Source organism: Candidatus Leptovillus gracilis (assembly GCA_016716065.1).
GTDB classification, from domain to species: Bacteria; Chloroflexota; Anaerolineae; order Promineifilales; family Promineifilaceae; genus Leptovillus; species Leptovillus gracilis.
In genome coordinates this window covers 115,343-173,013 of sequence record JADJXA010000012.1, presented here as the reverse complement: position 1 = coordinate 173,013, position 57,671 = coordinate 115,343, and the positions used below count along the sequence as shown (strand labels likewise).

47 protein-coding genes (2 of these 47 running past the window's edge) are annotated in these 57,671 nt (G+C 55.0%); 36 read left to right on the top strand and 11 right to left on the bottom strand.

The genetic code is table 11. The features are described from left to right. The 35 genes from IPM39_22700 to IPM39_22530 all read left to right on the top strand — a co-directional run. Window positions 1-2,495 carry the 3' portion of a VCBS repeat-containing protein gene (locus IPM39_22700; protein ID MBK8988849.1) on the top strand. Its footprint begins 877 nt before the window's first position, so 2,495 of the gene's 3,372 nt are visible here — the last part of the coding sequence; its start codon lies beyond the left edge, outside the window; it ends in the stop codon at window positions 2,493-2,495. Between the two features lie 14 nt (window positions 2,496-2,509). Then, window positions 2,510-4,624, top strand: a complete 2,115-nt coding sequence (locus tag IPM39_22695) for a nucleotide-binding protein (protein MBK8988848.1) — start codon at window positions 2,510-2,512, stop codon at window positions 4,622-4,624. A 1-nt stretch (window position 4,625) separates the two neighbouring features. Next, a complete protein-coding gene (locus IPM39_22690; protein ID MBK8988847.1) occupies window positions 4,626-5,432 on the top strand; it encodes an FkbM family methyltransferase in 807 nt (268 codons plus the stop codon). Window positions 5,433-5,599: 167 nt separating this feature from the next. Beyond that, window positions 5,600-6,859, top strand: coding sequence for a hypothetical protein (locus IPM39_22685; GenBank protein MBK8988846.1), 1,260 nt, complete (start codon window positions 5,600-5,602; stop codon window positions 6,857-6,859). A 201-nt stretch (window positions 6,860-7,060) separates the two neighbouring features. Continuing rightward, window positions 7,061-8,152, top strand: a complete 1,092-nt coding sequence (locus IPM39_22680) for a lipopolysaccharide biosynthesis protein (protein ID MBK8988845.1) — start codon at window positions 7,061-7,063, stop codon at window positions 8,150-8,152. A gap of 104 nt (window positions 8,153-8,256) precedes the next feature. Further along, on the top strand, window positions 8,257-8,967 hold the full coding sequence (locus tag IPM39_22675) for a CpsD/CapB family tyrosine-protein kinase (GenBank protein ID MBK8988844.1): 711 nt from the start codon (window positions 8,257-8,259) through the stop codon (window positions 8,965-8,967). A 527-nt stretch (window positions 8,968-9,494) separates the two neighbouring features. Beyond that, complete coding sequence (locus tag IPM39_22670; protein MBK8988843.1) at window positions 9,495-10,766, top strand: O-antigen ligase family protein; 1,272 nt, start codon at window positions 9,495-9,497, stop codon at window positions 10,764-10,766. Between the two features lie 237 nt (window positions 10,767-11,003). Next, window positions 11,004-11,441, top strand: coding sequence for an acyltransferase (locus IPM39_22665; GenBank protein MBK8988842.1), 438 nt, complete (start codon window positions 11,004-11,006; stop codon window positions 11,439-11,441). A gap of 217 nt (window positions 11,442-11,658) precedes the next feature. After that, on the top strand, window positions 11,659-12,804 hold the full coding sequence (locus IPM39_22660; GenBank protein ID MBK8988841.1) for a glycosyltransferase family 4 protein: 1,146 nt from the start codon (window positions 11,659-11,661) through the stop codon (window positions 12,802-12,804). A 7-nt stretch (window positions 12,805-12,811) separates the two neighbouring features. Further along, the gene (locus IPM39_22655; GenBank protein ID MBK8988840.1) at window positions 12,812-13,381 is read left to right on the top strand and encodes an acyltransferase; all 570 of its coding nucleotides are present in this window, start codon (window positions 12,812-12,814) and stop codon (window positions 13,379-13,381) included. Between the two features lie 3 nt (window positions 13,382-13,384). Continuing rightward, a complete protein-coding gene (locus IPM39_22650) occupies window positions 13,385-14,377 on the top strand; it encodes a glycosyltransferase (GenBank protein ID MBK8988839.1) in 993 nt (330 codons plus the stop codon). A 65-nt stretch (window positions 14,378-14,442) separates the two neighbouring features. Then, the gene (locus IPM39_22645) at window positions 14,443-15,528 is read left to right on the top strand and encodes a glycosyltransferase family 4 protein (protein ID MBK8988838.1); all 1,086 of its coding nucleotides are present in this window, start codon (window positions 14,443-14,445) and stop codon (window positions 15,526-15,528) included. Then, complete coding sequence (locus IPM39_22640; GenBank protein ID MBK8988837.1) at window positions 15,525-16,730, top strand: LysM peptidoglycan-binding domain-containing protein; 1,206 nt, start codon at window positions 15,525-15,527, stop codon at window positions 16,728-16,730. The genes IPM39_22645 and IPM39_22640 overlap by 4 nt, the downstream gene beginning before the upstream one ends. Before the next feature lie 602 nt (window positions 16,731-17,332). After that, the gene (locus tag IPM39_22635) at window positions 17,333-18,238 is read left to right on the top strand and encodes a glycosyltransferase (GenBank protein MBK8988836.1); all 906 of its coding nucleotides are present in this window, start codon (window positions 17,333-17,335) and stop codon (window positions 18,236-18,238) included. 123 nt (window positions 18,239-18,361) lie between these two features. Then, entirely contained in the window at window positions 18,362-19,180 is an 819-nt protein-coding gene (locus tag IPM39_22630) for a methyltransferase, TIGR04325 family (GenBank protein ID MBK8988835.1), read from the top strand. Between the two features lie 680 nt (window positions 19,181-19,860). Continuing rightward, window positions 19,861-21,222: a flippase gene (locus tag IPM39_22625; GenBank protein MBK8988834.1), complete on the top strand. Its 1,362-nt coding sequence runs from the start codon at window positions 19,861-19,863 to the stop codon at window positions 21,220-21,222. A 57-nt stretch (window positions 21,223-21,279) separates the two neighbouring features. Beyond that, on the top strand, window positions 21,280-22,431 hold the full coding sequence (locus tag IPM39_22620; protein MBK8988833.1) for a glycosyltransferase family 4 protein: 1,152 nt from the start codon (window positions 21,280-21,282) through the stop codon (window positions 22,429-22,431). 1,945 nt (window positions 22,432-24,376) lie between these two features. Beyond that, the gene (locus IPM39_22615) at window positions 24,377-25,678 is read left to right on the top strand and encodes a glycosyltransferase family 4 protein (protein ID MBK8988832.1); all 1,302 of its coding nucleotides are present in this window, start codon (window positions 24,377-24,379) and stop codon (window positions 25,676-25,678) included. Next, window positions 25,662-26,654, top strand: coding sequence for a GDP-mannose 4,6-dehydratase (locus IPM39_22610; GenBank protein ID MBK8988831.1), 993 nt, complete (start codon window positions 25,662-25,664; stop codon window positions 26,652-26,654). The genes IPM39_22615 and IPM39_22610 overlap by 17 nt, the downstream gene beginning before the upstream one ends. An 8-nt stretch (window positions 26,655-26,662) precedes the next feature. Continuing rightward, complete coding sequence (locus IPM39_22605; protein MBK8988830.1) at window positions 26,663-27,805, top strand: DegT/DnrJ/EryC1/StrS family aminotransferase; 1,143 nt, start codon at window positions 26,663-26,665, stop codon at window positions 27,803-27,805. Window positions 27,806-27,811: 6 nt separating this feature from the next. After that, window positions 27,812-28,330, top strand: coding sequence for a hypothetical protein (locus IPM39_22600; protein MBK8988829.1), 519 nt, complete (start codon window positions 27,812-27,814; stop codon window positions 28,328-28,330). A 21-nt stretch (window positions 28,331-28,351) separates the two neighbouring features. Then, window positions 28,352-29,446, top strand: coding sequence for a glycosyltransferase family 4 protein (locus IPM39_22595; protein MBK8988828.1), 1,095 nt, complete (start codon window positions 28,352-28,354; stop codon window positions 29,444-29,446). Then, window positions 29,443-30,525 (top strand): glycosyltransferase family 4 protein, encoded by a 1,083-nt coding sequence (locus tag IPM39_22590; GenBank protein MBK8988827.1) that lies wholly within the window; start codon window positions 29,443-29,445, stop codon window positions 30,523-30,525. The genes IPM39_22595 and IPM39_22590 overlap by 4 nt, the downstream gene beginning before the upstream one ends. A 19-nt stretch (window positions 30,526-30,544) precedes the next feature. Further along, the gene (locus IPM39_22585; protein ID MBK8988826.1) at window positions 30,545-30,763 is read left to right on the top strand and encodes a prevent-host-death protein; all 219 of its coding nucleotides are present in this window, start codon (window positions 30,545-30,547) and stop codon (window positions 30,761-30,763) included. Window positions 30,764-31,092: 329 nt separating this feature from the next. Beyond that, window positions 31,093-32,247: a methyltransferase domain-containing protein gene (locus IPM39_22580; GenBank protein ID MBK8988825.1), complete on the top strand. Its 1,155-nt coding sequence runs from the start codon at window positions 31,093-31,095 to the stop codon at window positions 32,245-32,247. Window positions 32,248-32,306: 59 nt separating this feature from the next. Beyond that, window positions 32,307-33,422, top strand: coding sequence for a methyltransferase domain-containing protein (locus IPM39_22575; GenBank protein MBK8988824.1), 1,116 nt, complete (start codon window positions 32,307-32,309; stop codon window positions 33,420-33,422). A 288-nt stretch (window positions 33,423-33,710) separates the two neighbouring features. Then, entirely contained in the window at window positions 33,711-34,964 is a 1,254-nt protein-coding gene (locus IPM39_22570; GenBank protein MBK8988823.1) for a glycosyltransferase family 2 protein, read from the top strand. Between the two features lie 145 nt (window positions 34,965-35,109). Further along, window positions 35,110-35,826 carry an exopolysaccharide biosynthesis polyprenyl glycosylphosphotransferase gene (locus IPM39_22565; GenBank protein MBK8988822.1) on the top strand — a complete coding sequence of 239 codons (717 nt, stop codon included), beginning with the start codon at window positions 35,110-35,112 and terminating at the stop codon, window positions 35,824-35,826. Window positions 35,827-35,846: 20 nt separating this feature from the next. Continuing rightward, window positions 35,847-37,361: a WecB/TagA/CpsF family glycosyltransferase gene (locus IPM39_22560; protein ID MBK8988821.1), complete on the top strand. Its 1,515-nt coding sequence runs from the start codon at window positions 35,847-35,849 to the stop codon at window positions 37,359-37,361. Between the two features lie 25 nt (window positions 37,362-37,386). Next, the gene (locus IPM39_22555; protein MBK8988820.1) at window positions 37,387-39,036 is read left to right on the top strand and encodes a sugar transferase; all 1,650 of its coding nucleotides are present in this window, start codon (window positions 37,387-37,389) and stop codon (window positions 39,034-39,036) included. A 41-nt stretch (window positions 39,037-39,077) separates the two neighbouring features. Beyond that, on the top strand, window positions 39,078-39,416 hold the full coding sequence (locus IPM39_22550) for an STAS domain-containing protein (GenBank protein ID MBK8988819.1): 339 nt from the start codon (window positions 39,078-39,080) through the stop codon (window positions 39,414-39,416). A 29-nt stretch (window positions 39,417-39,445) separates the two neighbouring features. Continuing rightward, complete coding sequence (locus IPM39_22545; GenBank protein ID MBK8988818.1) at window positions 39,446-40,966, top strand: PP2C family protein-serine/threonine phosphatase; 1,521 nt, start codon at window positions 39,446-39,448, stop codon at window positions 40,964-40,966. 119 nt (window positions 40,967-41,085) lie between these two features. Continuing rightward, the gene (locus IPM39_22540; protein MBK8988817.1) at window positions 41,086-41,424 is read left to right on the top strand and encodes an ATP-binding protein; all 339 of its coding nucleotides are present in this window, start codon (window positions 41,086-41,088) and stop codon (window positions 41,422-41,424) included. 243 nt (window positions 41,425-41,667) lie between these two features. Beyond that, window positions 41,668-42,060 (top strand): response regulator, encoded by a 393-nt coding sequence (locus IPM39_22535; protein MBK8988816.1) that lies wholly within the window; start codon window positions 41,668-41,670, stop codon window positions 42,058-42,060. 130 nt (window positions 42,061-42,190) lie between these two features. After that, entirely contained in the window at window positions 42,191-43,306 is a 1,116-nt protein-coding gene (locus tag IPM39_22530) for an HAD-IA family hydrolase (protein MBK8988815.1), read from the top strand. A gap of 29 nt (window positions 43,307-43,335) precedes the next feature. Here the strand turns inward: IPM39_22530 and IPM39_22525 are convergent, their stop codons facing one another. The 3 genes from IPM39_22525 to IPM39_22515 form a co-directional block, all read right to left on the bottom strand. Then, entirely contained in the window at window positions 43,336-43,725 is a 390-nt protein-coding gene (locus IPM39_22525; protein MBK8988814.1) for a response regulator transcription factor, read from the bottom strand. A gap of 115 nt (window positions 43,726-43,840) precedes the next feature. Next, complete coding sequence (locus IPM39_22520; protein ID MBK8988813.1) at window positions 43,841-45,013, bottom strand: phosphoribosylaminoimidazolecarboxamide formyltransferase; 1,173 nt, start codon at window positions 45,011-45,013, stop codon at window positions 43,841-43,843. A gap of 376 nt (window positions 45,014-45,389) precedes the next feature. Beyond that, on the bottom strand, window positions 45,390-45,977 hold the full coding sequence (locus IPM39_22515; GenBank protein MBK8988812.1) for a hypothetical protein: 588 nt from the start codon (window positions 45,975-45,977) through the stop codon (window positions 45,390-45,392). A 145-nt stretch (window positions 45,978-46,122) separates the two neighbouring features. Between IPM39_22515 and amrA the strand changes: the two genes are divergently transcribed. Then, window positions 46,123-46,722: an AmmeMemoRadiSam system protein A gene (gene amrA / locus IPM39_22510; GenBank protein MBK8988811.1), complete on the top strand. Its 600-nt coding sequence runs from the start codon at window positions 46,123-46,125 to the stop codon at window positions 46,720-46,722. Between the two features lie 53 nt (window positions 46,723-46,775). Here amrA and IPM39_22505 read toward each other — a convergent pair whose 3' ends face one another. From IPM39_22505 to IPM39_22470, 8 genes are all read right to left on the bottom strand, one after another. Next, window positions 46,776-48,608: an ABC transporter ATP-binding protein gene (locus tag IPM39_22505; protein MBK8988810.1), complete on the bottom strand. Its 1,833-nt coding sequence runs from the start codon at window positions 48,606-48,608 to the stop codon at window positions 46,776-46,778. A gap of 53 nt (window positions 48,609-48,661) precedes the next feature. Continuing rightward, entirely contained in the window at window positions 48,662-50,557 is a 1,896-nt protein-coding gene (locus tag IPM39_22500; protein ID MBK8988809.1) for an ABC transporter ATP-binding protein, read from the bottom strand. A gap of 547 nt (window positions 50,558-51,104) precedes the next feature. Further along, window positions 51,105-52,748 (bottom strand): transporter, encoded by a 1,644-nt coding sequence (locus IPM39_22495; protein MBK8988808.1) that lies wholly within the window; start codon window positions 52,746-52,748, stop codon window positions 51,105-51,107. A 237-nt stretch (window positions 52,749-52,985) separates the two neighbouring features. Then, a complete protein-coding gene (locus IPM39_22490) occupies window positions 52,986-53,954 on the bottom strand; it encodes a tRNA-dihydrouridine synthase family protein (protein ID MBK8988807.1) in 969 nt (322 codons plus the stop codon). A gap of 84 nt (window positions 53,955-54,038) precedes the next feature. After that, the gene (locus tag IPM39_22485) at window positions 54,039-54,770 is read right to left on the bottom strand and encodes an ABC transporter ATP-binding protein (protein ID MBK8988806.1); all 732 of its coding nucleotides are present in this window, start codon (window positions 54,768-54,770) and stop codon (window positions 54,039-54,041) included. Window positions 54,771-54,780: 10 nt separating this feature from the next. Further along, on the bottom strand, window positions 54,781-55,704 hold the full coding sequence (locus IPM39_22480) for an ABC transporter ATP-binding protein (GenBank protein ID MBK8988805.1): 924 nt from the start codon (window positions 55,702-55,704) through the stop codon (window positions 54,781-54,783). A gap of 26 nt (window positions 55,705-55,730) precedes the next feature. Beyond that, the gene (locus IPM39_22475) at window positions 55,731-56,852 is read right to left on the bottom strand and encodes an efflux RND transporter periplasmic adaptor subunit (protein MBK8988804.1); all 1,122 of its coding nucleotides are present in this window, start codon (window positions 56,850-56,852) and stop codon (window positions 55,731-55,733) included. A gap of 19 nt (window positions 56,853-56,871) precedes the next feature. Then, window positions 56,872-57,671 carry the 3' portion of an ABC transporter permease gene (locus tag IPM39_22470; GenBank protein MBK8988803.1) on the bottom strand. Its footprint extends 334 nt past the window's final position, so the window shows 800 of its 1,134 coding nt (coding positions 335-1,134); its start codon lies off the right edge, out of view — the gene reads right to left on this strand; its stop codon occupies window positions 56,872-56,874.

Genomic DNA, 57,671 nt, shown 5'->3' with positions numbered 1-57,671 from the left:
GCTCCGAAAACACGGCCGACGTAGAGTGGTGGTCGGCCGACAATGGCGATCCCACCGGCGCGTGGACGCGCCACACCATCCTGCCTGGCCTGGAAAAAGCCCACACTCTGCAAGCCGCCGACATGGACCTGGACGGCGATCTGGACGTGGTGTTGGGCCAGATGCACACCTCCGCCGCCAATGAAATCATGATCCTGTTCAACGTGGACGGGCAGGCTACCTCCTGGGAGAAACAGGTGGTCGGCGTCGGCGGCCTGCACAACGGCGTCGTCGCCGACATCGGCAATGATGGCGATTATGACATTTACGGGGCCAACTGGACCGGCAACCCACCGGTTAGATTGTGGGAAAATCGGCTGGATGCGGCCGGGGCGCTGGATCGCTGGACCTACAAGCAAATCACTGACCAACACGCGCAAACCTTTGGCCTGGGCTTTGGCGATCTGGATGGCGACGGCCGTATAGACATCCTCTCCGGGCGCTACTGGTATGCCAATCCCGGCGGCGATATGTTGGGCGACTGGTCGCGCAGCGAATTTCCCGCCGACATGCACGCCTTCCTCCCCCTGGATGTAGATGGCGACGACCTGGCCGACGTGCTGGCCCAAAAGAGCGAAGGCGACCTGGTCGTCTACTGGCTGGAAGCCACAGACGCCGCCGCGACAGATTGGACGGCCGTTCGCGTGGGTGACGTGCCGGCGGCCAGCCATGAACTGGGCGCGCAGGGGTATCGCACGGCCGTTTTGTCCGCCGACTCGCCGCCGGTTGTCGCCATTTCCAGCGGCAACGGCATCTACTACTTTGTGCTGCCGGCCGATCCGGCCGCCGGTGATTGGCCGCGTGCCCACGTCAGCGCCAATCCATCCGACGAAGGTTTCGCCTTTGGCGACGTAGACGGCGATGGCTACCTGGACGTTGCCGCGACCACCGGCGATTCCAAGCGGGTGGAATGGTATCGCAACCCCGGTGACGGCTCCGATGGTTGGGCGGCTTTCCAGATTGGGACGTTTGACGAAGCGCTCTACCCGGACCGCACCGAACTGGCCGATTTGAACGGCGACGGCCGTCTGGACATCATCGTTACCGAAGAAAACGGCGAAGACGCCGACGCCCAGACCTTCTGGTGGGCGCAGCCGGCCGATCCGACCAGCGGCGATTGGCCGCGCAGCCTCATCGTGAGCCAGGCCACCACCAACAGCCTGGACGCCGCCGACATGGACGGCGACGGCGACGTAGACCTGGTGTTGGCCGAACATCGTGGCCGCAAGGCAACGGCCGTGTGGATCAACGACGGTCAGGGCAATTTCACCGAGAAGCTGGTTGACGAAGGCCACGAGAGCCACCTGGGCGGGCAAACAGTAGACCTGGACGGCGACGGCGACCTGGACGTCGTCAGCATCGCCTATGACGAGTCGCAGTTCATCCACCTGTGGCGCAACGACGAGTTAAACCGCGTTACGACCCCAACCACAACCACGACCCCATCGGACAGCGCCGCGACGCCAGAGGTAATGCAGCCGGAAGCCGCGGAAACGGCCGTGCCGCCCGAAGCGCTGGCCGACTTTGCCGCCATCCAGGGGCCGCTGGCGCTGTACATGTTTGCCGAAGGCGCGGGCAATGTGGTGCGCGACGTGTCTGGCGTGGGTGAGCCGTTGGATTTGTTGATTGGCGAGGAAACGGCCGTTACCTGGCTGCTGGACGGTGGGCTGCTGCTGCAAGCGCCCACCATTCTGGTGACGGAACAGGCTGCTGCCAAGCTTAACAGCGCCATCCCCGCCAACAACGAACTGACGCTGGCAGTCTGGTTAAAACCGGCCAGCACCGGGCAAGACGGCCCAGCGCGCATCGTCAGCCTGTCGTTTGACCCGTTTTACCGCAACCTGACGTTGGGGCAAGAGTTTGGCGCGTACGACGTGCGCCTGCGCAGCAGCGACACGTCGGAGAATGGCGTGCCGTCGCTGATCACAGCCGACAACGTGGTGACGACCGACCTGGTGTATCTGGTGTATACCCGCGACGCCAGCGGGCAGGCGACGCTTTATCAGAATGGCGAAGTGGCCGCCGCCGGACAAATTGGCGGCGACCTGGCCGGTTGGGACGCCAGCTATCGCCTGGCGCTTGGCAACGAGTTTTCGTTGGACCGCCCCTGGTTGGGTGAATATCACCGGCTGGCGCTGTACGGCCGGGCGCTAAGGGCCGCCGAGGTCGCCGAACAATTCCAGGCGGGACCGGATGCGCCCGTCGTGCAGCCTGAACCAACCACACTTCCGCCGACCGAAGTTGCGGCAACGGACGTTGTGGCAACAGACGTTGTGGCAACGGCCGTGCCGGACGCCGTATCCAGCGCGGTCAGCCCGCAGCCGGAATCTACAGCACCTGCGCCATTGCCGGAACCGGAAACGGCCGTATTCTCGCCGGGCATCCTGGCCGTTGGCGTGAGCGTCATGGCTATTTTGGTTCTGGGCGGTTTTTTTGTCCTGCGCCGTAGAAACTGACCGTCAAGGTGAACATGAGTATTGCCAAGTCTGAAAAGACCACCGTATCCAGCCTTTATTTTACCGATTCCTTTGTGCAAACCTTAAGCGCCGGGGAGGTGATCGGCAGCCGGAATGCGGCTGGCGTGCGCCGGGGCGGCGTGGACGTCGAGCGCGTCATCAGCACGGATGGTGGGGCGCTGCGTATCCAGCCGCTGCGGCAGCCGGGCTGGGGGCGTTCTGGTCTGGCCTATGGCCCGTATCGGCGTGAGAATGGGCTGGCGTTTGGCGTGCATATGTTAAACGGCCACAACACGTCGCAGGTCGGCGACCTGGGGCAGAGCATTCCGGGGCGTTTGCAGCGTTGGCTGTTGGGTGGTGAAACCCAAACCATTCCGCAGCGCCTCATCGCCTGGACTCGGGGCGGCCACAAAAAGCATTTTGTGCGGCAGTGGCAGCGTTGGATCTGGCTAAATCGGCATTACCGGCGTGTCGAGAGCGGCCTGCTGGACGAAAATCTGGCGGTGGGCTGGTTCCCCGCGGAAAATCCGACCGATCCTGTCGCCCAAGGCAATTCGTTGATCGTTCATGCCACCGGTGCGGAAAACGGCGAACTTTGGGCGCGCGCGGCGGACTGGCAGCTGCCGGTTTTGCGCGGTCTGCAAAATATCCCGATTTATTACGTGGTGGTTTTGCGGCAAAAAGGGGCGGCTTATTATGCGGCGTCGCTGCCGGGAGCGCATGGGCTGGCGGCTTTTCCGCTGATGCGGCCGTTGGCGATTGACGCCTTTGACGATGCGCCGGAGGTGTACGCCGGCGTGCATCAGAGTGTGTTGGGGCAGATTGGTTTTCGCGTAGATTCGCGGGTCTATGGCACGGCCGTGCAAAAAATCGCCGCTCTGGATAGCTGGTACGGCACGGCGCACCTGGCCGACCGATTGGTGGGAAACGGCCGTCTGACCGATTCTCCGGCAGAACAGGGCGGCGCGTGGCGCGTTTATCAGGGCGATTTTGCGCGCACGGCCGGTGGCGCGCGCGCTTTGGAGAACGACAGCCTGGCGATTTTAGACGCCGGTAAACCGGTCGGCCTGGTTCATGCGCTGGTGAAGTTGGATACGCCAGACAGCGAAGCGCAGTTGGTCTGGCGTTTTCAGGATGAGGCCAATTATCGGAGCCTGGCAATGCGGCAAGACCGCTGCCGTCTGCTGTTGCGGCTAGACGGCGTCGTGGCGGAAGTGGGTGTGGATGAGGCGCATGGTTGGCTGGCGGATGCGGCCAATTCGGTGCAGATTGCAGATGATGGCGAGCGTTTTTCGGTGGCGGTGAACGGCCGTTTCCTCTTCAACGACTGGTTCACAGACGCCAGACTGCAAAACGCGGGCGGCGTCGGTTTCTGCGGGGCGTCGGGTGGTGATGTGGCGCTGCGCGATTTAGAAGCCCATCCACGAGCGGTTGCGGTTCCGGCCGAATTTGCGTTTGCCCCGTCCTGGCAGCCGGGGAAAAGGGTGATGGCCGTTGCCGACAATTTTGCCGGGGAAGCGGCCGATCTGAACGGCCACAAAACCAGCGTGGGCGGCAAAGTGTGGCAGAAAGATTTTGGCCGGGGAACCATCACCCTGCGCGGAGATGAAGCGGCCGGGGTGGTTGGCGGCCCTACCAGTCCCAATCCTGGCCGCACGTTTTACACCATCCCCTGGGATGATCCCGCGTTCGCCGAACTGGAGGTGGAGGTGACACCCCCCGGTTCTGTGCGCGGCGATTGGGAACACGGCCGTGGCGGGTTTGTCTTCTGGCAAGATGAACACAATCAGCTATTGGTGAACACCTGGCTGGATGATTCTTACCAGGGCGCTTCGATTTCGTCCTTCTTTTACATCAATGGCTTTGAGGAAATTTTTGACGCTGTGTGGAGCAACGTGGGCGGGCGCATTCATTGGGGACGGCCGTATCGCCTGCGCGTGGCGTTTGATGGCGTGCATTACATGGCTTATGTCAACGACGAACCGGTGTTGTATCGCGCTCTGACGGACGTCTATCCACAATTTAACCGCCTGACGATTCGACGGGTGGGCATTTTAGCCAACTGGGAATGGGGCAATGACACCGGCACGGTGTTCCGGCAGTTTACTGCACGGCGTAAGGAGCAATAAAATGAGTTCTACAAAGGGCAAGGAACAAGCTGGATTCATCAAACGTATCCGGTCTAATCAGACGGTGCGCCGTTTGCAGCGGTTGTGGGTGCGCAACCGCGACGTGACGATTGCCGAAGGCATTGGGACAGGGCTGCGTTTCAATTCCGCCAATTCCAACCCGGAATATGGGCTGGGCCTGAACGAAATGCCTGTGCAGGAAGCGTTTGGGCGCTATTTGCATGAGGGCGGCGTATTTTATGACGTGGGGGCCAACGTGGGCTTCTTCACGGTGATTGGGGCGCGTCTGGTCGGGCCGGCGGGGCAGGTTCATGCCTTTGAGCCGGTGCCGGAGAATGCGGCCGCGGTGCAGCACAATTGTGATTTGAATGGGATGAAGCAGGTGACGGTGTGGGAAACGGCCGTGTCCGACACCAACGGCACAGGCGAACTGCAATTGGCCCATCATTCCGGCGGGGCGTCCCTCTCCGTGGCTGCGCCACCGCCTGATTACAAAGGGACGATATCGATCAGCCTCATCACGCTGGACGATTTTGTCGGTCAACAGCGTGGCGCGCCACCTTCCTTTGTGAAGATAGATGTGGAAGGGGCCGAAATAAATGTCTTAAGGGGGATGACACACACTATTCAAACGTACAAGCCTACCTTAATAATTGAAATAGATGATGGTGAACCGGCCGAATTTCAGCGCAAAAAGGAGCTTTGCATGACCTTTTTGGCGGAATTGGGCTACAAAATTGAAATGTTACCGGATTCCTATGCTCGCGGTAACTGGACCGTAGAGAACTTTGTGGCTTTGCCAGCATGAGGATTTTTTAATTTTTACGTCATTTTTGGGTGTTTGCGGATTGACGATTGCAGACCAACACACTATAGTGCTGATTGCCTGTTGCTAATAATGCCCACTTGAGAAACAAATCGAGAGACAAAAAGGGGCCGTATAGTAAAAAAATTTAGTGCTAAGGAAAGGTCTGTATGAAACTCAAAAAACCGGTAATCTTTGGAATCGTTGCGTTTTTCATAAGTATCGTAACAATCTCCTTATCACAGCAATTCACATCGCCGCCAGCTATCCTATCCGCTCAACAACTCCCCACTGTATATCTGCCCTTTATGACCACTGCCGAAATGCCAGACAGTTTTACGGAAACCTTCGACGGTACACCGCCTAATCCGACGCCGTGGCGTTCACCCAATTGGGACATCACCGTTCACTCACGAGATGGAAACACATGGTTCAACCTTGAAGCGATGGATGCCCAACATGGCCCTAACTGCGAATCGCCGGCGACGACCCATCGCACTACCGCATATGAGGACGCCGTTTTTCAATGTAACAATCATATTATGACTGCCATCAATGCCTCTGCTTATGGGTTGATCTACCTGACGCCCAACCAGTTGGTAGATTTTTCGGATGGTGAGGCAGTTATTCGTTGGGATATGTCTACCGAGCGTCGCTCCACCCGTGATTGGATAGACATATGGATTACCCCGTACGAAAATAACCTTCAGCTTACGTTGCGAGATTGGTTGCCCGACTTGAGTGGCCCGCCCAAAAGAGCCATTCACATTGACATGGGCGATTTGAATGGCACCACGTTTGTCGCCAGCGTTTATCGCAATTTTCAAGAAGGTAGTCTGGATGGAAACTCCTGGATTCCCTATGACGATTTTCTGGATCCCAGTCCAGTGCGCCGGGACACCTTTGAACTTCGTATTTCCCGCACGCACATTAAATTTGGTATGCCCGATTACAACTTCTGGTGGGTGGACACCGATATTAGCCTATTGGACTGGTCGCAAGGCGTTATTCAGTTTGGCCACCACTCGTATACGCCCTGGAAAGATGGGAATGGGGGGCCTCAGACCTGGCACTGGGATAATGTTTTTATTGAACCGTCCTTACCTTTTACTATCCTGAAAGCTGACCGACGTTATGTAAACGAAAGCGGCAGCAACCGCGTTAACTTTTCTGCCCCAGCCCCGTCGAATTCTCATTTGCGGTTTGCCGGTATTGGGGGAAGTTTGCAGGTCAGTTTTAATAATGGCAGCACCTGGCAAAATGCCGTATACCAGGAGCATAGAGATTATTCGTTCGCGGACGAAGCCTTCAAATCTTATTGGATGCCAATCCCCCAGGGAACCAGCAGCGTTCTGTTTCGAGGGCAGGATTGGTGGGGTGGTGAATGGATGTTCCGCGACATTTCGATCTGGTCGCGTCAGGCGCCGTAACGGCGCAGCAGATTAGGCAACCGGCAAGCCTTTGATGATCTTTTGCGTGTCTATACATAAGTCTGGATAAACTTAATTTGTTTGTTCAGAAACAAGAGTTAAAGTAGGGGCTTTAACCGGGTACTATGGACCGGTTGAAGCCTCTACTATGGTTTAAAAAGTATAATATGCAAGTCTTGTGCATAGCTCAGGGAGACACAAATGATTCGCTTGGTATTATATCGGTTATTTGAAAGCTATTTCCGACATCGGTGGCTGTATTTGCTGCCGATAGTGATGATGACGGGACTTAGTGTTTACTATGTCTTTTACAGGGTGGAACCCAAATACATTTCCCAGGGTGTCTTGTATGTACAGGGTGAGTCTTTGTTGGCGTCGCTAACGGCCGTAAGCAGCAGCAGCACAAATTGGTGGATGACACCCTCGCAAGCTGTCTCCCGGCAGGTCACCGATTTGATGCAAACCAATGCGTTTGTTCGCGCTGTGATTGCCCAGACCAAATTGGAGTCCGAGATGAATCAGGGTGACGACGTGGTCAATGAAATCCTTGGACAGACGCGCAGCAATGTTTGGGTCAGCACCATCGGCGACAATCAAATTTCTATCAACGCGGCCGATGAGGACCCCGAATTAGCCTATCAACTTGTGAATGCCACGCTTGAAAGTTATCTGCAATGGCAAATTAATGCGCGCAGAGCGGAAAGCGAGTCGGCGCAGGGCTTTTTTAGTGAATTGATCACAACTTATGAAGAAGAATTATCCGCAGCCCGTCTAAACATGGAAGAATTTCTGCGCAATAATCCAGCGCCAATACGGGGTGAACGACCGGGCGGGGAACAATTAGAAATCGAGCGGCTGCAAGCCACCATTGACCTGGCGGCTGCACGGTATGCCAGCGCGCTCGATAAAGAGGAAAACTCCCGGCTGGCGATGGCGCAAATTGAAAGCGATATGCGGCAGACTTATTTTGTTATTGATGCGCCAAGACTTCCCACTGATCCAGAAACGTCCCTCCGAGAGACTATCATGAATATGGCGATCTTTGTTGTTGTTGGTTTCTTGTTAAGCGGCGGCGCTATCGTAGGTTCTGCCATTTTGGACCGCAGTTTCCGCCTACCGGTGGACGTACAAAGCCGTTTGGATCTACCTGTTTTGGCAGAGGTGCCAGACATTTCACCACGTAAAAGACGTTTTTGGCAGCCAAAGCCCAAAGCAGCGGGGTTGGAAGAAAGCAAGCGCGTTCAGGGGGATTCGACCGAACAAGAGCCATCTCCGGCGGAAGTTGCTGTTTGAGTAGACTGCTCATCAGATGGGTAGTTTAATTTCTGGCGGAAGAATTTGCCGCCTACGCTAAATGGACATGTTGAAGTTGATGTCGTTGTGAGATAGTTGGCGATATGGCAATCATACGAAGAGCAAAAAAAGAACCACCTTTTGATTCATTGGTCTTGCCCGGAGGTGATGGTAATCCGGTTCAGGTTTTTGATGGTGTTGTTGTGGAAAGGTTGCGCCAGATGGTAACGCGCATGAATCGTACATCTGGTTTGCCCAAGTGTTTGGCGCTGGTGGCAGCTTTGCGACATGAGGGCGTAACGTTTAATTCGCACGCTTTGGGTGTGGTGATGGCCCACGATCTAGGAGCCAGGGTTTGTGTGGTTGAATTGAACTGGTGGTGGCCCTCGCAGTCGCCATTTGTTGCGCCGGATAACGAGGGCTTGGCGGCCGTTATCACGAACAAAGCTGTGTTGGAAGATGTGGTAGCGCCTACCGGCTGGTCTAATTTTTCCTATTTGCCAGCCGGCGTGTTGGAAAAGAGGGATAGACCAGTGATGGCGCGTAGTCAGGTCATGCACAATATCCTTCATGAACTACAGACGCGATTTGATTTTTTGATTTTAGATGTGCCTGCTTTGCGAGCCACAAGTGATGCTGTGCCTTTAGCTTCTTTGGCGACAGCATGTGTATTGGTGATACATCAGGGTGTGACCGTAGTCGAAGATGTGCGGCTTGCTTTGGACGATATAGACCATATGGAAGTTAAAGGGGTGATATTGAACCGCAACAAAATAGCGACGCCAGGTGTAATTTCAAGATTGTTGTCTATATAAAACGCCATTTGTTGTGGAAATTGCGTGAAGATCTGACAGATTTTGGCCTAAAAGTAACCTTATGAAACTATTTGTCTTGTTTATCGTTGTTTGTTTTGTTGGCGGCGTGTTTTCTTGGAAAACTTCGTTCAGGCGTCGCCAGCAGGTTTTGTTTGGTTTGTGCCTGTTTGTTGCGTTTGCGTACTACTTCATGAATCAAATTTGAAAATCAATTAACAAATTGATTTTGCCTGAAGGGTGTCTGAACTATAATGCAAGGTTCTTTGTACGGCAGCAGTATTCATACAGTAGATGGGCGCAGGCTGCATTCGGCTGTCATATGGCTTTTTTGGTTTACGGCCGTTCTCGGTTTTTCGGCTCTGGTTGCTTTGCTGATGCTGCGGAGTGGCCCCACACCCGGTTCAATCGGCTGGATTGTTTTTCTTTTTGGTCTGGTCCTTATCTTTTATCGGCCACGGTACGGAATCTATCTAATCGTTTTTTGGGGACTGTCTGGCGACGGCGTTCTGACGCCCTGGCACCCATTTTTGAAGAACTTTTCAAGCCCAGAATCTATCCTGTATCTCAATGACGCCCTGATTGTGAATCCGCTGGAGGTTTACATTGTGGCTATGTTTGTTTCCTGGTTGGGCAGCGGATTGATGCGGCGAAAAGTACGTTTTTATACCAGCGAACTCTTCTGGCCGGCCATCGCCTTCCTCTTTTTTGTTGTGGTCGGCTTGTTCTATGGCATTTTCACCCGTGGCAATTTGAATATGTCCCTTTGGGAAACCCGCCCCATGTTTTACCTGGTTGCGATGATCATTTTAACCAGCAACTTGTTAGATAAACGAGAACACTTTAGCCACCTTATGTGGGCGGCTGTTGCCGCGCTCAGCATCGAGAGCATCTATGGCGTTTATCACTTCCTGGTAAATTTGGATGGCACATTGGCAAACGTGAGCGCTATCACCGAGCATTCGGCGGCTATTCATTTGAACACGCTTTTTGTTCTATTCGTGACGCTTTGGTTGTATGAAGGTTCAGCCATTAAGCGCTTTGGTATGATACCGGTGATTCCCTTTGCGCTGCTCACTTATCTGGCGATGCAGCGCCGCGCGGCGTTTATCACCCTGTTTGTCGGGCTGTTTTTTATTGCCATTTTGCTATTCATAGACAAGCGCCACGTTTTCTGGCTGGTTATGCCTCCAGCGGCGATTGTTGGTCTTTTGTACGTGGCTGTTTTCTGGAATGCCAGCGGCACATTGGGGCTGCCGGCCCAGGCAATTAAATCTGTTGTGGCCGAAGATCAGGCTGATGCTTCCGATGTATCTTCAAATCTTTATCGGCAGATTGAGAATGTGAATATCAGTTTTACCATCCATCAGAGGCCATTAACGGGGGTGGGCTTTGGGCAGCCTTTTTATATTCTTGTGCCGCTGCCCGACATAAGTTTTTTTGAGTGGTGGTCTTATTTACCTCATAATTCGGTGGTTTATATCTGGGTGAAGGCGGGCGTCGGTGGATTTTTGTCTATGTTGTTTTTTGTGGGCACGGCCATCCTGGTGGGCACGCAGGCCATCCGGCGTATGCCCCACAATGAGCTGCGAGCCTTTGCCGCTACTGCGACAATTTACATGGCGATGCACTTTATTTTTGCCTATGTTGATATTTCTTGGGATGCCCCAAGTACGCTTTATCTTGGGGCGATGATGGGTATGGTCAGTTGTATGGAACGTGTTGTTGGGCAGTCAACGGCCGTTAAAAAACCACGTTGGCCCTGGCAGCCGGAGCCACACCCCGCGCCGGGACTCCTTTAACGCCACTTGTGAACTAGACGAAACCCAGGCTACCAATGTTTCCGCATCAACGGTGATAACCGCAGCCAACGGCCGGGCGCATTTTTGAGCTTGGAGAAAACGAAACAAACTATGAAAAATCTCATCGCTAAAGCCGTAGAGATTATAGGTGAAGAGCTAGGTTCTTTTCATCTGCGTCTGACGATCGTGCGGTTTCTGGTGTTCTTCTTGCCAGATAACGTCGGCAATCGGCTGCGAATGCGCTTGCTTCGTCTATTTGGCTTTCGGGTTGGTAGAAGTGGCATACTCATGGGGATGCCAACGATAGCTGGTGTGGGGAATGTTTACGAAAAACTACACATTGGAGATAGTTGTTTGTTTAATGTAGGGTGTCATTTTGACCTGGCTGCTCCGATTACTATCGGTCATAATGTGGGTGTAGGTCACCAGGTCCTTTTTCTTACAGGTTCCCACGAGATTGATGATAGTAAACGTCGAGTAGGTCCATTAATGACCAGCCCCGTTGTGATTCACGATGGCGCCTGGTTAGGCGCACGTTGTATTATTCTGCCTGGAGTCACTATCGGCAAAGGGGCCGTTGTTGCTGCTGGCGCGGTTGTTACCAAAGATGTACCGGCAAATACATTGGTAGCCGGAGTCCCCGCCCAAATCATTCGTGAACTTGACGTGGATTAGGTTTACATCATTTGCGATTTTCTGCCAACGCATACGGCCGTTCATCATCACCTGCGCCTGCGCTTTTGTAGACATAAACATTGATTTGACCTCTATATAATAGTTGGCCTGCAGACACCACTGCTGATGGAGCACAATGATCAACGGGAAGATCTCCATATTATTTATGCAGTCACAACCCTATTACCTGGCCGATTCCCAGATACACGAAAGGCTTATGCACTATCTGAATCGCGGGTGCTTTGAGGTGCATATTGCCTGTAATCCAGACTCAATGCAGGAGAAGTCCTCGCCGTTTGCGGCGTTTAGCCAGCTACCGGACGTGTATCTAAGGCCAACCAACTTTGGCCCTTCAATCAATTCTCGCCCCCGAACAAAATTGAACGCAAATCTATTTCGGGAAATCATCAGGCTGCCCAAGACAGCCTATGATTTGGTTCGGTATGTGAGAAAACACAAAATAGACATCATTCATTGCAGCGAAAAACCACGCGATGTGTTTTATGGCTATTGGTTGGCAAAGACGTGTGGGGCAAAATGCCTGGTCCATTTACATGTAAAAGTGGAAGACTGGCTTAGTCCCTTCTCGCAATGGGCGATGCGCAGGGTTGATGCCTTGGTGGGCGTTTCCAATTTTGTGGCAGAATCAAGCATCAGCATGGGGTTTTCGGCAGAAAGAACCCATTCTATTTTAAATGGATTGGACCTCGCCAACTGGGAAGAAGTGGTGAGCGACGGCCGTATTCGCGCCGAATTTCATATTGAACCAGAAACCCCGCTGCTTATTGCCATTGCTCGTCTGGCTACCTACAAGGGTCAGGCAGACTTATTGCGCGCTTTGGCCAAAGTCAAAGAAGCCGGGCAAAACTTTCATTTGCTCATTGTCGGCAGCCCGGATACCTATATGAGCAATCTGGCTGAATTAAAGGACCTGATCGAATCTTCGCAACTGACCGAATTGGTGACAGTAACCGGCTTCCGCAGCGATGTCAGGCATTTTTTTGCCGACAGTGACATCTTCACACTGCCCAGTTTTGAGGAGCCGTTTGGCATGGTGTTTGTGGAGGCAATGGCTATGTGTAAACCAATCGTGGCGTTAGCCAGCGGAGGTGTGCCGGAAATTGTGGAACACGGCCGTTCCGGGCTGCTATCTGAGCCGCATGATATAGAGCAGTTGGCGGCGAATATTGTGCAGCTCATCCAAGACCAGGCATTACGAGAGCAGATGGGCATATACGGCCGTACCCGGGTTTACCAATACTTCAATGCCCAAAGAATGACCCAAGACTTTGAAAAACTATACACCAGCCTGGTGAATGAGTCGTCGGTCGAATCCACCAGCAAACCACGTCTATCGCATTAATATATCTATGGGACTCTCGAACATTCTTCAAACAGGGCGTGGCTACACTACAGGCATTTGGCAAAATGGCTGGGCTGTTATTTACGCCCAATGGTACCTGCGCCGGGCTACTCACTTGGGTCCCAAAGTACGGATATGGGGCAAACCGGTCATCCACAATTGGGGGACGCTCATCGTTGAAGAACGGGTTCGTCTGGTGTCCACTATCGCCACCCTGGAAATAGTGGCCGCCCCCAACGCCACTCTCTCCATTGGCGCCGGCGCTTTTATCAACTATGGTTGTTCCATTGCCGCCCATCAGCATATTTCCATTGGCCCCAACTGCAACATCGGTACCTACGTACTCATCATGGACAATAATTTTCATCGCTTGGAGCCGGAACGGCGGTACGAAATGCCGGAATCCAGGCCAATTGTCCTTGAGGAAAACGTCTGGTTGGGCGCGCGCGTTATTGTTTTGCCCGGCGTTACCATTGGCGCCGGCAGCGTGGTGGGGGCCGGCAGCGTAGTAACGCGAGACATCCCGCCGCGCAGTTTGGCCGTTGGACTGCCCGCTAAGGTCATACGAGAACTATAATAGATGCCCATTCTTAGCGTTGTATTACCCACTTATAACCGGCTGGAACGCCTGAAAATGGTATTGGCTGGGCTTGAGCAACAAACCTTCCCGCTGTCAGAGTTCGAGGTGCTGGTTGTTTCTGATGGCTCTACAGATGGCACTGAGGCGTATTTACAAACGTATGCTGCTTCCTTCGCTTTGCGCGGCCTGACACAAGAGAATCAAGGCCCGGCGGTGGCGCGTAACTTGGGCGTGGCAAAGGCCAGCGGTGACATTGTTCTGTTTATTGACGACGACATTGTGCCTGCGCCGCAGTTAATTCAGGAACACTTGAAGATTCATCAAAGCGACGACGGCCGTACTGTGGTATTAGGGCCAATGTTGACGCCGCCAGCTTTCCAGATGCTGCCCTGGGTGCAATGGGAACAGGCCATGTTAGAAAAACAGTACAACAGCATAGTCAGCGGGCGCTGGCAGCCATCGGCCAGGCAGTTTTATACCGGCAACACCTCTTTGGCCCGGCAGCACCTCCTTGACCATGGTGGTTTTGATCCATCTTTTCGGCGCGCCGAAGATGTGGAATTGGCTTATCGCCTGTCTGGAAGTGGCCTGCGTTTCCAATTCAATCCGCAGGCCATTGGCTACCATTATGCCGAACGCAGCTTTTCTTCCTGGCTCAAGATTCCGTACGATTACGGCCGTAACGACGTTCGCTTTTACAAGGATAAAGATCAGAAATGGCTGCTGCCAGCAATCTTTCACGAATTTCGCTGGCAGCGCAACCCACTGATTCAACTTCTTACCTATGTCTGTTTGGGTCACACAGCGCTCAGTACGGCCGTTGTTTCCGGGTTGGCGCGCATCGCTCAGACAGGCTCCAAAATGAATTGGCGCGGTATTACCCGGTTCGCTTATAGCGGCATCTTTAATCTGCAATACTATCAGGGAGTAGCCGATCAGTTGGGCGGTCGAAAAGAATTCTTCAGCGGTTTCCGCAAATACCGAAGCCAATAACCGACCTGTCAGGAATCACCTGGGCATCAGGGTCTGCCAGGTCTTATCAGCCGGAAAGAAACTACATGGTACGTGCAGCTTTTGTCATGGAACAACATATAGGCCACCGGGCTTATTATGAGAACCTGCGGCGGTTTATTGATCAATCATCATCCGTTGAGGTATCGTGGATTCCAATCACTTATCAACATGCCGGAATTTTGGCTAGTCTTCCGCTGCTGCCAGACCACCTGGTTGGCACGCTGAGCGGCCGCAGCGAAGTACGTCAGGCATTGAAAAACGCTACTTACGATGTCGCCTTGTTCAACACCCAGGTGCCGGCAGCAATTGCTGGCAGCATTGTTCGGCGTAAACCTTACGTCCTTTGTACCGACATTACACCGCTTCAATACGATGAGATGAGCGAACAGTATGGTCACCGCGCCGACGATGGTGGATTGTTGAGTCGGTATAAACACTGGGCGAATGTGAACCTGTTCAGAAATGCCGCCAAGGTTTTGCCCTGGTCTTCCTGGGCGAAAGCATCGCTGATGGCCGATTATGGCGTTGCCAGCGAGCAAATTGTGGTGATTCCACCCGGGGTAGATTTGGATGTCTGGAAGCCGGGAACGGCCGTGCCAGACGGACCGCTTCAGATTTTGTTTGTCGGGGGTGATTTGTATCGCAAAGGGGGCGATGTGTTATTACAAGCGTTTCGTCTATTACCAGAGGGATGCGCCAACTTGCACCTGGTTACACGCACAAGCCTGCCGCCAGAGCGCGGCGTGGCGGTTTACAACACCATGCAGCCTAATTCACCGGAACTGATGGCGCTGTATCAATCCGCCCATTTGTTTGTTTTGCCCACCAAAGCAGAAGCCTTTGGAATTGCCCTGGTAGAGGCTTGCGCTGTGGGTTTGCCGGTTATTGCGACGGCCGTTGGTGGGGTGACCGATATTGTTGTGGAGGGAGAAAACGGCTTCCTCACCGCGGCAGACGATGTTCATGCGCTTGCCGATCACCTCCAGCAATTGGCCGCAAACCCAGGCCTGCGCCAGCAACTGGGCTGGGCGTCTCGTCGGCGCGCCGAAGAATTATTCGATGCCCGGCAAAATGCGGCCAGAGTGGCTCAAATTGTTGTTGAGTCTGCTGCCGGGGAGTTTCACGGATGAAAGCGCAAACTGTATTTATCTTTTGCGTGGCTCTCCTGGCAAGTTTGGTCGGCTGCGCCACCGGGAGTATCGAGCCACAGTCAACCTATGTACCACAAGCTACGCCAACAACCCATTCGTTTTTTTTGAGCGATGGCAGCCGTCTGACTCAAGAACCGGTGGACAATGGACTGGTAACGGCCGCTCCTACCGTCGCCAATTATTTTAGTGCGCGTAACACATCCACTCCTCGCCCCACAAGCGCGCCACGGGCAACCGTGCCACCGCCCACTCGTGACATCTCCAGCTTAAATACCGAAAGTTTCATCATTTACGATGATGCTCTGAACGAAGACTGGGTAGTCCAGGATAATCCCGATGCAGAAGTAGACCTGGCGAGTACGACGCAAGTTCATGCCGGGCGTAAAGCGATTGCCTTTACCCCATTGGTAGATTTCACCACCCTGTTTTTTACAATTGAGCCAGAAGCCGAACGGTCTTTTCCCTATGAAGAAACAGTGGGTTTCAGCTTTTGGCTGAACGGTGGTGATGATTATATTGAGTTCAACGAGCTGGCCGTAACTGTTACCAGCAGCAACGATTTTGCCTATTGGCGGCCCGACGATACTTCTGTGCAATTTCCTGAAGGGGAGTATTTTTCGGAAACGCGCCTATATTTTCTTGGTATCAACGGCTCCATCCCGCCGAATACCTGGGTGCAAATTTATGTCTGGATTGATAACCTGATTTATGATCCGGTAGCTAATTATGTCACCGGGTTTTATATTAAGAACGATGAGGGGTTTTACAACACGATCTACATTGATGATCTAGAGATCATCATGTTGGCACAAACGTCATCTACTGCTGATGCCCCGGCCGTAGTTGACGTAACCCCTGCGCCGGAACGTGCGACTGTTGTAGGGACAAGCGCCACGCCAGAAAGCACGGCCGTTTCCCCCCCATCCACCGCTACCCCAGATGACGCCTCACAAACAGGCGACGATGCTCCTGTTTGTGTCGTATCCCCGCCCGATGGCTGGGTGCGGTATACCATTCAACCCAATGACATCTTATCCAGCCTGGCTGTGCGGGCGAACGTTTCAATGGAAGTCGTCATCAGCGTCAATTGTTTGGAACCTGGGGACGTACTCAGCATTGGTAAAACCCTATGGCTGCCCCAGCTGCCAGCTACGTCAACGCCACGTCCCCCGTCTGGTTAAATCCAGTAGTTATGAATCATCACAGCAATTCTCAATTTGCCCTGGTGTGATAGTAGGGGCGTGACGGCGCGGACAGGTAACAGCCGCTGCGAACGGCATTTTCCCGCGCCGTCTCGTCCAATGGGACCCAAAGAGGGGCGAGACAGGCGGAAGGCAAGGCATTGGTGATTGGCAAAAATGTCGCACCGCCTGTCCCGCCCTTACGGCTGGATTTCAAGTTGAGAATTGCTGGAATCATCAAAAAGGCATGGAGACTGGACTCGTCTATTCTGCGTGTCTCTTTGGCGTTATCTTGAAAAAGTTTCGTAGTCACAATCCGTTTTTTGCCGGTTGATTTTCCCCTGACCGTTGGCGCTGCTGCGCATCCTGTCCTATGCTGTAAGTGTGTTTGCAAGTATTTACGTGTTAAATTGTTACGAAGCTCATTTGTTTCCAATCAGAGTGAATATGCTGAGTCTGGAAATGAGTTTGGTTGTGCTGCGATTACCGACGTCTGGCGATACCAGTGTCAACGGCCGTTACCCATCGGCCTCAGTTGATCGCATTTGTCACGATACGGCAAAAAAAACCCACCAGTCACCTGTAACACCTGGAGACCAAGTATGAATGTAAGCGTCATCATTCCCTGTTACAATGCGGAATTGACAATCAGCGAACAACTCGATGCCCTGCTGCAGCAGGAGGAGGTACCGGAGCCGTGGGAAATTATTGTGGCTGACAATCGTTCCACAGATAATTCCCGTTTGGTTATTGAGCGTTATATGAACCTGCACCCTCGCGTGAGATTGGTTGAAGCGTTCGAGCGTCAGGGACCCTCTCATGCGCGAAATGCTGGTGCGAAGGCGGCCCTGGGCGACGTGTTGGCCTTTTGTGACGCCGATGATGTGGTGGCTCCTGGTTGGCTGGCTGCCTTGCTGACCAGCCTGGAAGACGCTGATGTAGTGATTTGTCGCATTGACAGAGAAAAGTTGAATCAGCAATCGTGGATTTCGCGTGATATATGGCAGAATAAGGATAGGGCCGCTGCCCGGGAAACCCTTGAGGACAACCGCGCACCATACCCACCCCATCTTATTTTAGTGCGTGGTTGGAGCTTTGCCATTAAACGGTCGTTCCACGAAGCTATCAATGGTTTCGACGAGACTTTGATAGCCGGCGAAGACCTGGACTATGGATTCAGGGCGCAGCTTGCCGGCGCCAGGCCAAGTTTTGCTTACGATGCTGTGTTGTATTATCGTCACCGCCCACAATTTAGAACCATGATGTCTCAGTGGCGTACATACGGCAAATACACCATCTTGTTAAGAAAAAAATATCAGCCCCCAGAAGCAGACACTGGCTTTTGGCATTCATGGGCAGTCTATTTTTATGGCTGGGCGCGGCTTCTCTGGTGGCTGTTAAAGACCAGAAGGAAAGAAGAATTCGCCCTGGTCATGCGCAACATCGCTTTCCGATTCGGCACGTTTCAGGGGTGTGTTAAGTACCACCTTAATCCATATGAGTATTAGAGTATATTGATAGTTTAGTATTGTAAAGGCTGCTCTGAAACAAATGCGGCCTTACGACTTGTTGCTGGGTACTCCAAAATAGATGATTTTGATCTATCCAACAAAAAGCCTGGAGGCTGCAAAATGTTTAAAGACTTTATCAAACTGCTCACGCCACCTATCTTTGTGGAGGGCTATCGGACTATAAATCGGAAGAAATTTGGTCTTTATCTCCATGGGGACTATTCCAGTTGGAGTGAAGCTGTCGCAGATAGCAGTGGCTATGACGCATCGCATATTTTGGAAAAAACCAGGGATGCTCTGTTAAAGGTCAAGAACAATGAAGCAGTCCATGAAATGGATTCGATTCTGTTCGATGAAATACAGTATGCCTGGCCCGTTCTCGCCGGTTTGATGTGGGTGGCGGCACAATCTGATGGTCACCTGAATGTCCTAGACTTTGGCGGCTCTTTAGGCAGTGCTTATTTCCAAAAACGTCACTTCTTGCCTCATTTAAAAAAGGTTCGCTGGAATATAGTTGAGCAGCCACAGCATGTAGAAACAGGTAGACAGTGGTTTGAGGATGATAACCTGAAATTCCACTTTGATATTGAGGAATGCCTGGCGGAAACACAACCCAATGTGGTACTCCTTAGCAGTGTCTTGCACTACCTGGAGCATCCCTATCGGCTTTTAGAGCAAGTGTTGTCTTTGCCTTGCGATTATGTCCTCATTGACCGCACACCTTTCTGGGAGGGCGCTGTAGATAGATTGTGCGTCCAGAATGTGCCGCCTGTTATTTACCCGGCCAGCTATCCATGCTGGATTTTTTCGAGACAACGATTTCAACTTCACATCCCTGAAGAGTGGAAGCTCGTAGCTGAATTCGACAGTTTAGACAACTTCCCCTCGCCAGTCAAAACTACTTGGAGAGGGATGATCCTGAGCCGGAAGTCATTCTAAAAAGAACATACTCCGTACCAGTTGTTCACGTTGCTTACCTGATTGACTGACAAATCTTATTTTTAGAGGCAGCAGAACACGGATTTCCAGGATTTGCGGATAAGGGTAGTCGAGAAAAACGAATCCATAAATCCTGCCAATCCGTTGTCAATTGGACTGAATGTGAGTTTTGTCAGTCAACCAGGGTTGCTGCTCACGGCCGTTAGCGACGAAGCCAACGACCAGATATGCAACTTAGGCGACAAAGAGGTTGGCCGCGAATTTTTCGTGCGTGAATACCTCTCCCCCATCCGCCGCCACCCCAGAGGACGCCTCACAAACAGACACCAATGCTCCTGCTATTTATACCCCCTGGTTGTTGATCTGTATACCCCTCTGGGAAAATTTGTTATGCCCGATATATTTGCATGATATGCTCGTTACCGATTCCTGTAAGAGTGATTGTAACAACTTAGGTGTTAGATTATTGCAAAGCTCATCAGTTCCGGATGAACCTGCTGCCCGCATTACAGAACAAACAAACAAAATGAATCGTCCCGATCCAAGGATCAAACCACTCTATGAATGTAACCGGTAAAACAATCGCCAAAAACGCAACTTTCTTAATGGTATCCCAGTTAGTAACCTGGGGCTTATCTCTGCTTATCATGATCGTGCTGCCTAGATATTTGGGACCAGCAGTGACGGGGAAATATTATACGGCCGTCGCCATCTGGAACATCATGGCTATGGTCATTACCTTTGGCATAGATATGCTGCTGGCCAAAGAAATCGCCAAAAACCCGGAAGGCATCTCCGATTTTTTTGGCAATGCGTTCTTTCTGAAAACGCTCCTCTTCTTGCTCAGTGTCGTGGTTGTCGCAGTTTACGCCTATCTGGTCCAATATCCCTTTGAGACGGTCATGATGTTGGTCATCATAGGCGTGGGCACGCTTTTCTGGCAGTATTCCGCAATTTGCCAGGCCATGCTCCAGGGCCTGGAGAAGATGCAGTATATCTCCCTGGCAAACATTGTCAGCAAGTTGTTCAACACCATCGTTACCCTGACATTGGTCTATCTGGGAGCCGGTATTTTCTTAATAGCCTCTGTCCACATTGGCATGGGGTTGGTTAGTTTCTTAATTCAGCTTTACTACGTAAAAACGCTGCAACATCCCCGCTTCCGCATCAACCTCAAACACGCCGGAAGTATGCTCAAACTAGGGTTCCCTTTTTTGTTATCCAGCGCGGCCATCACCCTTTACCTGGAAGTTGACATCATTCTCATTTCCATGTTAGCCAACGAACGGACGGTGGGTTGGTATGGCTCAGCCGATGTGCTGTATGGTACCCTGCTATTTGTGCCGACGGTGTTGATGACGGCCGTTTTTCCCGCACTATCGCGAGAAAATGTCAGAGACCCTGATAATCTCAAGAGACTTGTTCAAAGAAGCTTCGACATTCTACTTCTGGTTGGTGTGCCCATCGGCTTTGGCATATTCCTCATCGCCAATCCGTTGGTTGTCCTGCTCTATGGCCCAGAATTTGCCGGCAGCGGCCCGGTGCTGGCAATCAAAGGTCTTGTTCTAACCATGACCTATCAAAATATGATCATTGGCACAGCCCTCTTATCCACCAATCGCCAATACCCCTGGACCCTGGTCATCACCATCGCCTCGCTCGCCGTTATCCCACTCGATTTATGGCTGGTTCCCTGGAGCCACGCGGCCTTCGACAATGGCGCCATTGGCGCGTCCATCGTATTCATATTCACCGAATCCTTCATGATGATCGCTGGCATAAGGCTGCTGCCAGCGCACACGCTCAACAAGGCAAACGCCATCTACGCCATAAAAGTAGTGACCGCCGGAATCGTCATGATTGCAGCCACTTGGTGGTTCAGAGACGCCTTCATCGCCGTTCCGGTTCTAATCGGCATCACCAGTTATGGCGTTGCCGCCCTGATATTGCGGCTCATCGGTGAAGACGAGAAATTAATCGTCAAAGGATTGAAAGATTCCGCTGTCGCCAAACTGCAACGCCAGCGAGTAAACCCAACCTAAAAGCTACGGTTCGGTTGTTCTATATTATTCTGGCAGCCAAGTGGGTGAGGTTAAATAATGACAAAAAAAGTGGCGTTCGTTCACGACACAAATGAATTTGGGGGCATCGAGTTGTTTATGCTGCTGTTGATCAAATATTATGATCCCGCCAGATACCAAACAATGGTCATGATACCCGGTTATGAAGACCCGTTTCGTTCAAGCCCTAAAAAATTTATTGAGTTGGTAGAAGAAATGCAAGTCCCCATGCTGCGGCCGGCCGACCCTGGCACAACGCCAATCATTTCATTTTGGAAAGACGTCATGGGCATTAGAAATGCCTTTAAAAAAGCAGGCATAGATATTGTGCACATTCACACGCCGAACCCTCATCGAACCCTACGCACCACAATCGCTGCCCGGCTGGCCGGTTTGCCCCTTATTCGCTCAGAACATTTACCACCTTCCTTCTGGGAAATTGGCTCGCTAAAAGTCAAAATCGGGTCCAAAATCAATGAGATATTCTCGCACAAAATTGTGCCCGGTTCTGACGCCTGTTATGTAGAACAACTCGATCTACTCAACCGAAATCCTGACAAAGTAACCCGGTCCTGTTATGGTATTGAACTAGATCGGTTCAATCCCAACCACGATGTACGCGCCGCAAAGCAAAAACTAGGATTCGATCCGGACATTCCCGTTGTGGGCAATATAGCCCGCTTAAGCCCTGAAAAAGGGCAGAAATACCTGATTGATGCCGCCGCGATCATCATTCGCACATATGGGCCGGTGAACTTTGTCATTGTGGGCAGCGGCCGTTTGCTTGAAGAACTGCAAGCGCAAGCGAAAAATCTTGGTATTGATCAGTATGTCCACTTTCTTGGATACCAAAAGGATACAGTGCCATTTATGGAAGCCATGGATGTTACCGTCATGAGTTCCCTCAATGAAGGCGTATCCCTGGCGATGTTAGAATTTATGGCAATGGGCAAACCATTGGTATCCAGCAAGGAACCCAGCTTCACGGAAACGGTTGTGGATGGGGAGAGCGCTATTTTAGTAGATTTGGAAAACAGTAAAGCCCTGGCTGACGGTATTATCCGTTTGTTGCAGGACAAAGAATTAGCCAGAACAATTGGAGAAGAGGCGCTTAAAAAAGTCAATTCTGAATTCAACATTGTCAAGTCTGCTAAGGAACAAATGCAACTCTATGACCAGGGGAAGCGATGAATAGCGCAATTTACTACGCAGGAGTGTGCTGAACTATGGTTCCCTGGTTGAATTTCACGATTGGTTGATCATCTTCATGCACCACATTTCAGTTCGGCCTTTTCACGATGCCTTCATCCAGTTCAAGGTACATCAGCGGTTTGATTGTTTCCGAAAACAAAACTGTTGAGGGAATCAACCGATTGTTTGTCCATGAAAGCCGTAACCAAAGCTCGCTCAACCGTCTACTAACGGAGTCTTTTTCGCTCGACGAACTCAATCGTTGTCGCTTAGCTGTCATGAGCAGCCTACCGGTACAGCCTTGAAAAAGACGGGTGTTGAGTTTTGACGATACGTTACCTACTCCACTATGGACACCACTTTGACAAGATCGCCATCTTGTATGACCATGTGCAAAAGTGTTGTCCATGCGCACAACCTGGTGATGTTTGCATTACAGCGATACCAAACTGGATTACCTATATTCTTTGGCTGTGGCAACCGGCTGACCTGGTCAAGATTGAAGCAGGTTACGCGCAGCGAACATCAAGTTGAAGGAAAGCAAGCTGGAGCTGAAAGAAAGCGATTCAACCAAGTGGCGCTGTATTTGCTATGTGTGGCGACGAAATGTCAAAAACCGGGCGTAGCTTGACCTGTGCGACAGCAAGTTGCGCATGGTTGAGGCAGCAGTGCCAGCAATGGCTGGCACAGTTCCCGACTTCGCCGCCTATCGCTTTTGATAGTTGGTACACACAAATCAGCTTCTGCCGCTTTCGATGAGAAAGGCTTTGCTTTACGGGCGCCTTGGGCGAGCGGTGAAGTGGCGCTGCAACAGGTCGGGAAACGATTATTCGGAGTTTGCCCAGCGCCCTCAAGGCGAACATCTTGCGGCCAGGTGCCGGTCAAACTCCTGCGTTTCAAACGACGACCATCACCTTTAAGGGAACAACCGAGACTTACTTATACCCACCGCCGTACGCATCGGTCGCCGCACAACTTTGGTAAAGTCCGTCTCTGTCATCAGCTATCGTCGGGCTGACCTATCCGACAATCCAGTATTTCATCAGCAACCGCTTGCACTGGCAGGCTGTGTGCTGCATGACGCGCATTTATCGCCATCGTTGGCCCGTTGAAGCGTATCATGAAGAAGGTAAAGCTGAAGGGCTGGACCAGTATCATTACGGAATTTCGCGGCTATTGAACGACATAATGCCCTGGTCGCCGTGGTGCAGCCATCAGTGCGCCGCCTAACAGGATACAGACCTGCAACAGACGCTTCAACGTGAACTCGAGCTTAGACCTCGACGGCAGCGTTCCTTGGCGACGAGCAACTCAAGCCCAAAGTCTGTGGAGCCTGCTCGTTTATTACGGCGGGGTTGGCTCAGGGGCAATCTTTGCAAGAAATCATGACGCTGCTTGTGCGCGAGCTTTCGTCTGCCCGCGTTGACCTGAGCCTTTCAGTCCTGGTTGTGATGTGCTGTCCAGCCAACTGATGATAAGCTGGAGATACCTGGTTTGTTGCCACAGCCCGGACAGAGGTTGACAGGATGGGCGTTTTTTTGCTGTTTGGCGTATTAGTTTTTAAGGTGCAAAAGTCGTGTCTGAATTCAACATTGTCAAGTCTGCTCAGGAACAAATGCAACTCTATGACCAGGCATTAGGCGCTTCCAGGTAGGCAAACGCCGTTACCATCTTCCCAATTCCCGACGCTTGAAACACATCCCGCCTTGCGATCACAAGATGGATTGTAAGTTTTTAATCTTAATTTTTGTTTTAACGTTGATTTCACTTTAGCAGTTGACTTGGTGTCGTAACAGTAAGTATCAATACGATCTTTATTTATATTTGGAACCAGCATGTGACTCTGAGTAGTTTTATTAAGCGATCCAATGGTTTGCTACAGTCGCATCAGTTCTTTACCCCTTGTTTCAATATAGTTGATTATCAAGGATGAGTGGAGGATCACATGACTAGGCCCCTTCGTGTGTTGTTCTTGCATGCATCACGTGACGATGCCAACGAATATACTGTTCATCGTCGTCTTGCGCGACATGTTGACCCTGATAAAGTGGAATGCTACTTTATATGGCAAACGGCTACACAGGATCCATCCCGGGACGCGCGTCTGAACCTGCCCAAAGACAGAGCATTTTTTATTGATTTTGGACGGGACCAATCTATCCAGCCCAGACCATCAAAAGCAAAACGCGCGCTGATGGTTTTGCGCCGATTCCCACACACACTGGCATTTGTCTATCGCAAAATGCGCGAGATAAAGCCTGATGTCATTTATACAACGCAGCAGCGACATGAAGTTGTTCTGGCTCAGAAGTTTTCGCGTATTCTGGGTATTCCCCATCTCATTCACATCTGCTATTTCATTGGTCCCTGGTTGGGTGCGGCTACCTATCGCTTGATCTTGCGCAACCCCCATATTCATGCCAGTTGCGAGTTTGTGCGACAGACTGGTATTGACGCCGGCATCCCTCCGCACCACATCCAAACCATGCATCACATGGCCGACATTCCTATGTTTGATTTACCGCATGATCATGCCTGGCTGTGTCGGGAATTCAACTGGCCTGAGGATACGTCCATCGTGGTAGGGGCAGCGCGGCTTGACCCTGATAAAGGGTTTGTGCAATTGCTGAAGGCTTTTGCCATCGTACACCAACAAATGCCCAAGACGCGTCTCTTGATTGCTGGCCAGCCTAGTCCTGGGACCGATCATCATCTGCTTATAAAACAAACGGCGACGGACCTGGGTTTGAACAATGTTGTTACCTTTGCCGGTTATCGTACCGATCTGCCGAAGATTTTTGCTGGCATGGATGTTTTTTGTCAGCCGGTGCAGCATGATGCATCTTCGTTGGTGTTTCTGGGGGCCATGGTCGCCCGCGCGCCTGTTGTGTCCGTTCGGTCTGGCAGTGTTCCTGAGGTCATTGTAGATGGGGAGACGGGTCTTCTTTCAGATGTGGGTGATATTGATTCCCTGGCGAATAATTTGTTAAAGGTTTTGCAAGACAAAGAATTGGCGACACAATTAGGCTGTGCAGGCCGAGAGCGGGTTGAGAATGTCTTTGGTCCGCAAGTTATTGCCCACGACTGGGCTGAGAAGCTCTATCGGCGTTTTAGGAAGCAGGAAACACGGCCGTCGCAACGTCGTAAGATAATTGATTCGGTGTTTGGTCTTTGCACGGTTGTCGGCGTGCGGGAAATGGCGCCGATATTGGCTGAGATAGGAGTATTATATGCACAAGTTTTTTAACGGCCGTAAAGTCCTCATCACTGGTGGCTTAGGCTTCATCGGGTCGAATCTTGCCTTCAGGCTGGTGGAATTGGGCGCAGAGGTCACACTGATTGACAGCCTGATCCCCGAATATGGCGGCAACCTCTACAACATTAGCGGCATCGAAGACCAGGTGCGGGTGAACATCTCGGACGTGCGTGACCAGTTTAGTATGCACTACCTGGTGCAGGGGCAGGATTTTTTATTTAATCTAGCCGGGCAAACCAGCCACATGGATTCCATGAGCAACCCGCTTGCCGACCTGGAGATTAACGGCCGTGCCCAGCTCTATATCCTGGAAGCCTGCCGCAAATACAGCCCAGATATCCAGGTCGTCTTTGCCAGCACCCGCCAGATTTACGGCAAACCCGATTACCTGCCGGTGGACGAAAATCACCTGCTGCGCCCGGTGGACGTGAATGGCATCAATAAGATGGCCGGCGAATGGTATCATGTCTTATATAACAATGTGTATGGCATTCGTGCCTGTTCGCTGCGCCTGACCAACACTTACGGCCCACGAATGCGCGTGAAAGACGCCCGGCAAACATTTTTGGGCATTTGGGTCCGCCTGCTGTTAGAGGGCAAACCGTTCGAGGTGTGGGGCGGCGAGCAGCTTCGTGACTTTTCTTACGTGGATGACGCTGTGAATGCGCTGCTGCTCACGGCCGTTAGCGACGAAGCCAACGGCCAGATATACAATCTGGGCGACAAAGAGGTTGTCAGCCTGCAAGAGTTGGCCCAACTGCTGGTAGACGCCAATGGCGGCGGCGAATTTGTCGTGCGCGAATATCCCGCCGACCGCAAACGCATAGACATCGGCGACTACTACGCCGACTACAGCAAAATCAACCAGGCCGTCGGCTGGGAACCCAAAGTGAAATTACGCGAGGGTCTGTCCAAGACGCTCGACTTTTACCGGCAAAATCTACAAAATTACCTGGATAACGACTAAAACCACTCATGACAAACCAAACCAAAATTGTCCCGGCAAATCCTCATGCCAATTATTTAGCCCATAAAGCGGAAATAGACACGGCCGTTCAGCGCGTCTTAGAAAGCGGTTGGTACATTCTAGGGCCGGAAGTAACCGGCTTCGAGCAAGAATTCGCCGCCTGGTTGGGTGCGGCCGAGGCCATCGGCGTCGCCAATGGCACAGACGCCCTGGAATTGGCCCTACGCGCCTGCGGCGTGGGCAGCGGCGACCGGGTGATCTCGGTGTCTAACACGGCCGTTGCCACCATCGCGGCCATCGAACGCTGCGGCGCCATCCCCGTCTTTGCCGATATTGAGCCGGACACCTATACCCTGGACCCGGCGGCGCTGGCGGCGGCCGTTGCCCACAGCCAACACCATTTCCCCGGTACGCTCAAAGCGATCATCCCCGTCCACCTCTACGGCCACCCGGCCGACATGGACGCCATTCTGGAGATCGCCCGGCAGCATGACTTGTATGTCATCGAGGATTGCGCCCAGGCGCATGGGGCCACGCTGAACGGCCGTAAAGTGGGAACCATCGGCCACATCGCCGCCTTCAGCCTCTACCCCACCAAAAACCTGGGCGCGTTGGGCGATGGCGGCGTCATCGCCACCAACGATGCGGCCCTGGCCGACCGCGTGCGCTTGCTGCGCCAATATGGCTGGCGCGAACGGTACATCAGCCTGATTCCCGGCCTCAACTCGCGGCTGGACCCCATTCAGGCGGCCGTTCTGCGCGTGAAGCTGGCCTATTTGGATGCCGACAACGGCCGTCGCCAGGCCATCGCCCAGGTGTACAACCAGCGGTTGGCCCAACTGCCCCTGGTGCTGCCGGCCGTCAAAGAAACAGCCGGGCACGTTTACCATCAATACGTCTTACGCGCCGCCCAGCGCGAATCGCTGCGCGCCTTCCTTGCCGAACGCGGCATTGAAACCCAGATTTTGTATCCGGTCCCCATCCACCTCCAGGCTGCCTATGAAGGTCGGGTGGCCCTGTCCGGCTCCCTGCGCCATACGGAAACGCTGGCCCACGAAATCATGACCCTGCCCATCTACCCCGAATTAGGGTTGGACAACGCCAATCGCGTCGCTGACGCCATTTTGGACTGGGCGAACAGTCAGGCATAATCCTGTATGTGGTGGCTGACGGTTGCTGCATATTGGGGAACGGCCGTTCTCTGTCTGCTGTGCGTCTGGCGTTTTCGTCAGGGCGATGCCCCCCAGCGCCGGGTTTACACGGTTCTGGCCGTCAGCATGGCTGTTCTGGCCGTCAACAAGCAGTTCAATCTGATTGGCCGCCTGACGACTCAGGGGCGTTTCCTGGCTTGGGGCGGTGATTGGTACGCGGCGCGGGGTGGTTTGCAGTGGGCGCTTATCGGCGGCGTCTTGTTGCTGATGGGGTTGGGCTTGCTGCTGCTCGTGCGTTTTTTACGGCCGTTGCCGCGTTTGCAGGTAACGGCCGTTGTGGGTGTGGCTTTTCTGACGGGATTTTCTCTGCTCCGCGCCATCTCTTTGCACGCCGTTGACGCCTTTTTATATCGTGGTTTTATTGGGATCAACCCGAACTTTCTGCTGGAAATGGGCGGTATCGCCCTGGTTGCCATTCCTGCGCTTTTAGACCTGACAGGTTTTCGGGAACCTGTCAGGTCTTGATGTTACTCAGAGGTTTTTTACTTGGTCAAAATCGGATTCATTATTGAACAGGCGTTGGGCCACATTACGCATGGGCAAAATTTGCAGCAAAACGTGGCTCAAGACCCTACCATCGAGGCGTATTGGGGATTGCCTTCCTGGGAAGCGGGTGGATTAGCCGGCCTTGTGCCCAATTGGACGTTTAAGGCCGGTTTGCAGGCGCGCCAGCAAATCGCTGCCATGCAGCGCCAGACAAAGCTGGACGTGCTGTTTTTTCATACCCAGGTAACGGCCGTTCTCGCCCAAAACTGGCTCAAGCGCATCCCCGGCATCGTCTCCCTGGACGCCACCCCCCGCCAGTACGACTCCCTCGGCGAATTTTACGCCCACGCCACCGGCCCATCCTGGCTGGAAGATTGGAAATGGCGGCTAAATCGTGACTGTCTGGCCGCCGCTCATCACGTCGTCACCTGGTCGGCCTGGGCCAAAGAGGGCGTCGTGGACGAGTACCAGGTTCACCCAGACAAGGTGACGGTTATCCCACCCGGCGTCAACGTGACGGCCTGGACCCGCCCGGAACCGCGCCGTTTGCACGATGAGCCGGTGAAAATCCTGTTTGTTGGCGGCAATCTGGAGCGTAAGGGTGGGTTTCTGCTGTTGGAAGCGTGGCGCAATCTGCGGGCCACGGCCGTTCCTAATCTGGAACTCCACCTCGTCACCCGCGACCCCGTCTCCGCTGAACCCGGTCTGTTTGTCTACAACGCCATGCAGCCCAACAGCGACCCGCTGAAGCAGCTCTATTTTGCCGCCGACGTTTTCTGTCTGCCCACCTATGGCGACTGCCTGCCGATGGTTTTGTCTGAGGCGGGGGCTGCCGGGCTGCCGGTGGTGTCTACGGCCGTTGCCGCCATCCCCGAAATTGTGGCCAATGGCGCGACGGGCTTTCTCGTGCCCACCGGCGATGCGGGCGCACTGACCCACGCGCTGCAACAACTGGTGCAAAACCCGGAACTGCGCTTAAGACAGGGGGAAACGGCCGTGGCCAAAGTCCAGCAAACCTTCGACGCCGCCGCCAACGCCCGCCGCCTGCTCGATTTGCTCAAACAAACCAGCCGCGCCCGCAAGGTGACCGCATGAACAACGTCCTCCTCACCGTCTCCGGCAGCATTGACCCCGACGTAGAAGCCAAAATCGCCCGCGGCGAACGCCCCGAAACTGACTACATCACTATGGCCCGCGAATTCCCCGCCGACCTGCTGGATTATGCCGAAGCCCACCGCCGCGCCGGTAAATTCGGCCGTCTGCTGGCAAAAATTGGCGGGCCGAATCTGGTGCTGGCCTGGGTGTGTTATACCCTGCGCCGCCGTTATCGCGTCATCTTCACCGATGGCGAGCAGGTAGGGCTGCCCCTGGCGCTGCTGCTCAAGTTCGCCAGCTTCGGCCAACGGCCGCGCCATCTCATGATCGTCCACATCTTGTCTGTCGGTAAAAAGATGATTTTTCTCGATTGGCTGCGGCTGCAAAGCCACATTGACGTTTTTTTCGTCTACGCCACCTGGCAAAAACAATTCATCGAGCAGCGCTGGCACGTGCCCGGCGACCGGGTGGTCTTGACGCCCTTTATGGTGGACGACGCCTTTTTTGCCCCGGACCAGGCGGGCAGAATCGAGGATTTGCTGGGGCTGAACGGACAAGACCGGCCCATTATTTGCGCGGTGGGCCTGGAATTCCGCGATTACCCGACGTTGATGCAGGCGGTGCGCGGGCTGCATGTGCAGGTGGTGGTGGCCGCCGGCAGCCCCTGGTCCAAACGGGCCGACACCACCGCCGATCAGGAAATCCCCGACAACGTGTTGGTGCGCCGCTTCACCCAGTTTGAACTGCGCGAGTTGTACGCCCAAAGCGCCTTCCTGGTAATGCCTCTGTTCAACGTCAATTTTCAGGCGGGCGTGACCGCCTTGTTGGAAGCGATGGCCATGGGAAAGGCGGTCATCTGCTCGCGCACGCCAGGGCAGACGGATGTGGTGGTGGAAGGCGAAACGGGCGTCTACGTGCCGCCCGAAGACGCGGCCGCCCTGCGGGCAGCCATCGAACAGCTCTTGCAGCAGCCGGAAGAAGCGCGACGATTGGGAGAGAACGGCCGTCGCCGCATCATCGCCCACATGAACCTTGCCCACTACACCCGCCGCCTATCTGCCTACCTCATTGAGTATTGAAACCCTGGAGTAAATCAGTATGAAAGTGTTTACATATTCAGAAGCTCGCCAAAATCTCGCTAAATTACTTTTGTTGGCTCAAGAAGAAGAGATCGAAATTCGCAGGAGAGATGGCGCTGTGTTCTTGTTGAAATCAAAGAAAACCGACACATCATCACCTTTTGCTGTGCCCGGCATAAAAACAAAAGCAACAGCAAAAGACATCATGGATGCTGTTGCTGAATCAAGGAGCAATTAGCTTCTGGCAGATGGCACTACGGTGGCACGGAAAACACGTAGATACCGCTTAAAATGTAATGGTCACGATTTGGTCCAAGTCATTCCTTCGAGAGACTCAGGACAAGTTCTGAGCGCAGTCTACGGAGCGAAGAATCCCAATTTGTTAGCAATAACGGGATTCTTCCTCGAAGACTCGTCAGAATGACATCGTTTCCACCCAAATCGTGACCATTACAAGATAACGCTTAAAACCTCCGTGCCCTCCGTGACTCCGTGGTGAAATAAAAAGGAAACCTGATGCCCATGCACGATTTAGATGTTGCCTGCCCCGGTTGTGGGTCGCCTGGCATGAAAGCCTTTTACCAGGTCCACAACGCGCCAACCAACAGCGTTCTGCTGCTCAACAGCCAGGATGAAGCCCTCAATTTCCCGCGTGGAACCATCACCCTGGCGGTCAGTCCTACCAGCGGCTTCATCGCCAACGTGGATTTTGACCCGGCGCTGACGCAGTACAACGCCCGCTACGAAGCCACCCAGGGGTATTCGTCTACTTTCAACCGCTTTCATCAAAAACTGGCCCAAGACCTCATTGACCGGTTTGATTTGCGCCACAAAACGGTCATCGAAATTGGCTGCGACAAAGGCGACTTTATCACCATGCTGTGCGAGATGGGACCAAACACGGGCATCGGTTTTGATCCGGCCTACGTGCCCGGCCGTCACCCCAGCGAAGCCGCCGACCGGCTGACTTTCATCGCCGATTTTTACTCGGAAAAATACACGGATTACCACGCCGACTTTTTCGCCTGCAAAATGACGTTGGAACACATCCCCGACACCGGCGATTTTATGCGCACCGTGCGCCGGGCCATCGGCGACCGGGAGGAGACGATTGTCTTTTTCCAGATTCCCAACGCCTTTTACGTGCTGGATGATCTGGCTTTTTGGGATGTGTATTACGAACACTGCTCTTACTTCACCAAAGGCTCGTTGGCCCACTTGTTCCGGCACACCGGTTTTACGGTGCTGGATTTGTGGACCGATTACGACGACCAGTATTTGATGATTGCCGCCCGGCCTACGGCCGTTCCCGACCCCAACAGTCCTATTCCCTTCGGTGACGACCTTGATGGCGTGCTGACGGCGGTGGAACGATTTGCTGCGGCCGTGCCGCAAAAAATCGCCGCCTGGCAAGAAAAAATCACCGCCCTCCGCGCCCAGGGACAAACAATCACCCTCTGGGGTGGCGGTTCCAAAGCTGTCGCCTTCCTGACAACGTTGGGTCTGGGCGTGGCCGACATCCCCTACGTGGTAGACATCAATCCGCACAAAGCCGGTACATTTTTGGCCGGCAGTGGACAGGAAATTGTCTTGCCAGCCCATCTTGTGACAGACCCGCCGGATGTGGTCATCATCATGAACCCGATCTATCGCGCCGAAATTGGTCGCGATCTGCAAGCGATAGGTTTGACACCCACCATCCTGACAGTCGAGGACATCTAGCCATGAAACAAATTCCTCTTGCTAACTGCGACAGCGCCGCACCGTCACCCGTACTCAATATGGACCAACTTCCGGTCCACTGCAACGTCCTCTGGCCCAGCCGTGAGGGCGCATTGTCTGCGCCACGCGGCGACATCCACCTGACCTATTTGCCGGACTGCGGCCACATCTACAACAGCGCCTTCGACCCGGAGTTGATGACCTACACCGAAGCGTATGAGAACTCGCTGCACTTTTCGCCCCGTTTTCAAGAATACGCCACGAATTTGGCCGAGCGATTGATTGCGACGTATGACCTGCGCGGCAAGGACATTGTGGAGATTGGCTCCGGGCAGGGAGATTTTTTGCAGATGTTGTGCCAGATGGGCGGCAATCGCGGTGTGGGGTTTGACCCCAGTTATGCGGCGGAGGAAGGGGTGGGCGACACGGCCGTTTCCTTTGTGCAAGCCTACTATTCCGAGGAATTTGCCGACTACCCAGCCGATTTTATCTGCTGCCGCCATGTGTTGGAACACATCCATGAGCCGGTTCCCTTTTTGAAAGCGGTGCACCGGGCGATTAACGGCCGTATGGACACCGTCGTCTTTTTTGAAGTACCCAACGCCTTGTGGACGGTGCGACAGCTAGGCATTTGGGACATCATTTATGAACACTGCTCCTATTACAGCCCGGTTTCCCTGACCCATCTATTCACCCAGGCCGGGTTTGCCGTGTTGGCCGTGAATGAGACCTTTGGCGGGCAATTTTTGACGATTGAGGCGAGGCTGGCGGCGGCAGCGGCCGTTTCCCCCCCCGCTAGCACCGCCGACCTGGCCGACCTCTCGGCCGACGTGGCCCGCTTCGCCGACAATTACCGGCAAAAAGTGGCTCACTGGCAGGGCGTATTGCAGGATTTGGCCGGCAACGGCCGTCGCGTCGTCGTCTGGGGGTCGGGTTCCAAAGGGGTCATGTTCATGAACACCTTCGACCAGGCGGGACTCATCCGCTATGCCGTAGACATCAACCCGCGCAAGCAGGGGATGTTTGTCGCCGGCAGCGGCCAGGAAATTATCTCCCCGGAGTTCCTGCGCGTCTACCAGCCCGACGTGGTCATCATCATGAACCGCAATTATGAAGACGAAATCGCCGGACAGTTGGCCCAACTGGGTCTTGTCACCGACATCCTCGTCGCCTAAATGCCAACGGGATGCCGTTTTCCGTAAGCCGTAAGCCGAATACCGAATACAGGTACTAGTACCCTTTCTTCCCGTGTAAGTGTTAATGTAAGTTTACAACTCTACGATCAGAAGCGTAATACTTTTCCACGTTCTAAGTCCTACGGCATTGGTCTGGGTGCATTCAATTTTATTGGAATCTTTTATTGCCACGAGATGACCAAACCCCTCGAAGTATGCCTGCATCTGTTCGCAGATGGAGTGGGCAAGCAAGGCAATTTCCAACCTGTTTTTTAAACCATCATAGCTATGTTCTATGTGATTTTATTTTTGCAAGCCATTTTGCTGATAGCTGAGATGCTTCTCGCTTTTATGGTAGGCTATCTGCTGTTGTTGACGGCCGTTGCCTGGCGCACTGCCAGACAAAATGCCCGTTTGCAGCCCAATCTCACCAGCCAGCCAGCGTCCCGGTTTGTCATCCTTATACCGGCGCATAATGAAGAGCGCCTGCTGCCAGACCTGCTGCAAAATCTGGCGCAGTTGGCTTACCCACGCGACCTGTTCACCATCCATGTGGTCGCCGACAACTGCACCGACCAGACGGCCGTCATGGGCCGCCAGCGCGGAGCAATCGTCCATGAACGGTTCGACACGGTTAACCCCGGCAAGGGGTATGCCCTGCAATGGCTGCTGCAACGCCTGTGGCACAGCGGCGAAGCCCACGACGCCGTCGTCATCCTGGACGCCGACACGGTGGTCTCGGCCAATTTTTTGCAAGCCATGGCCGGCCGTCTGGCGCGGGGGGAACGGGTGATTCAAGCCTATTATGCCGTGCGCGACCCTGGGCGGAGTTGGAGCGTGGGCTTGCGCTATGCGGCGTTGGCGGTGCTGCATTATTTACGGCCGTTAGGCCGCACCGCCCTGGGGGGTTCTGCCGGACTCAAAGGCAACGGCATGGTCTTCGCCACCGACGTGATGCGCCAAAATGAGTGGTCGGCTTCCATCACCGAGGACATCGAATTTCACATGACGCTCATTCTGAACGGCGAACGGGTGACATTTGCCCCAGAAGCGGTTATCCAGGCGGAAATGCCGGAGACGCTGGCCGGAGCCGCCACGCAAAATGTGCGTTGGGAACGCGGGCGCATCCAGATGATGCGCCTCTATGTGCCCCAACTGCTGCGGGCGATGGCCAAGAGTCTGCGCGAAAGGCGATACGGCCGTGCTTATCTCTTTTTTGACGCCAGCATGGAACACATCATTCCTCCTTTTTCGGTAATGGCTGCGCTGACAGCCCTTTTTCTGGTTGTCAGCCTGCTCCTGGCGCTGTTGTCCGGCTCAGGTCTGGCAAACGTCACTCTGTTACTCGCTGTTGGCCTTGTAATAGGCCAGGCCATCTACCTGCTGTCAGGTCTGCGTCTGGTCCGCGCGCCGAGAACTGTTTACATGGCTTTGTTAAACATCCCGGTTTTTGTTGCCTGGAAAGTCTGGCACTATGGGCGTGTTCTGTTCGGCTTCGATTCTCACGGCTGGGTGCGAACAGCACGCAACGACGAGGTATAACGTGCAAATCAGACAAGAAACGCCTTCACAATTAAGCAGGCGCCACACGAAGTTATCAACACAATCTATGACATTTGCTATGACTGAATATCACACAACGCCGACAAATCAGACACCCACCGATACCCTCATTGCCGATGAACAAATGCAGGCTGCAAAAGCTGCCCGCATGTTGGAAATGTACAGCAATCAGAGCTTCAAAAACGGCCGTACCATTCAACGGATGCGCCTGCGGTTGATCACTTGGGTCATTCGCAACAAGGTCCACAGCAACCTCAAACGAGTCTTCGACTTTATTCTCGTTTGTTTGGCCTTGCCCTTCGCCCTGCCCATCATTGCCCTCATTGCCATAGCCATCAAGTTAGACTCTCCTGGCCCCGTTTTTTTTAAGCAGGTGCGCGTTGGCAAGTGGGGCCAGACATTCTACTGCTATAAATTCCGCTCCATGTACACGGACGCCGAAGCACGTAAGAAAGAATTGATGGCCGAAAACGATGCCGACGAAGTTGTCTTTAAGATGAAAAACGACCCGCGTGTGACGCGAGTAGGCCGCCTGATTCGCAAGGCCAGCATTGACGAAATACCCCAGTTATTCAACGTCCTCAAAGGGGAAATGAGCCTGGTTGGGCCGCGTCCGCCTGTGCCTAATGAGGTGGCTCTGTACCAGTTTGATCAAATGCGCCGCCTGGACGCCGTGCCCGGCATCACCGGTTTACAGCAGGTGTCTGGCCGCAGCGAATTGAGCTTCAAGCGTTGGGTGGAGTTAGATTTGCAATATATTTCGGAACAAAGCCTTCTGAAAGATATTGAAATTCTATTGAAGACGATCCCGGCGGTTTTAACAGGCCGAGGCGCCTACTAACCCCAAGGGGAGAACAGTTTATGCGCAGGCTTATCGTGATTTTAGGCGTGCCCATTGACGACCTGAACATGGCGGAAACGCTGGATCGGCTGGAAGAATTTGTCCGCATTGGCCGGGCAACGGGCAAAACTCACCAGGTAGCAACGGTGAACGCCGATTTTGTCGTCAAGTCCCTGGCAGACCCGGAACTACGTTATCTTCTGCAAGAAGCGGACCTGGCGACGGCCGATGGGATGCCGTTGGTGTGGGGTGCGCGTTTGTTGGGCGTGAACCTGGAAGGGCGGGTGGCCGGCGCAGATATGATTCCGGCGCTGGCAGAACGGGCCGCCGCCAAAGGCTTGTCGGTATATTTTCTGGGGGCTGCGCCGGGTATTGCCGCCCAGGCCGCCGCTCTACTGAAAGAGCAGTACCCCGATCTGATTGTGGCCGGTGTCTATTCGCCGCCATACAGCTCGGTGATAGACATGGACCCGGCGATTATTGCCGAAATTAAGGCGGCGCAGCCGGATATTTTGCTGGTGGCTTTCGGCAACCCGAAGCAGGAAAAGTGGATTGGCATGTACGGCCGTGAACTGGCTATTCCGGTGATGATTGGCGTTGGCGGCACATTCGATTTTATCACCGGCAACACCAAACGTGCCCCGGAATGGATGCAGCGCACCGGGTTGGAATGGCTGCACCGGCTGCTAATGGAGCCGCGCCGTTTGTGGCGGCGCTACGCGGTGGACATGGTTGGTTTTGGCGCTTTCTTTTTGCGCCAGTGGTGGGTGATGCGCCAGGGCAGCACGCCGACGACGCTGCTGCCGAAGACCGACCTGGTGATTGTACAGGACACGGCCGTTCTGACCATCGAAGGCCACCTCACCGTCAGCAACTATGGCGTCTTCAACCAAATAGCTCAAGAAGCCTTAACCGTCACCCCCTACATTTTGGTCAACCTGACCGATGTCGTTTTTCTCGACAGCGCCGTGATTGGCGCGTTGGTCGGGCTGACCAAACAGGCCCGCGATGCCCACGGCGACTTGTGGTTGGTTGGCGCGCCGACCAACATTAAACAAACCCTGGCCTTGCTGCGGCTGGACCAATTCTTTGAAATGGTGGCAACGACTGATGACGGTCTGGCTTTGCGCCATGCGCATCGTCAACCTGTGCCGGCCGGTGGACAGATAGCTGCGCCACAAACGGCCGTGCCTGCCCCCCATGCCGCGGCTGACGACCAGGACGAAATATCCGCCCCTGCCTGGACCATCGTCAAAGGGCCGCGCCGCCTGGACGCCACGACCGCGACAGAAATGGCCGAAACCTGCGTCGCTTTATTAGACGAAAATCCGCGTGTTGTGTTAGATTTATCAGAAACTGTTTTGTTAGCCAGCGCCGGTCTGGCCGCGTTGGCCCAAATTAGCCGCAACGCCATCGAGCGCAGCGGTGAACTGCGCGTCGCCAACTGTTCTAAAGATGTGCTGCGGGTCATCCAGATGGTTCGCTTCGACAAAGTATTGTCTCTTTATAGTGATGTTTCGGCCGCTACCTCCTGATAGCTGCCCGGATAGATGTATCTAAATGGAAAACGTACAGGCAATTTTACTGGCTACCGGTGAAACCGATAAGCTGCGCCCGCTGACATTGACGTCGCCTTCACCGATGCTGCCCATCGCCGACCGGCCAGTGATGTTGTACCCCATCGAACTGCTGGCGCGGCAGGGATTTAAACAGATTGTTGTCAGTCTCTACCACCTGGCTGGGAACATCGAGGCTTACCTGGGCAGTGGGCAGCGGTGGGGCATTACCCTGAATTATCTGTTGCAGCGCGACGCCTGGGGATCGGCCGGTGCGCTGAAGTGGGCGCAGCCGTCCCTGACGACGACGTTTGTGGCGCTGCCGGCCGATGCCATTGTAGATGTGGACCTGACGGCCGTACTCGCGCAACACCGCCAACGACAAAGCAAAGCGACGGCCGTTGTTCATGCCGTCGCGGCAGACAATGCGCCCCATTTTTGCCTGAATGATGCCGGACAGGTTGCTGCCGCGGCCGAGGGCCGCCAGGTTTATGCCACCGGCATCTGGATTTTTGAACCGGAAGTGCTGCAATTCATCCCGCCCCGGACGCCGTTCGATATTGAGACGCAGCTTGTGCCCGCCCTGCTTGCCGTTGCCGTGCCGGTGGATACCTATCAGATGGCCGGTTATTGGAATAACCTGGCGACTTTTCAGGCGTATCACGCCGCGCAGAAGCACGTCTTGTACAGCGCCTGGGACCACCCGGAAGGGTTAAACGGCCTGCCCGCGCTGACTTATCCCGCGCTGGAAGGGCGGCAAATTTCCCAGGGCATCTGGGTCGGGCGTAACCACATGATCCATCCCAGCGCCCGTATCTTGCCACCGGTATACATCGGCCAAAACTGCCAGATTGGTTCAGATGTGGAATTGGGGCCAGAAGTGGTCGTCGGTTCTAACGTGGTCATAGACGACGACGCCACCATCAGCCGCAGCACGATTTCGGGCTATACGTATGTAGGGCAGTTGGTGAAGATTGACGGCCGTTTTGTCAACAAAGACCTGATGGTAGATAACCTGACAGCCGAAAGCACGCAGGTGGTTGACCAGTTTTTACTGGGACAGGTAACAAGCATCGTAGACACCCGCTTGCAGCGTTTGTGGGATGGTTTCCTGGCTTTCTGGCTGCTGTGGGCCACGTTTTTTATGACTGTGCCGTTGGCTTTGCTGCTTCTCATCAGCAGCGGCCGTATCTTTGAACGAGTGGAGCGGCTGGGTGGTTGGCCGGAGCAGCCCGGCCTGCGCAGTTCGACCACTTTGCAAAAGATGACGCTCTGGCGCTTTGTGACACACCGGCGAGACGGCCGTCTTAGCGGAATCGGCCGTTGGTTAAAACAAACAGGCATCCATCGGCTGCCAGAACTGTGGAACGTATTCACCGGCGACCTGCGGCTGGTTGGCGTAAAACCCCTCACACCCGAAGCCGCTGCCCAGATTCGTGAAGATTGGCAGCAAAAACGGCACGAATATCCCCCCGGTTTTACCGGTTTGTGGTACATTCAGACACGGCAAGGAAGCAGCCTGGACGAAATCTTGATCGCCGACGCCTACTATGTAGCTACCCGATCCTGGCGCACCGACCTGAACATCCTCAGCCAAACCCCGGCCGCCTGGCGACGACGACGTTCGTCGGTGTCTGAAGACGGCCAAAAATAACCAAACCAATCGGGTTTATATCGCAAAGGAGTGAGCAGCACATGGAGATCGAAACACGTTCTGCCGATAATGTGAAAATCCTGGAATTTGCAGGACGTTTTGACACATACACCGCCGATACAGCCAGGCAGTGGCTTGAACAAGCCATGATTGACGAGCCGGCTAATGTCGTCGTTAACCTGGAAAAAGTTGACTTTGTGGATTCAACCGCGTTGGCTACCCTGGTTCACGGCCTGAAACGCTGCCGCCAGTTAAATGGCGACCTGCGGCTGTGCCACCTGCAACAGTCGGTGCGCATGGTCTTCGAGTTAACGCGCCTGGACAGGTTCTTTGAGATTTTTGCCCATGAAGAGGAAGCCATACAGGCTTTTGCCAGCTAACCAGGCGCTCCACAAGGAATGAGGATGGCATGATATTACCCTCCATTTTAGCCTCACAACACAAACATCTGACAACCCTGGCCCAAGATTGGCTGGACTCTGGCGCGTCTTCATTTTCCGTTTGGGCCGACGACGCGCTGTTGGTCGCCTGGCCGTCTGACAAGGTATCCAACGCTTCTCTGGTAAAGGCAATTCAGGTCAACGCGGTCAAGATCGGCGAGCTGCGCCTGGCCGGTCTCTCGTCGCCGGCCGACTGCCAACGCCTGGAAGCGCAAGCCGGACTCATCGCCCAGATCGCCCGCCTGGAGCGAGACCTGAACAGCATGGGCGCAGATCTGATAGACACCCAAGACCAACTGCTGGCGCTTTATGATCTCACCCAGGCTACCCGCAATTATCTGGACGCTGAACAGATGTTGACGCGATTGGCTTTTGAAACGGCCCGTCTGGTCAAAGCGGAAGCGGCCTTTTTTCTGGTCCACATGAAAGGGCGTTCGCCCATCATTCAATTTTACCCGCAGCCGATTCTCAGTGAAGAGGCATTGCAGCAAGCCATTGGCCTGATGAAAGCATCCCGGCATGAATTTCTGATCAGCCGTAGTGGTGCGGGTGAACAGGTAAAGGGCGTGCGTAATATGCTGCTTGTGCCTATCAAAGTGCGGGATGCAGAAACGGCCGTCATGGGCATGCTCAACAAGCTCGACGACGACTTCAACTCGCCCGACATCAAACTCGCCGGCGCCATCGCCGAATTCACCGGCGCGCAAATCGAAAATGTCATCATGCACCAGGTTAGCCGCGAACAGACCCGCCTCCAAACAGAAATGGACCTGGCCCAACGCATTCAGATTCATCTGCTGCCGCAAACCCCTCCGGGCATTGCCGGATTAGACCTGTGGGCCGCTTCCTGGCCTGCTTCACGAGTAGGCGGCGATTTTTACGATTTTATCATTGGCGCCGACCAGCCATTCACCTTTACAGTTGGCGACATTTCCGGCAAAGGCATTCCCGCCGCCCTCTTAATGGCGATGACGCGCACCGTCATTCGCACCAAAACCAGGATGATACCCAGACCCACGCCCCAAGATGTCATGTCTCGGTCGAACCAGGAGCTTTACGACGACTTCACCAAACTGAGCATGTTTGCCACCATTTTTGTCGGCCAATATGATTCAATCAGGCGGCAGCTGCTTTACGCCAACGCCGGGCATTCACCAGTTATCTACTGCCCGGCCGGCGGCGAAGCCAGACTCTTGCAGGCCGATGGCGTTCCGATGGGCATTCTGCCAACAAGCCTATCTAAGGACCAGTGGATTGACTTCCAACCCGGTGACGTACTCGTTGTGGCGACAGATGGCTTCAGCGAAGCCCGCAGCGCGCAGGACAAAGAATTTGGCTACGATAGATTTGTCTCTCTGGTGCAGTCGTTGGCCCCGAAGTCGGCCCGCGCCATCGCCGAAGGCCTGTACCAGACGGTACTGAGTTTTAGCAGTGGCATGTCTCAGGCCGATGACCAGACGTTAGTCGTTCTTAAAGGAGTTGGCGCGTGAACCTGAACGACAGCCAACAAGAGGCTTCTGTGAAACCAGCAAACCTATTGAATACCGTCCGGCTGGAACTGCCGGCCATCCACAAATATCTAAACGTCCTCGGCGCTTGTGTCCGCGCCATGTTTGAGCGCCAACAAGGGTTGGCAGCACAGGATTCTCTTTTCTATAACATTGAGTTGGCCGTGCATGAAGCATGTACCAACATTGTTGAACATGCCTACGCCGGTATTTCTGGCCGTATTGAGATTGCTTTTACACTGCTCGAAGAGCCGCGTCAATTTATCATTGAACTGCACGATCGCGGCCAATCGTTTAACCTGGCCGATGTGGTTGCGCCAAATTTTGAGCAGCCACAAACCAGCGGCTATGGCCTGTTTCTGGTCCACCAACTTATGGACGAAGTAGCGTATTTTCCAGAGCCAGGCAACAACCGCTGGCGCCTGGTAAAGTATTTCTAGTCTCAGTGTAATCTGTTACTGGTTGGTCCTGCACCACAGAAAATGGGGGTTGGTGTACGGCCGTTTCACCTTTTCTTCCTATCCGCTGCGCCATCTGCGGGAGCTGCTCTTAAGGTCCACCGACAGAAAATTGTGCTATTTTAAGGCTACATTAACTTCGTTTGTATCAGAGTAGCGGGTTAACGAAGTTGGACGTTGAGCAGCCGGGCTGCGCAGCAGTTACTAAAGAAAAGGGTCTATTAGATGGCGAAAATTCTTATAGTAGACGATGCGCCCCATACACATCGCCTTTTAACACTCATGTTAGAACGAATCAACCACACGACAATTTCGGCCGAAAGTGGCCCCCAGGCGCTAGAGCATTTAGAAAACTTCCAGGTTGATTTGATGATTACCGACTTGAACATGCCGATTATGAATGGTTTTACCCTGATGGAGCAGGTTCGGTCTCAGGAAAGGTTCAAAAATTTGCCAATTATTATGTTAACAGCCAGCGGCCAACAGCAGGCCCCCATGGAAGCGGCAGCCAAAGGGGCGAACCGTTTCCTGACACAGCCGATTAGTTCCTGGGAATTGAACCGGGTTGTCACAGAGTGTTTGGCCCTGGTAGAGTCAGATGCTGTGTTAACCGGTTAACCAGTCTTGCCCGGCGAAAACGACGAAACGGGGATTGTTCCGCTGACAAGAGAATTAGAACGGCCCGCATCTACATAGTGCGGGCTTTTTTGTTGGATTCTGTAATGGTCAAAGGTTAGTCAAACTTATTATGTTACGTTCACTTATTTTTGATTTTGATGGCCTGATTTTGGACTCCGAAACGCCGGATTTTGTGTCCTGGCAAGAGACGTACCACTCGTTTGGCGTAGATTTGCCGTTGGATGTGTGGGTGCAGAATATCGGTTCGGTTAACTTTTTGAATCCCTATACGTATCTGGAATCGCTGCTGGGGCGCGCCATAGACCGGGAAGCGGTGAAGGCCAACCGCCGCCGTCGGGATGACGAGTTGATGGCTCAACAGAGTATCATGCCCGGTGTGGCGGCCTATCTGGCTGAAGCGCGGCAGTTGGGGTTAAAAACGGCCGTCGCCTCCAGTTCCCCCCACGCCTGGGTAGATAAGCTGCTGGACAGGCTGGGCATCACCAACCAGTTCGACGCGGTTTGCTGCCGCGACGATGTGGGCAGCCGGGCCAAGCCAGACCCGGCCGTTTACCTGGCGGCGCTGGCGGCGCTGAACGTTAGCGCTGCTGAGGCTTTGGCTTTTGAAGATTCGCCACATGGGGCGGCGGCGGCGCAGGCGGCCGGTATTTTCTGCGTCGTCGTGCCCAACCAGATGACCAGCCAGTTGACTTTCCCCCAGACGGGGTATCGGCTCACCTCCCTGGCCGATATGTCGCTGAAACAACTTCTGGGTCACCTGGGGGCCAGGGAGGTCCCTTTTCTGAACAGCAATGCCCGGCGCATCCGTGAATTTCATGCGGCGGTGGGGTCGCCGCTGCCACATGGCCCGCAGCTGCCAGATGCTGGCTACCTGACCATGCGGCTCAAATTAATTGAGGAGGAGTATGAAGAGGTAACGGCCGTCTGCCACAGCCTTATCACCGCATTACAGTCTGGCCAACAGCCAGACGCCATCGAAGCGCTGACGCCGCTGGTCCACGAACTGGCCGATTTACTCTACGTTGTTTACGGGGCTATGGAAGCGTGTGGCGTAGACGCCGATGCGGTATTCCAGGAAGTGCATCGCGCCAATCTGCAAAAAGCGGGTGGCCCGCGCCGCGCCGATGGCAAGCTGCTTAAGCCTCCTGGCTGGCAGCCAGCAGATGTGCGCGCTGTCTTGCAGCGGCAGCAGAGGAACGGCCGTTCACAGCCCGGCCAGACCTGACCGGTTTTCGAAAACCGGTCAGGTCTACTCTAAATGGGGGATTCGGTCAATTCGAGGAGAGTGCAGACCACCTGGCGCAGGCCCATCGGCGAAAAAGGCTTCTGCACGTAGCGGTCTACTTCCTGGAAGTGGGCGATCAGGCGGTGGGCGGGTTCGGAATAAGCGGTCAGGACGATGATTTTGCGCGGTTTCATGTGCTGCTCGCAAACGGTCTTCAGCACATCCCAGCCGTGCATGTCTGGTAAAGCAATGTCCAGCAGCAGCAGGTCGGGCTGAACGTGGGTGATTAGTTCAATGGCGGCACGGCCGTCGCTGGCGCGATGCAAAACGATAGGCAGCGCCTCTAAAGTGACCTGGAGCAGTTCATAAATGCCATCGTCATCTTCGACGCTAACAACGTGGGGAATGGGCTTATTCAATGATGAACCTCAACAAAAATCCAAAGACCCTATTTTAATGATAACAGCGGCGCTATCCCGTGAGAGTAACAAGAAAACCGGCGACTGTCCATCATACGCCGGTACTGTCGGGCAGTTAGTGGTGGAACAGGCGTTCCCCGGTCATAATCATCGCCATGCCATACTCATTGCACGCCTCGGTGACGACATCATCACGCAGGGAGCCGCCGGGCTGCACCACGTAGCGCACGCCGCTTTGTTGGGCGCGGTCTATGCTGTCGCGGAAGGGGAAGAAGGCGTCTGATCCCAGCGTCACCGCGGTTAACTGGTTCAGCCAGTCCCGTTTTTCAACGGCCGTCAACCGTTCCGGCGTCTCGGTAAAGTTTTGTCGCCATACTGCTTCCTCGGCCGGCGTCAACTGCTCCTGCAAAAACTGGTCGATGGCATTGTCCCGCTCTGTTCGGCCGATTTTATCGCGGAAGGGCAGGTGCAGCACCCGCGGATGCTGACGCAAGAACCAGATGTCGGTCTTAGAACCGGCCAGCCGGGTACAATGAATACGCGACTGCTGCCCCGCGCCCACGCCAATCACCTGCCCATCCAGCGCGTAACAGACTGAATTGGACTGCGTGTATTTTAACGTCAACAGCGCCACAAGCATGTCGCGCCGGGCGCTGTTCGGCACATTTTGTTGGCTGGTAACGACCTCTGCCAGATCAGCATAGGTGGGCAGGGCGTCGTTGCGCTTTTGCGCCAGAACCAGGCCAAACAACTCACGCTGCTCCATTGCCGGTGGCTCATAGTTTGGGTCCACCTGGATGACACAGTAGCTGCCTTTTTTCTTGGCGCGTAAAATTTCCAGGGCCGCCGGTTCATAGCCCGGCGCGATGACGCCATCAGATACCTCGCGCCTCAGCAGATGGGCGGTTGATTCGTCTACCACGTCGCTCAGCGCCGCCCAATCGCCAAACGAGGAGATGCGGTCCGCGCCCCGCGCACGCGCATAGGCGGCAGCCAGCGGTGACAGCGTATCGTGTTCGACGAAATAGGCTTGTTTTAGTGCATCGCTCAGAGGAACGCCCACGGCCGCGCCGGCCGGGCTGACATGTTTAAACGAAGCCGCCGCCGGCAGCCCTAGAGCCTTATTTAGCTCCCGCACCAACTGCCACGAATTGAGCGCATCCAATAAGTTGATATACCCTGGCGCGCCGTTGAGTACCTGAATAGGCAGGTCGCCGTGGTTAATATAAATTCGCGCCGGTTTTTGATGGGGGTTCATCCCGTAGCGCAGTTCAATTTCCGATGTCATTGTTTCCCTCCTTCGAAAATGGGAGCGCGGACGTCCCGTCCGCCCCGGCAGGCGAGACGCCTGCGCTCCCAGGGTTTTCATTCATGGTGGTCGGCGCAGCCGGTGAAGTCTCCCTTGAAAATAGGTGCGCGGACGTCCCGTCCACCCCGGCAGGCGAGACGCCTGCGCTCCCAGGGTTTTCATTCGTGTTGATGGGTGCAACCCACTCATGATGTGTCCCTTGAAAATAGGAGCGCGGACGTCCCGTCCGCCCCGGCAGGCGAGACGCCTGCGCTCCCAGGGTTTTCGTTCGTGTTGGTGGGTGCAGCCCACCCATGAGGTCTCCTGAAAATCTAGTCCAAGTCAGCTGTCACCTTGTCTGTGCGCCCAGGTCTGGCTAAACGGCCGTCACCTCTTGCAAATAAGCCGTAATCGCCGTGTCGTAGTCGCGGGTATGGGCGAAGGCTTTCACCGCCAATCGCTGCCGCGTCGCCAGAGTGACCTGCCCATGCTGGCGCAGTTCGGCCAGGATAATGGCGTAATCTTGTGGGTCGCAAGCGACGGTGACACGGGCAAAGTTTTTCGCCGCCGCTCGCAGCAGCGTGACGCCGCCGATGTCTATTTGCTCGATGGCTTCGGCCAGGCTGACGCCGGGCTGGGCGATGGTTTTCTCGAAGGGGTACAGGTTACAGACAACCAGGTGAATGGGGTTGATGCTCTGCGCCCTCAGATCGGCCCAATCTTCGGGCAGATCGCGGGCCAGGATGCCGCCATGCACGGCCGGATGCAGGGTTTTGACCCGGCCGCCTAACATTTCCGGCGCGCCGGTGACGTCGGAGACATCTAACACAGGCAGGCCGGTTTCTCGCAGTTGGCGGGCGGTGCCGCCGCTGGCGATTAATCCCCAATCCAGGTCGGCCAGGGCGGTGGCGAAATCTACCAGCCCTGCCTTATCGTACACAGAGAGAATGGCTCGGTTTGTCATAGGCGGAAATTTACCACAGGGGGGAACGGCCGTCTACCCCAATGCCCGGTTCAAACGGCGGTTGTGGCGGGGCAAGTGGTTCATGGTAAACTTTGCTCAGGTAGCGCGGTTGTCCTGGTAACAGGCAGCCGCAGGGAGAAGCCCAATGGCTGCACAAACTAATTTGGACGGAGGTGTGCCGCTGCGCCTGACGCCCGCACAAGGGCAAACGCTGCTGCGGCTGGCGCGCGCCGCCCTGCGACATTATCTGGCGGTTGGCGAGATGCTGCCGGTAGAGGCAGATGATCCAGATTTGCAGCAGCCGGCTGGCGTGTTTGTCACGTTACGGCTGCGCGACGACTTGCTTGTCCCCCATGCGGGGCGGCTGCGCGGCTGCATCGGCCATATCGAGCCGGATTGGCCTCTGGCCCAGGTGGTAGCGGCTATGGCGGTGAAAGCGGCCACGCGCGACCCCCGTTTCCCGCCGCTGACTCTGGCCGAATTGGACGACATCGCCATTGAGATTTCTATCTTGTCACCGCTGCAACGAGTGGAGGATGTGAGTCAGATTGAGGTGGGGCGTCATGGGCTGTGTCTCCAGCACGGCCGTCAGCGAGGGCTGCTGCTGCCCCAGGTGGCGGTGATCTTTGGTTGGACGCGGGAGGAGTTTTTGCAGAATTTGTGCCGCAAGGCCGGCCTGCCCTGGTTTGCCTGGCGGGAGGGGGAGTTGTGGTGGTTTGAAACGGCCGTGATTGAAGAAGAGTGAGGAGTGAAGATCGAAAATGCTGCTGCGCATCTCCAATCTTCACTCGTTCTTTGTTAAACCGCTGCGGCCAATTCCGCTTTTTTCCCTTCTTCGGCTGCGTAAGCCTGCGCCATTTCATCGCGGAACTGTTTCGTGTATAACTCGTAGTAATGGCCGCGCTGGCGGATGAGTTCGGCGTGTGTGCCCATTTCTGAGACGCCACCCTTCTCAATCACCAGGATGCGGTCAGCCCGTTTGATGGTAGACAACCGGTGGGCGATGACAAAACTGGTGCGCCCTTCCATCAACCGTTCCATGCCTTGTTGGATCAGCGCTTCTGTCAGCGTGTCCACCGAACTGGTCGCCTCGTCCATGATGAAGACATCTGGCTGGGCCAGCACGGCGCGCGCCAGACTGATGAGCTGCTTTTGCCCAACGGACAGCAGCACGCCGCCTTCACCTACCTGCGTGTTGTACCCTTTTTCCAGCTTACTGATGAAGGTATCGGCGCCGGCCAGTTTGGCGGCAGCCATTACCTCGTCGTCGCTGGCTTCCAAACGGCCGTAACGCAAATTCTCCATCACCGTGCCTGAAAACAGGTGCGGCGTTTGCAGCACCATGCCAATTCGTGAATGAATGGCGTGCAGCGTCAGGTCACGGTAATCTTGCCCGGCGATCAGAATCTGGCCACCCTTCGGCTCGTAAAAGCGGCAGATCAGGTTCACCAATGTAGACTTGCCGGCGCCCGTCGGTCCCACCAGGGCGATGGTTTCGCCCTGTTTAATCGTCAGATTAAAGTTCGTCAGCACCGGTTTTTCGGCTTCGTAGTAGAAATCCACATTGTCGAACACGATGTCGCCCCGAATCGAACCAGGGTCGCCCGCGCCGGGTTGATTTTGAATCTCCGGCACGGCGTCTATCAACGAGAAGATGCGTTCGCCCGAAGCGATGGACTGCTGCATTTCGGCGTAGACGCGGGCCAGTTCTTGCACCGGCCACATCATGAAAAAGATGTAGGAGATGAAAGCCTGAATACCACCAACCGTCATGCCGCCGAGTTGAAACTGGTAGCCGCCATAAACCACCACACTGCCCACGCCCAACGCGGTAATCAGCAAGACCGTCGGTAGGAACAGCGCCGATAACCATGCTGCCCGGAAGCCGGCTTTGTACATGCTGCCGCTCAGTTCGCCAAACTCGCGCAGGTTCTCTTCTTCGCGTCGCAGCGATTTCACCACCCGTACGCCAGTGATGTTCTCGTTGTAAGAACCAGTGATCTTGGAGTTCAGTTTACGCACCTTGCGGTATTCCACCAGGATTTTCTTCTTAAAAAGCGAGGCGACGATGAGCAAGACGGGAATCATGATCAGGACGATCAACGCCATGCGCCAGCTAATCAGGAACATGAACACCAGGGCGGTTGTGATGTTGGTGATGCCCCAGGTCACATCCAGGAAACCCCAGGATACCAGATCGCCCACGCGCTGTGTGTCCGATGTCACGCGCGACATCAGCCAGCCGACCGGCGTGCGGTCGAAGTAAGACAGCGAAAGCTCTTGCAGCCGGCCGAACATTGTCTTGCGCAGGTCGTACTGCACCCGTTCGCTCAACATCCCGGCGCAGGTGATGAAGCCAAAAACCATCACCGCCTGCAAAATCATCAGCAAGCCATACTGGATGATGATGCGTGTGAGCATGTCCATGTCGCCGGCGATGATACCTTCGTCCATGATGCGCTTGCTCAGGAAGGTGAAGTAGCTGTCTAACGCCGACACCATGCTGATGCTGATCAGGAAAAAGAGCATCAGCGGCCAATGGTTCAGGCCCTGTTTCAGAATACGCAGGACGGTTTGTCCGTTAAATTGGGTGTTAAATTCTTCTTCTTCAAAACGATATTCATCAGACATGATGAGGTCTCCGATTAGAAGTTCAACTTCTCTACAGAAGTTGAACTTCTAATTTAGTTGACGGCCAGGGTGGTGGTTAGTTCTTCGTGGAAACGGCCGTTATGGCGGCCATTGCCGTGCCCATTGCCATTCCCATTCCGCGCCCGGTCCACCGAGGCGATCTCTTGTTCCAGTTCCGCTTCAATGCGCGCCTGCAAGTCATAGATTTGTTGATATGTGCCGGGCTGGGCCAGCAGTTCGCTGTGTATGCCGCGTTGGATGATACGGCCGTTATCCAGCACCAAAATCAAATCCGCTTCCATCACGCTCTGAATCCGGTGGGCAATGACAAACGTTGTTCGCGTAGCCATTAACCCATTCAGCGCTTCCCGAATCGAAGCCTCAGTCTCCGTGTCCACCGACGACGTGGCGTCGTCCATGATCAAGATGCGCGGGTTCTTCAACAGTGTGCGGGCAACCGTCACCCGCTGCTTCTGTCCACCTGAAAGCGTCACCCAACGTTCACCCACCAGCGTTTCGTAGCCTTTAGGGAAGGAGAGGATGACATCATGGATAGCCGCCGCGCGCGCGGCCTCTTCCACTTCCGCGTCCGATACGTCTCGGCCTACGCCATAGGTAATGTTCTCCCGAATAGAGCGCGAGAACAGGAACGGTTCCTGCTGCACAATGCCGATCTGTCGCCGCAGCCACTTGCGCGGATAGTCGCGCAGTTCCACGCCGTCCAGCGTGATGCTGCCTTCTGTGTACTCATAGAAGCGTGGCAGCAAGTTCACCAACGTCGTTTTGCCGGATCCGGTTGAACCCAACAGGGCAATGACCTGACCCGGCTGTACGGCGAAGTCTATGTCGTGCAGCACCGGCGTCTCTTTATCGTAGGCGAAGCTAACATGGTTGAAGCGCACCTCGCCGCGCAGCCCATCTTCGGGGATGTATGTCCCGGCGTCCAGCGGTTCACGGTCTTCACGGATGATGTCGCGTACCCGGTCGAAGGAAACTAACCCGGTGGACAATTGGGTGATCAACCGACCCAGGTTGCGAATCGGCCAGATGATCAACACCACCAGCCCGGCATATGTCAGATACTCGCCGGGAGTGATGATGCCCTGAATCGCCATGCGCGCCCCCAGGAAGAAGCCGGCCAACATTTGTACGCCACACATGATGTCTGTCACCGGCCAGAACGAAGCGTGCATGAAAATGAGCCGCTGCCCACGCCGATATTTTTCCCGATTGTCGGTCTCGAACATGTCAATCTCGTAAGATTGACGGGCAAACGCCTTCACCACGCGCACGCCGCTCAGGTTTTCTTGCAGCCGATTAGACAGGGTGGCTTCTTGTTCCTGATACGTCTCGTACACCTCGCCCACTTTCTTAAAGAAGTAAAGCGAGATAAGGATGATGAACGGGATGACGACCACCGAATACACCGCCAGGCGCACGTTCAGCAGCAGTAGGGCGGTGAAGTTCACCAGGAACAGCAGGGTGATGTTACCAATGCCGTTCAACTGCTCGGCAAACAGGCGGCGCAGCGCGTCCACGTCTGATGTGGACCGCTGCAGCAGTTCGCCTGTCTGCATGTTGTCGTGGTAAGTGAAGCTGAGCCGCTGAATGTGGTCGTAGAGGTAGTTACGCAGACGCCGGGTAATGCCTTCGGCCGTTTTCGCCGCCGAACGGCCGCTGATAAACGTCAGCGTGCCTTGCATCACCGCCAGCCCCAGAATGGCCGCCCCTACCAACAAGCTCTGGCCAAGGATATTGCCTTCGGCCGTCAGCACACTGTCTATAAAATAGCCCAGCGCGTAATAAATGGTGGAGCGCATCAACGCCGACAGACCAATTGCCACGATAGCCAGCAAATACAACCAGCGGTAACCGGTCATTATGCGCCACAAACCAATCAATCTCTTATTTGTTACGATATTTTTGAGGTCGTAATCTTTATTATCCATTTTTATACCTCTCAGAAGTTCACTGGGTGAACTTCTGCTAACTTTCAAAGGGGATTGTGTTCTTTGAAAGTCTAGAAAGAATGAGTCCCTTACTTCTTACACGATTGTCGCATTGTCTCTTTAAAGTCTACGTTCCATTCCTGACAACCTCTGTCTACTTTGTTGTTTGTGGCAACAAAAAACGCCACGGGGTCCCGTGGCGTTTTGCTGGTTGGTGTGCTACCGGCAGAAACAAAAAAGGCCACGGGCTTTTAGTTGCGCCGTGACCCTGTCGTTTTGCTTGCCAAATGCTACTTTATGTCAAGCTGACAGGATGCGTGGGCGCATAACACGACTTTGTCAAAGCCGCTGGGAACAATGTAGATGGTGTTGCTGATTGTGTTACCCATTTGCGCCATACTCCTTTCAAGATTAGCTGCGCATGAACGCGCAACCGGAAAGCACTATAACAAATGATCGGGGGGAAGTCAACCCCCAAATTAGAGGAATATCTAACGGTTTGAACGGGAAATCTGGAAGGTCTATAAGCCTGCCAGGTCTATCATGATCACGGTGATAACAGCGTGAGGAGAAGTTGGGCGTAGAAAATTTTGACGATGGTGGCGACAGGGAACAGCAGCGCGTAGCCAACATTGGGTAGATCGTTTTCCGCCTGTTCCTGCCCAAAACTTAGCACGGCCGGCTGTGTTTGCAGCGCGGACAACATGCCCACCAGCAGGCCAAACGGGATTTTCAACACCTTATAGCCAATAATCAAAGTAGCGAAAGCCAGGGTGAAGGTAACGGCCGCTCCGGCCAGGAAGAGGGACAAACCACCACTGGCAGCAAACGTGGTGAAAAAGGTGTAACCAGAGCGCAGCCCAATGCCTGCCAGTAAGAAGATCAGGCCGATCTGGCGCAGGGTAAGATTGGCGCTGTAAGGTGGAACCCAGGCGATGGGACCGGTGCGGCGAATGGCTCCCAAAATTAGCCCAACGATGAGCGGGCCGCCGGCCGCACCCAATTTGAAGGTGATACCGCCAGGCAGGGGGATGGGGATGAGGCCGATAAGCAAACCCAAAGTCAACCCGACGCCCAGGGAAATCAGGTTGATTTCGCTGAGTTGTTTGTAGGAGTCGCCGAACAACTCCGTGAGTTCGGTTAAATCTTTGCGCCGCGAGACCACGCGCACGCGGTCGCCTAATTCCAGCACCAGGTCGCCGTGGGCCAGAAAATCTATGTCGCCGCGGCGCACGCGGGTGACCAGTGCGCCGTGGTCTTGTGGCAGGCGCAGGTCGGCCAACCGCCGCCCGGCGACGGCCGGATTAGAGACAAAGATGCGGCGAAAATCGTAGAGGCTGCGGTCCATTTCCAGGTGTTCGTCGGTCAGTTCACCTGCCAGGGGGATGATGGCGTCTACTTCTTCCGGCGTGCCGATGATGCTGATGAGGTCGCCGGGCTGCAAGTGAGTGTCGCCGGTGGCCAGGATGATCTCGTCACCCCGTTTTAGCCGGCCGAAGACGATATCCCAATTGTTTTGCTGGCGGAGTTCGCGTAGGGACAGCGCCGTTACCTCCGGCCGTGTTACCAAGATGGTTTTGTTGTACAACTCTTGCTCTACCAGATGAAAACTGCGTAGCGCTTTGGCCTCGGCGGCGTAATCAATCTTCCAGATGCGCTGCATGATCAAAATTGCCAGGATCATGCCAATGACGCCCATGGGGTAGGCCACCGAGTAACCGACTACCGGTTCGGTGAGCATGATGTCTACGGCCGTTGCCGGGGCCGAGTTGGCGACGTTTTCCAGGACGCCAGCCAGGGCCGGGGTATTGGTCAGGCTGCCGGCGAACAACCCGGCGCTGACGGTGGCCCGCAGCCCCAGGGCATAATGCGCCGCCACCACCACCACCAGCGCCAATGTCAGCATGGCTGCGCCAAACAGGTTGTCACGCAGCCCTTTGCCACGCAGCGAGGCGAAGAAGCCCGCGCCGCTGCTGATGCCGATGCTGTAGACAAAAATAATCAGGCCAATTTCAAAGAGAATGGGGGGCAGTGTCAGGCGGGGGTCCAATGCGCCAACAGCTAATCCGACAAACAGCACGGCAGCTACGCCCAGGCGCACGCCTTTGATTTTGATGAGTCCCACGGCGTAGCCGACGCCGGACACGATAAACAGCAATAACAGAGGTTCTTCTACAAGCAATTCGATCATGATTTTGTCCAAGATTATCAAGACCTGCTGATTGACTGACAAATCTTTTTCGGGAGCGTTTTTCAAAAACAAAAACAGGGTATCTTTCTCAGATTTATCCTGGTTGACTGACAGAACGCACATTCAGCCCAATTGACAACGGATTGGCAGGATGTGCGGATGCTTTTTTCTCGATCACCCTTATCCGCAAATCCGGGGAATCCGTGTTCTGCGGTCTCTGAAAAGGAGATTTGTCTGTCAATGATAAGGCAACCTCTGTGTGATGGGGATGGCCGCCAATTCGTCCAGCCGCGCCAGCAGTTCGTCGGCGTCGCTGATGGTTAGCAGCGCGGCGGCATCGGCGGCGGCGTACTGCTTGAGGTGCTTGCGGAAAAGCAGAAGACCATCACGACGGCCGTAATAAGCCAACATCTCCACCAAATGTAAACGGGCGGCGGCGGCCACCGCGGCCAGGGGCAGCGTGGTTTTGTCCTGCCGGGCAAAAATCCACGGGTTGCCAATGGCCGCCCGGCCAATCATCACCGCGTCGCAGCCGGTGTGCGCCTTCATCCGGTCAATATCTTGCGGCGTTTGCACGTCGCCATTGCCGATAACCGGCACGGCGACCAGCCGCCGCAGGTCGGCGATGGCGTCCCAGTCGGCCTGACCGCCGTACTGCTGCACTTTGGTACGGCCGTGCAAAGCAATCAGCGCCGCGCCATTGTCCACCAGAATGCGGGCGATGTCGCCATAATTCTTTTGCGATTCGTCCCAGCCCAGGCGAATTTTGCCGCTGACGGGCACGGGCAAATGGCTGGTGAGCAGCCGAAAGGTTTCGGCCACCAGCGCCGGTTGGGGCATCATGCCCACCCCTGCGCCGCGCCCGCTCACTTTGCGCGTAGAACAGCCCATGTTCACGTCAATAATGTCGGGCTGCCATTGCAGCACACGCTGCGCCGCCCGCAGCAGCTTTTGGGCGTCGTTGCCAAAAATTTGGATGACAAACGGCCGTTCGCCCACCTGTTTGTCCAATCGCTGCGCAAACCGGGGATGCACCCGCCGCCCAATCAACGCCTCCACCGGCGTAAACTCGGTGTAGTGCATGGCCGAGCCGTAGGCGCGGCACAAAGCCCGGTAGGGCACGTCCGAATACCCGGCCATGGGGGCCAGGATGACGTCGCCGTAAACGGGCACGCCGCCGACGTGAAAAGCAGCTTCGTAATTCATAGGGATTCTATTGTAGCGGAAAGGGTGATGTGGTGATAGGGGGCGGAAGGGGTGATGGACAACGGATAACAGATAACGGGTTCGTCAGGTGGTTGGTTGGTTGGCAGCGAGGGTGATGAAGACGTCTTCGAGGGTGGCCGTTGGAGACAGGGCGCGTTTCAGATTGGCTGGGGTGTCCAGGGCCAACAGTCGGCCGCGAAACATGATACCCAGACGGTCGCAGTATTCGGCCTCGTCCATGTAATGAGTAGTCACAAAAATAGTCACGCCCTGGTCGGCCAAATCGTAGACCAAATCCCAAAAGGCGCGGCGCGCCTGCGGGTCTACGCCGCTGGTCGGCTCGTCGAGGAAGATGAGGCTGGGGTGATGGAGCAGCGCCGCGCCCAGGGCCAACCGCTGCCGCCAGCCGGCGGCAAGCTGCCCGGCGCGTTCGTTGGCCCGTTCGCTCAGACCGACCAGGGCCAACACTTCGGACACACGGCCGTTCCGTGCGGCCACGCCATACACCCCGGCGTAGAAGTTTAGGTTTTCGACGGCCGTCAAATCATTGTACAAGGCAAACTTTTGCGACATATAGCCCACTTTGGGCCGGATTTTCTCTGCGTCGTGGGCGATGTCTAGTCCCAATACCTGGCCGCTGCCGCCGCTGGGCTGCAACAAACCCAACAACATGCGAATGGTCGTCGTCTTGCCGGAGCCATTGGGACCCAGATAGCCGAACACTTCGCCCGCGCCCACGGCAAAGCTGACCCGGTCAACGGCCGTAAAATCGCCAAACTGCTTGGTTAATTCCTGTAGGGTAATGGCTGTTGTCATAAGGAATGCACTACCCGCTAACCTCTAGCAGTTCGATAAACGCATCTTCCAGCAGCGGCGCGGCCGGTTCCAGACGTTCGACAGTGGCCCCGGCGGCGAGCAGGGCGGCGGGCAGCCGTTGGCGCACGGCCGTTAACGTCCCAGGGCGCAGCCGCAGGTGAAAGGTGTGGCCGAAAGCCTGCACATCTTCCACGTCGGGGTCCTGGGCGGCCGTTGTCCGTACCAATCGCCGCGGCGACCCGGCCAACTCCAGGATACGGCCGTTGAGCGGCGCGGTGAGGCTTTGTGGTGCGCCTTCAGCCAGCAGACGGCCGTAATTCATGAACCCTACCCGGTGGCAGCGGCTGGCCTCGTCCATGTAGGGCGTACTCACCAGCACCGTCAGCCCTTCTTCCACCACCGCCTTGCCGATTAGCCGCCAGAAATCCTGGCGCGTCACCGGGTCTACACCGCCGGTCGGTTCGTCTAGCAGCAGCAGGCGGGGCCGGTGAATCAGCGCCGTCGCCAACCCCAGCTTTTGCTTCATCCCGCCGGAAAGCTGCCGCGCCTGCCTGTCGGCAAATTCGGCCAGATTGACAAAAGCCAGCATCTCGTCGCGGCGCGGCTGCCACTCTTGGGGCGGGATGCCGTTGACCTCGGCGAAAAAACGCAGATTTTCGGCGACGGTCAGGTCGCCATACAAACTGAAGCGCTGCGGCAGGTAGCCAATCAGCCGCCGTGCCGCTTCGATGTGGCTGCGCAAATCGTAGCCGCCGATGCGCCCTGTGCCGCTGTCTGGCAGCAATGCGCCCACCAGCAGGCGGAAGGTAGTTGTTTTGCCCGCGCCGTCTGGCCCCACCAGGCCATAAATCTCGCCCGGCTGCACAGCGAGGGTCAGGTCAGACACGGCCGTTACCGCCCCAAACCGCCGCGCCAGATGCTCCACTTGAATCATCGCTTCAGTTGCCATGTGTGCAGTTACTACGATTCGCCAAAATCCACATCGGCGGGCATGCCTGGTTTCAGTTTGCCGCCGTTGTCTTGCACGTCTAGTTCAATAGCGAACACTGTCGAGGCGCGCCCTTCGGCCGTTTGCACATTGCGCGGCGTAAATTCGGCCCGGTCGGCGATGTGGCGCACCACGCCGCTGAACGTTGCGCCGGGAAACGAGTCTACGGTGATGACGGCCGTTTGCCCCAACATAATGCGGCCATACCGGTCTTCGGGCACAAACACAGTCATCGTCAGATCGTCCATCTGGCCCAGCCGCAGCAGCGCCGCGCCGGGCAGGGCCACTTCACCGGCGGCGATGGCCCGCGCCAGCACCACGCCATCCACCGGCGCGATGAGCGTTTGGCGGGCGATTTGCGCCTCTATCAGGTTGATGGTTGCCTGGGCGGCGTCCACCTGGGCCTGGGCGGCGGCCAGTTGTTCTGGTCTGGCCCCGGCTTGCAGCAGGTCCAGCTGCGCCTGGGCCGCGTCTACGCCGCTTTCGGCGACGGTGATCTGGTTGTTGAGGAGTTGGATTTGATTGCTAACGGCCGTTTGCGCCTGCTGCGCCAGCATCAACTGCATCGCCAACCCGTTCAACGCGCTTTGGGCCGCGGCGTTGGCTGGCTGACCGCTGGCGGCGGTGGCAATCTGCTGCTCAATGTCCTCGATCTGGCTGTTGATGTCGTCGCGCTGCGTTACGGCCGTGTCCACTTGTTCGTTGAGGGCGTCTAGCTGCGCCTGGGCGCGGCGCACGGCGGCCGTGGCGGCGGAAAGCTGCGCGGCAGTGGGTCCGGCGGCCAGCATGGCGTAGTTGGCCTGGGCGGCGGCATGCTGCGCCTGCGCTTGGGCCAGTTGGCCGGCCAACAAAGCGGTATCCAGGCGTACCAACGGCTGCCCGGCGATCACGTTTTCACCCACGTCGGCCAGCACCTCGGCGACGCGCCCGCCCTGTTCAGGGGCGATGGCGACCTCGGCCACTTCAATTGTACCGGCGGCGGTGAGACGGCCGTTGGCTTCTGTTTGCCGCGCCACAAAAAACCAATACACGCCCACGCTGACCAGCGCCAGCACGACAACAATCCGCACAATCAAAGATGGTTTGTGACTCATAACAGCCTCGTGATAGAACCTAATCCAACCGCTTGCGGAAGCGCCCCGCGGCCGCGGCCATAATGACGATGGCAAAGATCGTCAGAGCGACCACTTCGGAAACCAGCGCCTCGAAGCCGACGCCCTTGAGAACGATGCCACGGGCAATGATCAAAAAATAGCGCAGCGGAACCATGTAGCTTATCCCTTGCAGCACCGGCGGCATGGCAGCCAGTGGAAATAAAAAACCGGACAGAAAGACCGATGGCAGCAGGGTAAACATAGTCAACAGCAGCGCTTCTTGCTGCGTTTTGGCGACGGTGGAGATGAAGATGCCGATGCCCAACGACGTGATGATAAACAGGCAAGAAAGCGCCAACAGCAGGGGAATGCTGCCGTTAATTGGCATCCCAAAAATAAGAACCCCGGCGATCAGCACCTCGATCATGTCGAAAAAGGCCAGCAGCACGTAGGGCGTGACCTTACCCACCACCAGTTCTAGGGAGCGAATGGGGGTGACGATGAGCTGTTCGATGGTCCCCTGTTCGCGCTCGCGCACGATGGCGGTGGCGGTGAGCATGATCGCCAGGAATTGCAAAATCATGCCGATGAGGGCGGGGATCATGAAGTAGGCGCTGACGAGATCGGGGTTGTACCAGACCTGGGTGCGCACTTCGACGGCCGGCTGTAAGGCCCCGGCCAGGCCGCGCAGCGCCAGCCTTTGCACGGCCAGCTCGGTGGCTTTGGACTGGGCGATGAGGGTGGCGGCGGCCAACGCGGTCCCGGCGACGGTGGGATCGGACCCGTCTATGATGAAGGCGACTTGTGACGGCCGTTGCC

Coding starts and splice junctions, on each gene's coding strand:
- IPM39_22520 (MBK8988813.1), bottom strand. CDS start 45,013: ATGACATCGGAAATTGAACTGCGCTACGGGATGAACCCCCATCAAAAA.
- IPM39_22680 (MBK8988845.1), top strand. CDS start 7,061: ATGATTCGCTTGGTATTATATCGGTTATTTGAAAGCTATTTCCGACAT.
- IPM39_22690 (MBK8988847.1), top strand. CDS start 4,626: ATGAGTTCTACAAAGGGCAAGGAACAAGCTGGATTCATCAAACGTATC.
- IPM39_22685 (MBK8988846.1), top strand. CDS start 5,600: ATGAAACTCAAAAAACCGGTAATCTTTGGAATCGTTGCGTTTTTCATA.
- IPM39_22555 (MBK8988820.1), top strand. CDS start 37,387: ATGGAAAACGTACAGGCAATTTTACTGGCTACCGGTGAAACCGATAAG.
- IPM39_22535 (MBK8988816.1), top strand. CDS start 41,668: ATGGCGAAAATTCTTATAGTAGACGATGCGCCCCATACACATCGCCTT.
- IPM39_22590 (MBK8988827.1), top strand. CDS start 29,443: ATGAACAACGTCCTCCTCACCGTCTCCGGCAGCATTGACCCCGACGTA.
- IPM39_22500 (MBK8988809.1), bottom strand. CDS start 50,557: ATGGATAATAAAGATTACGACCTCAAAAATATCGTAACAAATAAGAGA.
- IPM39_22575 (MBK8988824.1), top strand. CDS start 32,307: ATGGACCAACTTCCGGTCCACTGCAACGTCCTCTGGCCCAGCCGTGAG.
- IPM39_22560 (MBK8988821.1), top strand. CDS start 35,847: ATGCGCAGGCTTATCGTGATTTTAGGCGTGCCCATTGACGACCTGAAC.
- IPM39_22540 (MBK8988817.1), top strand. CDS start 41,086: ATGTTTGAGCGCCAACAAGGGTTGGCAGCACAGGATTCTCTTTTCTAT.
- IPM39_22620 (MBK8988833.1), top strand. CDS start 21,280: ATGACAAAAAAAGTGGCGTTCGTTCACGACACAAATGAATTTGGGGGC.
- IPM39_22585 (MBK8988826.1), top strand. CDS start 30,545: ATGAAAGTGTTTACATATTCAGAAGCTCGCCAAAATCTCGCTAAATTA.
- IPM39_22605 (MBK8988830.1), top strand. CDS start 26,663: ATGACAAACCAAACCAAAATTGTCCCGGCAAATCCTCATGCCAATTAT.
- IPM39_22565 (MBK8988822.1), top strand. CDS start 35,110: ATGCAGGCTGCAAAAGCTGCCCGCATGTTGGAAATGTACAGCAATCAG.
- IPM39_22695 (MBK8988848.1), top strand. CDS start 2,510: ATGAGTATTGCCAAGTCTGAAAAGACCACCGTATCCAGCCTTTATTTT.
- IPM39_22615 (MBK8988832.1), top strand. CDS start 24,377: ATGACTAGGCCCCTTCGTGTGTTGTTCTTGCATGCATCACGTGACGAT.
- IPM39_22475 (MBK8988804.1), bottom strand. CDS start 56,852: ATGAGTCACAAACCATCTTTGATTGTGCGGATTGTTGTCGTGCTGGCG.
- IPM39_22630 (MBK8988835.1), top strand. CDS start 18,362: ATGTTTAAAGACTTTATCAAACTGCTCACGCCACCTATCTTTGTGGAG.
- IPM39_22570 (MBK8988823.1), top strand. CDS start 33,711: ATGTTCTATGTGATTTTATTTTTGCAAGCCATTTTGCTGATAGCTGAG.
- IPM39_22505 (MBK8988810.1), bottom strand. CDS start 48,608: ATGTCTGATGAATATCGTTTTGAAGAAGAAGAATTTAACACCCAATTT.
- IPM39_22545 (MBK8988818.1), top strand. CDS start 39,446: ATGATATTACCCTCCATTTTAGCCTCACAACACAAACATCTGACAACC.
- IPM39_22515 (MBK8988812.1), bottom strand. CDS start 45,977: ATGACAAACCGAGCCATTCTCTCTGTGTACGATAAGGCAGGGCTGGTA.
- IPM39_22675 (MBK8988844.1), top strand. CDS start 8,257: ATGGCAATCATACGAAGAGCAAAAAAAGAACCACCTTTTGATTCATTG.
- IPM39_22600 (MBK8988829.1), top strand. CDS start 27,812: ATGTGGTGGCTGACGGTTGCTGCATATTGGGGAACGGCCGTTCTCTGT.
- IPM39_22660 (MBK8988841.1), top strand. CDS start 11,659: ATGCACTATCTGAATCGCGGGTGCTTTGAGGTGCATATTGCCTGTAAT.
- IPM39_22645 (MBK8988838.1), top strand. CDS start 14,443: ATGGTACGTGCAGCTTTTGTCATGGAACAACATATAGGCCACCGGGCT.
- IPM39_22665 (MBK8988842.1), top strand. CDS start 11,004: ATGCGCTTGCTTCGTCTATTTGGCTTTCGGGTTGGTAGAAGTGGCATA.
- IPM39_22485 (MBK8988806.1), bottom strand. CDS start 54,770: ATGACAACAGCCATTACCCTACAGGAATTAACCAAGCAGTTTGGCGAT.
- IPM39_22495 (MBK8988808.1), bottom strand. CDS start 52,748: ATGATCGAATTGCTTGTAGAAGAACCTCTGTTATTGCTGTTTATCGTG.
- IPM39_22530 (MBK8988815.1), top strand. CDS start 42,191: ATGTTACGTTCACTTATTTTTGATTTTGATGGCCTGATTTTGGACTCC.
- IPM39_22480 (MBK8988805.1), bottom strand. CDS start 55,704: ATGATTCAAGTGGAGCATCTGGCGCGGCGGTTTGGGGCGGTAACGGCC.
- IPM39_22650 (MBK8988839.1), top strand. CDS start 13,385: ATGCCCATTCTTAGCGTTGTATTACCCACTTATAACCGGCTGGAACGC.
- IPM39_22610 (MBK8988831.1), top strand. CDS start 25,662: ATGCACAAGTTTTTTAACGGCCGTAAAGTCCTCATCACTGGTGGCTTA.
- IPM39_22640 (MBK8988837.1), top strand. CDS start 15,525: ATGAAAGCGCAAACTGTATTTATCTTTTGCGTGGCTCTCCTGGCAAGT.
- IPM39_22635 (MBK8988836.1), top strand. CDS start 17,333: ATGAATGTAAGCGTCATCATTCCCTGTTACAATGCGGAATTGACAATC.
- IPM39_22490 (MBK8988807.1), bottom strand. CDS start 53,954: ATGAATTACGAAGCTGCTTTTCACGTCGGCGGCGTGCCCGTTTACGGC.
- IPM39_22550 (MBK8988819.1), top strand. CDS start 39,078: ATGGAGATCGAAACACGTTCTGCCGATAATGTGAAAATCCTGGAATTT.
- IPM39_22655 (MBK8988840.1), top strand. CDS start 12,812: ATGGGACTCTCGAACATTCTTCAAACAGGGCGTGGCTACACTACAGGC.
- IPM39_22580 (MBK8988825.1), top strand. CDS start 31,093: ATGAAAGCCTTTTACCAGGTCCACAACGCGCCAACCAACAGCGTTCTG.
- amrA (MBK8988811.1), top strand. CDS start 46,123: ATGGCTGCACAAACTAATTTGGACGGAGGTGTGCCGCTGCGCCTGACG.